At 68.7% G+C, this 54,989-nt stretch carries 54 protein-coding genes (2 of these 54 cut by a window edge); 12 read left to right on the top strand and 42 right to left on the bottom strand.

What is annotated here, in order from left to right; translation table 11 throughout:
* From NYO99_RS19175 to tldD, 31 genes are all read right to left on the bottom strand, one after another.
* Positions 1-1,320, bottom strand: partial view of a DUF6630 family protein gene (locus NYO99_RS19175; protein WP_268168897.1) — the 5' portion only. The gene continues 90 nt to the left of window position 1, outside the view; only the first 1,320 of its 1,410 coding nucleotides appear in the window; the start codon lies at positions 1,318-1,320; its stop codon lies beyond the left edge, outside the window.
* A complete protein-coding gene (locus NYO99_RS19170; RefSeq protein WP_268168896.1) occupies positions 1,320-2,933 on the bottom strand; it encodes a polymorphic toxin-type HINT domain-containing protein in 1,614 nt (537 codons plus the stop codon). Before NYO99_RS19170 ends, NYO99_RS19175 begins: the two co-directional genes overlap by 1 nt.
* Entirely contained in the window at positions 2,924-3,850 is a 927-nt protein-coding gene (locus tag NYO99_RS19165) for a TadE/TadG family type IV pilus assembly protein (RefSeq protein ID WP_268168894.1), read from the bottom strand. Before NYO99_RS19165 ends, NYO99_RS19170 begins: the two co-directional genes overlap by 10 nt.
* Before the next feature lie 273 nt (positions 3,851-4,123).
* Complete coding sequence (locus tag NYO99_RS19160) at positions 4,124-4,798, bottom strand: hypothetical protein (protein WP_268168893.1); 675 nt, start codon at positions 4,796-4,798, stop codon at positions 4,124-4,126.
* A gap of 106 nt (positions 4,799-4,904) precedes the next feature.
* Positions 4,905-5,516, bottom strand: coding sequence for a hypothetical protein (locus NYO99_RS19155; RefSeq protein ID WP_268168892.1), 612 nt, complete (start codon positions 5,514-5,516; stop codon positions 4,905-4,907).
* The gene (locus tag NYO99_RS19150; RefSeq protein ID WP_268168891.1) at positions 5,513-5,638 is read right to left on the bottom strand and encodes a hypothetical protein; all 126 of its coding nucleotides are present in this window, start codon (positions 5,636-5,638) and stop codon (positions 5,513-5,515) included. Before NYO99_RS19150 ends, NYO99_RS19155 begins: the two co-directional genes overlap by 4 nt.
* Positions 5,639-5,939: 301 nt before the next feature.
* Entirely contained in the window at positions 5,940-6,773 is an 834-nt protein-coding gene (locus NYO99_RS19145; RefSeq protein ID WP_268168890.1) for a hypothetical protein, read from the bottom strand.
* A 32-nt stretch (positions 6,774-6,805) separates the two neighbouring features.
* Complete coding sequence (locus NYO99_RS19140) at positions 6,806-9,019, bottom strand: RHS repeat-associated core domain-containing protein (RefSeq protein ID WP_268168888.1); 2,214 nt, start codon at positions 9,017-9,019, stop codon at positions 6,806-6,808.
* A 172-nt stretch (positions 9,020-9,191) separates the two neighbouring features.
* The gene (locus NYO99_RS19135) at positions 9,192-9,869 is read right to left on the bottom strand and encodes a GAD-like domain-containing protein (RefSeq protein WP_268168886.1); all 678 of its coding nucleotides are present in this window, start codon (positions 9,867-9,869) and stop codon (positions 9,192-9,194) included.
* Between the two features lie 275 nt (positions 9,870-10,144).
* Positions 10,145-10,810, bottom strand: coding sequence for a hypothetical protein (locus NYO99_RS19130; RefSeq protein ID WP_268168885.1), 666 nt, complete (start codon positions 10,808-10,810; stop codon positions 10,145-10,147).
* Positions 10,807-15,795, bottom strand: a complete 4,989-nt coding sequence (locus NYO99_RS19125) for a DUF6531 domain-containing protein (RefSeq protein WP_268168883.1) — start codon at positions 15,793-15,795, stop codon at positions 10,807-10,809. Before NYO99_RS19125 ends, NYO99_RS19130 begins: the two co-directional genes overlap by 4 nt.
* Before the next feature lie 46 nt (positions 15,796-15,841).
* Positions 15,842-16,735 (bottom strand): TadE/TadG family type IV pilus assembly protein, encoded by an 894-nt coding sequence (locus tag NYO99_RS19120; RefSeq protein WP_268168882.1) that lies wholly within the window; start codon positions 16,733-16,735, stop codon positions 15,842-15,844.
* Position 16,736: 1 nt separating this feature from the next.
* Positions 16,737-17,588 carry a hypothetical protein gene (locus NYO99_RS19115; RefSeq protein WP_268168881.1) on the bottom strand — a complete coding sequence of 284 codons (852 nt, stop codon included), beginning with the start codon at positions 17,586-17,588 and terminating at the stop codon, positions 16,737-16,739.
* Positions 17,589-17,611: 23 nt separating this feature from the next.
* Positions 17,612-17,938 (bottom strand): DUF192 domain-containing protein, encoded by a 327-nt coding sequence (locus NYO99_RS19110; RefSeq protein WP_268168880.1) that lies wholly within the window; start codon positions 17,936-17,938, stop codon positions 17,612-17,614.
* 7 nt (positions 17,939-17,945) lie between these two features.
* Positions 17,946-18,845, bottom strand: coding sequence for a type II secretion system F family protein (locus NYO99_RS19105; RefSeq protein WP_268168879.1), 900 nt, complete (start codon positions 18,843-18,845; stop codon positions 17,946-17,948).
* Positions 18,842-19,702 carry a type II secretion system F family protein gene (locus tag NYO99_RS19100; RefSeq protein ID WP_268168878.1) on the bottom strand — a complete coding sequence of 287 codons (861 nt, stop codon included), beginning with the start codon at positions 19,700-19,702 and terminating at the stop codon, positions 18,842-18,844. Before NYO99_RS19100 ends, NYO99_RS19105 begins: the two co-directional genes overlap by 4 nt.
* Before the next feature lie 58 nt (positions 19,703-19,760).
* Positions 19,761-21,500, bottom strand: a complete 1,740-nt coding sequence (locus tag NYO99_RS19095) for a TadA family conjugal transfer-associated ATPase (RefSeq protein WP_268168877.1) — start codon at positions 21,498-21,500, stop codon at positions 19,761-19,763.
* A gap of 16 nt (positions 21,501-21,516) precedes the next feature.
* Positions 21,517-23,706 (bottom strand): pilus assembly protein N-terminal domain-containing protein, encoded by a 2,190-nt coding sequence (locus NYO99_RS19090; RefSeq protein ID WP_268168876.1) that lies wholly within the window; start codon positions 23,704-23,706, stop codon positions 21,517-21,519.
* Positions 23,703-24,575, bottom strand: a complete 873-nt coding sequence (cpaB, locus tag NYO99_RS19085) for a Flp pilus assembly protein CpaB (protein ID WP_268168875.1) — start codon at positions 24,573-24,575, stop codon at positions 23,703-23,705. The genes NYO99_RS19090 and cpaB overlap by 4 nt, the downstream gene beginning before the upstream one ends.
* A gap of 18 nt (positions 24,576-24,593) precedes the next feature.
* Positions 24,594-24,788, bottom strand: coding sequence for a hypothetical protein (locus NYO99_RS19080; protein ID WP_268168874.1), 195 nt, complete (start codon positions 24,786-24,788; stop codon positions 24,594-24,596).
* Positions 24,785-25,468, bottom strand: coding sequence for a hypothetical protein (locus NYO99_RS19075; RefSeq protein ID WP_268168873.1), 684 nt, complete (start codon positions 25,466-25,468; stop codon positions 24,785-24,787). The genes NYO99_RS19080 and NYO99_RS19075 overlap by 4 nt, the downstream gene beginning before the upstream one ends.
* Positions 25,468-26,202, bottom strand: coding sequence for a hypothetical protein (locus tag NYO99_RS19070; protein ID WP_268168872.1), 735 nt, complete (start codon positions 26,200-26,202; stop codon positions 25,468-25,470). The genes NYO99_RS19075 and NYO99_RS19070 overlap by 1 nt, the downstream gene beginning before the upstream one ends.
* 86 nt (positions 26,203-26,288) lie before the next feature.
* Positions 26,289-29,162, bottom strand: a complete 2,874-nt coding sequence (gene lnt, locus NYO99_RS19065) for an apolipoprotein N-acyltransferase (RefSeq protein ID WP_268168871.1) — start codon at positions 29,160-29,162, stop codon at positions 26,289-26,291.
* 98 nt (positions 29,163-29,260) lie between these two features.
* The gene (locus NYO99_RS19060) at positions 29,261-29,527 is read right to left on the bottom strand and encodes a hypothetical protein (protein WP_268168870.1); all 267 of its coding nucleotides are present in this window, start codon (positions 29,525-29,527) and stop codon (positions 29,261-29,263) included.
* 397 nt (positions 29,528-29,924) lie between these two features.
* Positions 29,925-30,896 carry a tripartite tricarboxylate transporter substrate-binding protein gene (locus NYO99_RS19055; RefSeq protein ID WP_268168869.1) on the bottom strand — a complete coding sequence of 324 codons (972 nt, stop codon included), beginning with the start codon at positions 30,894-30,896 and terminating at the stop codon, positions 29,925-29,927.
* 178 nt (positions 30,897-31,074) lie between these two features.
* Positions 31,075-31,368 carry a hypothetical protein gene (locus NYO99_RS19050; RefSeq protein ID WP_268168868.1) on the bottom strand — a complete coding sequence of 98 codons (294 nt, stop codon included), beginning with the start codon at positions 31,366-31,368 and terminating at the stop codon, positions 31,075-31,077.
* A gap of 18 nt (positions 31,369-31,386) precedes the next feature.
* A complete protein-coding gene (locus NYO99_RS19045; RefSeq protein ID WP_268168867.1) occupies positions 31,387-31,998 on the bottom strand; it encodes a GNAT family N-acetyltransferase in 612 nt (203 codons plus the stop codon).
* A 159-nt stretch (positions 31,999-32,157) separates the two neighbouring features.
* Positions 32,158-34,038, bottom strand: coding sequence for a molecular chaperone HtpG (gene htpG, locus NYO99_RS19040; RefSeq protein WP_268168866.1), 1,881 nt, complete (start codon positions 34,036-34,038; stop codon positions 32,158-32,160).
* Positions 34,039-34,115: 77 nt separating this feature from the next.
* Positions 34,116-35,240, bottom strand: a complete 1,125-nt coding sequence (locus NYO99_RS19035; protein WP_268168865.1) for a 3-deoxy-7-phosphoheptulonate synthase — start codon at positions 35,238-35,240, stop codon at positions 34,116-34,118.
* Positions 35,241-35,468: 228 nt separating this feature from the next.
* Positions 35,469-35,651 carry a hypothetical protein gene (locus tag NYO99_RS19030; RefSeq protein WP_268168864.1) on the bottom strand — a complete coding sequence of 61 codons (183 nt, stop codon included), beginning with the start codon at positions 35,649-35,651 and terminating at the stop codon, positions 35,469-35,471.
* A 20-nt stretch (positions 35,652-35,671) separates the two neighbouring features.
* Positions 35,672-37,135, bottom strand: coding sequence for a metalloprotease TldD (gene tldD, locus NYO99_RS19025; RefSeq protein WP_268168863.1), 1,464 nt, complete (start codon positions 37,133-37,135; stop codon positions 35,672-35,674).
* Between the two features lie 135 nt (positions 37,136-37,270).
* Here tldD and NYO99_RS19020 point away from each other — a divergent pair, with 135 nt between their 5' ends.
* Complete coding sequence (locus NYO99_RS19020; protein WP_268168862.1) at positions 37,271-37,603, top strand: hypothetical protein; 333 nt, start codon at positions 37,271-37,273, stop codon at positions 37,601-37,603.
* Positions 37,604-37,622: 19 nt separating this feature from the next.
* Here the strand turns inward: NYO99_RS19020 and rsmI are convergent, their stop codons facing one another.
* Positions 37,623-38,543 carry a 16S rRNA (cytidine(1402)-2'-O)-methyltransferase gene (gene rsmI / locus NYO99_RS19015; RefSeq protein WP_268168861.1) on the bottom strand — a complete coding sequence of 307 codons (921 nt, stop codon included), beginning with the start codon at positions 38,541-38,543 and terminating at the stop codon, positions 37,623-37,625.
* On the opposite strand from rsmI, the gene NYO99_RS19010 reads away from it, so the two are divergent.
* From NYO99_RS19010 to NYO99_RS19000, 3 genes are read left to right on the top strand one after another with little or no spacing between them, the layout of a single operon-like run.
* Positions 38,536-38,928, top strand: coding sequence for a YraN family protein (locus tag NYO99_RS19010; RefSeq protein WP_268168859.1), 393 nt, complete (start codon positions 38,536-38,538; stop codon positions 38,926-38,928). The genes rsmI and NYO99_RS19010 overlap by 8 nt on opposite strands.
* A gap of 38 nt (positions 38,929-38,966) precedes the next feature.
* Complete coding sequence (locus tag NYO99_RS19005; RefSeq protein WP_268168858.1) at positions 38,967-39,545, top strand: SIS domain-containing protein; 579 nt, start codon at positions 38,967-38,969, stop codon at positions 39,543-39,545.
* Between the two features lie 21 nt (positions 39,546-39,566).
* Positions 39,567-40,178: a BON domain-containing protein gene (locus NYO99_RS19000; protein WP_268168857.1), complete on the top strand. Its 612-nt coding sequence runs from the start codon at positions 39,567-39,569 to the stop codon at positions 40,176-40,178.
* A gap of 100 nt (positions 40,179-40,278) precedes the next feature.
* Here the strand turns inward: NYO99_RS19000 and NYO99_RS18995 are convergent, their stop codons facing one another.
* From NYO99_RS18995 to NYO99_RS18985, 3 genes are all read right to left on the bottom strand, one after another.
* A complete protein-coding gene (locus NYO99_RS18995; RefSeq protein ID WP_268168856.1) occupies positions 40,279-41,169 on the bottom strand; it encodes an NAD(P)-dependent oxidoreductase in 891 nt (296 codons plus the stop codon).
* A gap of 91 nt (positions 41,170-41,260) precedes the next feature.
* A complete protein-coding gene (locus NYO99_RS18990; RefSeq protein ID WP_268168855.1) occupies positions 41,261-42,397 on the bottom strand; it encodes a PilT/PilU family type 4a pilus ATPase in 1,137 nt (378 codons plus the stop codon).
* Between the two features lie 79 nt (positions 42,398-42,476).
* Entirely contained in the window at positions 42,477-43,520 is a 1,044-nt protein-coding gene (locus NYO99_RS18985) for a type IV pilus twitching motility protein PilT (RefSeq protein WP_268168854.1), read from the bottom strand.
* A 27-nt stretch (positions 43,521-43,547) separates the two neighbouring features.
* Here NYO99_RS18985 and NYO99_RS18980 point away from each other — a divergent pair, with 27 nt between their 5' ends.
* From NYO99_RS18980 to NYO99_RS18960, 5 genes are all read left to right on the top strand, one after another.
* Positions 43,548-44,222, top strand: a complete 675-nt coding sequence (locus NYO99_RS18980; RefSeq protein ID WP_326494844.1) for a YggS family pyridoxal phosphate-dependent enzyme — start codon at positions 43,548-43,550, stop codon at positions 44,220-44,222.
* 19 nt (positions 44,223-44,241) lie between these two features.
* The gene (locus NYO99_RS18975; protein WP_268168853.1) at positions 44,242-44,937 is read left to right on the top strand and encodes a c-type cytochrome; all 696 of its coding nucleotides are present in this window, start codon (positions 44,242-44,244) and stop codon (positions 44,935-44,937) included.
* Entirely contained in the window at positions 44,934-46,214 is a 1,281-nt protein-coding gene (locus NYO99_RS18970) for a c-type cytochrome (RefSeq protein ID WP_268168852.1), read from the top strand. Before NYO99_RS18975 ends, NYO99_RS18970 begins: the two co-directional genes overlap by 4 nt.
* Positions 46,215-46,426: 212 nt before the next feature.
* Positions 46,427-47,974, top strand: a complete 1,548-nt coding sequence (locus tag NYO99_RS18965) for a methyl-accepting chemotaxis protein (protein WP_268168851.1) — start codon at positions 46,427-46,429, stop codon at positions 47,972-47,974.
* A 33-nt stretch (positions 47,975-48,007) separates the two neighbouring features.
* A complete protein-coding gene (locus NYO99_RS18960) occupies positions 48,008-48,325 on the top strand; it encodes an energy transducer TonB (protein WP_268168850.1) in 318 nt (105 codons plus the stop codon).
* 31 nt (positions 48,326-48,356) lie between these two features.
* Here NYO99_RS18960 and NYO99_RS18955 read toward each other — a convergent pair whose 3' ends face one another.
* Positions 48,357-48,758 carry a hypothetical protein gene (locus NYO99_RS18955; RefSeq protein WP_268168849.1) on the bottom strand — a complete coding sequence of 134 codons (402 nt, stop codon included), beginning with the start codon at positions 48,756-48,758 and terminating at the stop codon, positions 48,357-48,359.
* Between the two features lie 106 nt (positions 48,759-48,864).
* Here NYO99_RS18955 and ylqF point away from each other — a divergent pair, with 106 nt between their 5' ends.
* The gene (gene ylqF / locus NYO99_RS18950) at positions 48,865-49,803 is read left to right on the top strand and encodes a ribosome biogenesis GTPase YlqF (RefSeq protein ID WP_268168848.1); all 939 of its coding nucleotides are present in this window, start codon (positions 48,865-48,867) and stop codon (positions 49,801-49,803) included.
* Here the strand turns inward: ylqF and NYO99_RS18945 are convergent, their stop codons facing one another.
* The gene (locus tag NYO99_RS18945; RefSeq protein ID WP_268168846.1) at positions 49,804-49,971 is read right to left on the bottom strand and encodes a hypothetical protein; all 168 of its coding nucleotides are present in this window, start codon (positions 49,969-49,971) and stop codon (positions 49,804-49,806) included. It lies immediately after the preceding gene.
* 164 nt (positions 49,972-50,135) lie between these two features.
* On the opposite strand from NYO99_RS18945, the gene NYO99_RS18940 reads away from it, so the two are divergent.
* Positions 50,136-50,372 carry a hypothetical protein gene (locus NYO99_RS18940; RefSeq protein ID WP_268168845.1) on the top strand — a complete coding sequence of 79 codons (237 nt, stop codon included), beginning with the start codon at positions 50,136-50,138 and terminating at the stop codon, positions 50,370-50,372.
* Here NYO99_RS18940 and NYO99_RS18935 read toward each other — a convergent pair whose 3' ends face one another.
* The gene (locus tag NYO99_RS18935; protein WP_268168844.1) at positions 50,373-51,545 is read right to left on the bottom strand and encodes a YbfB/YjiJ family MFS transporter; all 1,173 of its coding nucleotides are present in this window, start codon (positions 51,543-51,545) and stop codon (positions 50,373-50,375) included.
* Between the two features lie 80 nt (positions 51,546-51,625).
* On the opposite strand from NYO99_RS18935, the gene NYO99_RS18930 reads away from it, so the two are divergent.
* Positions 51,626-52,441, top strand: a complete 816-nt coding sequence (locus tag NYO99_RS18930; protein ID WP_268168843.1) for a M90 family metallopeptidase — start codon at positions 51,626-51,628, stop codon at positions 52,439-52,441.
* 66 nt (positions 52,442-52,507) lie between these two features.
* Here NYO99_RS18930 and NYO99_RS18925 read toward each other — a convergent pair whose 3' ends face one another.
* The 4 genes from NYO99_RS18925 to NYO99_RS18910 form a co-directional block, all read right to left on the bottom strand.
* Positions 52,508-53,062, bottom strand: a complete 555-nt coding sequence (locus NYO99_RS18925) for a protein phosphatase CheZ (RefSeq protein WP_268168842.1) — start codon at positions 53,060-53,062, stop codon at positions 52,508-52,510.
* Between the two features lie 125 nt (positions 53,063-53,187).
* Positions 53,188-54,006, bottom strand: coding sequence for a DUF2520 domain-containing protein (locus tag NYO99_RS18920; protein ID WP_268168841.1), 819 nt, complete (start codon positions 54,004-54,006; stop codon positions 53,188-53,190).
* Positions 54,006-54,806 carry a class I SAM-dependent methyltransferase gene (locus tag NYO99_RS18915; protein WP_268168840.1) on the bottom strand — a complete coding sequence of 267 codons (801 nt, stop codon included), beginning with the start codon at positions 54,804-54,806 and terminating at the stop codon, positions 54,006-54,008. Before NYO99_RS18915 ends, NYO99_RS18920 begins: the two co-directional genes overlap by 1 nt.
* Positions 54,807-54,868: 62 nt before the next feature.
* On the bottom strand, positions 54,869-54,989 hold the 3' end of the coding sequence (locus NYO99_RS18910; RefSeq protein WP_268168839.1) for an alkaline phosphatase. The gene runs 1,901 nt beyond the window's last position; the window shows 121 of its 2,022 coding nt (coding positions 1,902-2,022); its start codon lies beyond the right edge, outside the window — the gene reads right to left on this strand; the stop codon is at positions 54,869-54,871.

The raw sequence follows: 54,989 nt of genomic DNA, 5'->3' as shown, positions 1-54,989 counted from the left end.
GGCATCGGCATCCTGGGGCGGTTGCAGCAGCGCATAGGGCTGGGTCGACAGCCATGCTTGCAGCGCTTGCATCAAAGCCTCGCAACGCTGTGCGCCAGCACCGGGCAGGCCGCTGGCGTCAAAGCCCTGCAGGCCACGCTCGTCGAGCATGGCGTCGATCTGGCTCTCCAGCTCGGTGTCGTCCTTGATGTCGGCGCATGCGGCGGCATTGCCTTCGCGCAGCGCGCCCAGCGCCGTCCACAGCTGGGTCTTCAAGCTGCGCGCGCGGCCGACCTCCTGCATCGCCTGTTCCACCGTGTCGCAGTTGCCATCGGCTACCAGCTCCAACCATCGCTTGACGCCCTTGGACTTGCTGCTGTGCAGATTGATCTTCCGGGGCGGCGGCGGCACCGGCACCGGCCGTCGCAGCGCAGCACCCTCCGCGCGCCAGCCATCGCGCTGCACGCGCACATGGCGGCGGTAGTGAGCCACCAAGTCTCTGGGGTAGTAGGGGTGCTCACCGAATGCGCTGTCGTCCAGGTCCAGCGCGCACACGGCCAGCGCAGCTTCGGTGGCGAAGTGCATGAACGTGCCGGGGTAGGTGCAGGCATGTTCGGTGACCCGCCCCTGCGCATCGCGCAGCGGATAGCGCCGCTGGGCCTTCCACCCCAGGGGTTTCATCATCTCGTTCCAGCGCGCCATGTAGCGCTCGATGCCCGCCTGTTGTTGGGCACGCTCACCGCCCAGGGCTTGGGCCAACTTGTTCCACCCCACCCAGCAGGGCTTGTCATGTTGCGCAGGCGGCGGCAGGCCGTCCGGCAGAAACGCGTCGTAGAGCGCATCGAGCACGGCAAACCGTTCGTAGTGAAACCGGGGCTGCTGTGCGCGTGGGCAACACACAGACAACACCGCGCGCACACGCGCCACATCGTCTTCCAGCAACAACCACAGCGCCAGGCCGTAGCGGATGTGCCAGACGTCCACGCCGTACATGTCCCGATCGGCGACGCCCAGCTCCTGACAGCGCTGCTGGGCAAAGTCGCGCAGTGCCACCAGCAGCGGCCAATCGGCGCGCATCTGCTCGAGCAGCTTGTCCAGCGGCTCGCCCACTGCATACATCAGCCGCCAGCGCCCGAAGAGACCCCTGATGGGGTTGGAAATACTGACGATGAACTTCGCCGCGTCCTGCGTGCTGCGCCAATCGGCATCCGATGCCTGCACGTCAAGCACCGCTTTCTGGCCATAGAACCAGTCGTCCGCATAGCGCCACGGGTCAGGCTGCGGGTCTCTGAAGGTGGCGACCGGGCGGTCCTTGATGGCCAACTCAAGGGGGTGAAACATCAAGGGGTCCATACGTTCCCGATCACGACGTCGGTGCCTGTCATGCCTTTGTTGTTGATCTGGTGAAAGCTGGTGCTGCCCTCTTTGTCGGTGCGCGCCAACACCTTTTGGAGCGTCATGGGGTCTTTCATGGCCTCCACCTTCAGTTTGTCCAAATCTGCCTGTGCCAACGGCGGTGCGGTGAGTTCGTTGATGCGCTGCCGCAGCCACACATCACTCATTTGCCGCTCCCCGCTCTTGACGGTGCACAGGTCGCCTTTGGTGCCACAAGGATCGGTGGGTTTGACACCGCCCGTGGCCTTGGATTCGACGATAACGTAGTTGCCATTCTTGTCTTTGTAGATCGCATCGATGCCGGTCTGCCCGCGCCAAGCATCAAAGGCGCCATCGTTCTTGCCCACGGCCAACACGGGGCTGTAGCCTTTGGCTTCGAGCAGTTCGCGCGTCTTCAACTCTCCAAAAAATCCTTTCTGCGTGGGCGACAACAGGCCGTACTTGGTGTCCGTGATGTCCTTGGTGCGCGTCAAATCGCACTTGGCGTTGTGCGCCCACAGCCCCGACGCGCCGACGAAGTAGTTCGACGTGCTCGCGACGCTGAAGTTGTAGACCCGCAGCGGCGCGTTGACGAGCTTGTTGGACAGCACCAGCACGTCGCCATTCAGCGCCGCCAGCACGTCCTCGTCGGTCACGTCCTCCGCCGGTGTCCAGCCCTTGCCCTGCACCCACAGCGGGTGCTCATCGGTCAGGCGGAAGGTCTCGAACTCGGTCTTCAACTCGCGGTAGCGCGGCGCCACGCGGCCGAAGGTGCGCTCAACCGCCTGCGGCGCGTCCGTCCAGAAACGGTCATGGCGCGACAGCACCGCATCGCCCTGGCTCACGCCCTCGATCGGCACGGCGCCCGTGGGCAGTTGCACCAGCGTGCCGCCGGCAAAGCTGGCGCAGCCCAGGTCCTTCTTGAGCCCCTTCACGGCATTGGCCACCGAGCCGCTGTACTTGCCCAGCCGCGTGGCCAGCTTCAGCGCGACAGCCGGGCTCACGTAGCTGCCAATCACCTTGCCCAGGTCGTACGCGCCGCACTGGGTGGCGCGCGTGATGGTGTCAACCGCCTCCTGCCCCAGCAGTTCGCCCAGCACTTTCAGCGTGCCCTTGGGGTCGTTGTAGAAGGCCTTGCCCAACTCCACGAGGCCCGACACCACCTCGCCCGGGTTGCTGATCAGGTCGATCAGGTCGGTGACCTGGCCCTTCATGCCCTCGAACAAGCCCTTGCCGAACTCGTAGCCGTACTGCAGCGCGCCGCTGACGTCGTCCCACAACGACGACCAGAAGCCCTGGTCCTCGGGCTTGGCGCCCTTGTTGTCCTCGCTGGCCGGCGTCTTCTCGCAGACGTCTTCCAGGAACTGGCAGTTGTTCTTCTTGGCCCAGGCCTGGCGGGCCGCGACGTTCGCGAAGCACTGGCCCGGGTCCGGGCACAGCGCCGTCGTCACGCTCAGCGCCGCAGCCGGCGCCGCCTGCGACGGGGCCGGCCGCAGCATCAGCGCGGTCAGCGACAGCACCAGCCACCACACCAGCGCCGCGCGCAGCGGCCCCGGCGTCACGAATCGGCTCACAGGCACGGCGGGTCCTCCACAGGCGGGTCGGTCGGCGGATCGGTCGGCGGCTTGCCACCCCCTCGGCACGCCGGGTCGTAGTACGGGCAGGTGGGCAGCTTGGGCGGCGTGGGCGCGGGCCCCGGGTCGGTGGGCGTGCCGTCGTTGCCCGGCCCTGGGCTGCTCACCATCGCCGTGTTGCGGATGGCGTCCGACTGCATGCGCACCACCACGTGCGACACCACTGGGATGCGCCCCGCCTCGATCAACCCCAGCTTGAACGCGTCCCCCACCCCGGCGCCCAGCTTGCTCAGCGCCCAGGTGTAGAACCGCCCCACCAGCGGCATCTGCTTGTCTTTCGGGATGCCGTAGGTGATGCGCAGCTTCAGCAGGTTGGCGTCCTGCAGCGTCTGCCCGCTGGCGTTGCTCTTGGGGTCGCTCTTGCAGCCGGGCACGTCGCGCGGGCAGTGCAGCTCGTCCAGGCCCACGTTGGGGATCACCAGGTCTCCGGCCTTCAGCGCTTCTTTGAGCGCAGGGCTGGCGTAGTCGTCAAAGCTTTCCTTGGTGGGCGACAGCACTTCCACGCGCATGCCCACTGCCGTGTCGGCCGTGGCCCTCGCGTAGCTCGCCGCCAGCTCCGCCACGGTGCGACCGCCGCCGTAGTAGCCCACCATGCCCTTGCTGAACGCCGCCTTGATGCTGCTCACGCTGGCGTTGTTCACCGCCCCCGCCCGCGCCGCCTCGAAGGTCGCGTAGTTCACGCTGCTCTTGGCCTGGTAGCCCAGCGCCGCCTGCCAGATGCCGAGCACCAGGAACAGCAGCGTCGGCATCACGATGACGCTCTCCACCAGGCCCGCCCCACGCTGGCGATGCGGGGGGCGGCCAGGGCGGCATGCTGTTGAAGCGAGCGGCAGGGGTGTAGGCAGGGCGAGTGGAGCTGGCATGGAGGTCGCAGGAGGCTGATGCAGCCGCGCACGCCCAGCACGCAGCCAAGCCGCTAACACACCAAGCACACGTCATTGCAGAGGCGACAACGGCACTGACGCCGAACGCGGCGCGATGATGCAGAGGCTGCCCGCCATCGGTAAGCCCTTGAACAGCAGGGGGTGCGGCCTGTTTTGCGTTACCGACGTAACCAGCCGTGTCGCGCACGCGCCCCGGGCACATTGCCCGGGCGATCGCCCCGCCGGGATTTGTTCGTCAGCCGCCCGCAGGCATCAGTCCTTGGCCTCGTAGACCGCACCGTTGAAAACGTAGCGTGTCGTGCCGTCGACGCGCTGCGCAGCCTGGCTGCCCTGGCCGTAGGGCGTGGTCCACCCGCGCGTGCGCACGCGCAGCTCGCTCATCCCTTGAGGTGACTTCTGCGCGCCGATGACGACGATGGACTTGGTCTTGCTGGTGTCGATGCAGTCGGGCTCGCACTGCGTGCCCCAGGCCTCCCAGGCCATGTTCTGCACCAACACACGCGCCAGCTGCCCGCCATCCAGCACCAGCAACCACAGATCGGTGCTGTACTGGTCGAAGCCCGCGCCGCGCAGGCGGGTGTCCACCAACACCCCAAAGCTTGCCGCCTGGGCGCTGAGCGCGTAGTTGGCGCGGTCGAACCGGATGTCGCGCACGGTGCCTTCGATGTCCACCGGAAAGCTCACCTGCGCGACGCGCTGCTCTCCCCGCCACACCGTCACGGCCAAGCGGCCGCCGGCTGCGCCGACGTCGCCCTGCGGGTGCCAGCACAGCTGCGCGCGGAAGGCCGCGCCGTTCTGCATGAACAGGCGTTCGCCCTTGGGTTCCTGCGGCGGCGCGCAGCCGGCGTGGGCGGCGCTGCCAAGCAGCGCCAGCATGCAGGCCACCATGTGGCGCAGCAACGTGATGGGTGGGTGGGCACGGTCCATGTCGGGCACAAAACGATTCAAGGTACGGCTTGGCATAGTGGATGCATGCAACTAAAGCCTCCGCCGGCCCATGTCGCCACGGCTACGCCGACGCTGGCCACTGTAGTCACTGCGCGACGCGCTTGAACCCCAATGGGCTGTACCAAGGTGCGGATTGCAGCGGGCCCTCCGTGCAAGTGGGAGTGGCATTGGATGCACGTGGCATGTCATAGCACGGCACATCTCCACCACGCATCGTGTTGACCAGCAGGCCTCCGAACTTCTCCTCCACATCCCACCCAAACAACACGCCATCGTCCTTGATGCGGAACACCAGCCGCAGCGCGCGGCCCGGGCCCGCATTGGCGTAGCGGATGACCTCGTCAGGCACCCGCTTGTCCACCTCAATGAGGTAGTCGCCGATGACGCGGCCTGTGGTGAAGCGCTGCCCTGGCACCGTATCTGTACGCCAGGTCACGCGAACGGTGCCGGGCAGATGGCCGGCAATGTACGAATTGGTGCTAGCCCCTCCGTACCAGCCTTCCATCATTCCCCCAAAGAGTCGCGCGCCCTTGTCGGACATGGCTTGCAGGCCCGCCTTCGGCTCCACGCCTGAATGGGCGAGCCCATACTCAACCACCAACCCGGTTCCGATGCGCCGGCCCTGCGATGACGCTCCGCCGTTGGCGCAGGCACCACACGCCAGCGCCGCGAGCACACACAGCACGCTGTGCTTCATGAACCGCCTCCCACAATCAGGTTCAAGTCATAGTGGTTCTTGTGCAGCCACGCGGCGTAACCGGCCTCGCCTTCCTTCAGGATCGCCACGATCTGGCTCTCGCTGAACTTGCTCTGCCTCATCTCGGCCTCCTCCTTCTCGGCGGGCCGCATTCTCCAGTTACGGGCTGTCTACTTCTGGGGGGAGCTTACGGGTCTGCGAGTGCAGGCGACCTTCCTCGTCGTAGGCATAGCGGGTCAGGGCCTGCAGGCCCGGGCGCAGCACCGTACTCGTCAGCACCAGCCCGCGCGCGTCATGCGTGTAGCGCTCAGACTGCGCCGCATGCTCCAAGGCCACCAGGTGACGGCCTTCGTAGCGCCAGCGGGTGACGTGGGTGGCGGGCTTGCCCGTCCTTCGTAGTAGCAGGCGCTCGCGCCAAGATCATCAGTAGTCGGTGGTGACCCGGCTCCCGTCAGGCTTGACCTCCCAGCCTTTGCGCCAAATCATTTTGGACTTGGGAGGCAAGTAGTACTCGCCGCTATGCAAGGCGGCCTGCGCTTGTGGCGAGTCGGGTGTCGAGTAGCCGGGCAATTCGTAGGCAATTCCTGTTTCCCGGAAGTCGCCACCCGCGTGGCTGAACAAGGACACGCCGCCGCCGCCGCGCTCGATATCCCAGCCGAACAGCACGCCGTCGGGCTTGAGGCGGAACTTCAGGCGCAGGTTGCCGCGCTGGCGGCGAAGGTCTTGCAGCACGGCGTCGGGGATGCGAGCGGCGACGTCGACGGTGTAGTCGCCAGCCAATTCACCGCGGTAGTCGCTGCCCCACGGACCATAGTGTGGAACGCCTGTGTTCTTGGAGACGGCTTGCCGTTTGGCGATTTCCTGGGCTTCGCTGTCCACGGCCGTGACGTACATGGCAGAGCTGAGCATGTCCCGCCCGTATTCGTCATATCGAGATGAGTTTCCTCGCGAGAGTTGGGACTTCAGCCGAAAGTCCTTTCGCCACACCACTCTGATCTTCAGCGGCACCCGCCCCGGGAAGTCGTATTTGCTGCGATTCCTGCTCGACAGCCCGGCACTGTGGTAGACGGGCCAAACCTGCTCGTCCGCAAAGAACTCCACCCCATCCATTTCCGCGCCCGGCACGGCATCGACGACGAGCCGCAGTGCCACGTCACCGACGCGCTGACGTTGGGCTCGCAGTTCGGGCGACTCCGGCGGGCGCGTGCGCTGCGCCTGACAGGCTGAAATCCACGGCAGCAGGACAAGTGAGTTCAAGAAGTTGCGTCGGTCAGGATTGTTTGCGCGCCTCATTTGCCAGATGTTCCTGCAAAGTTGTATCCATTTTCCTGAGCTTTGATCCAAGCCACGTAGGCTTTGACGTCAACCTTTCCAGTCGAGAAGTCCGCCTTGGGATCGCGCGTGGGGAAGCCGTCGGCATCCTTGCCATCGGCCGGGTAGTAGCTGATGTACTTGAGGGTGTCTGCGTGCTCCATCCCGGCGGAGAAGGCCATATCGCGCTGCTTGGTTTTGCCGCTGCCTTGGTATCGGACCTCTCGGTCTTCACTGCAGGGTGTGCCGCTCAAGCAGTACTGGTTGTCGCTCTTGTCGTGGAGCACGGCACTGTCCGGTACGCCGCTCAAAAGGCTCTCCGCATCTTCCTTCATCTTGACTCCCGCAGCATTGGCCTGCGCCACCATCCAGGCCAAAACGACTTGCGCAAGCTCATTGTCCTTAGCAAACCCACCCCCCACGTCCGCATGCGACCCCAAAAAGCCCATCTCCGTGCGCGTCTTGCCCGCAGGCAGCATGGGCGACGCCGCTTCGTTCATGATCGACTCCAGCGGAAACGCCCCCAGGGCCGAGCCCGGCAGCCGGCGTGTCGACTTGCCCCGGTACTCATTGAGCGCCACAGCCTGCGACACATGAGCAAACACATCGGGGATTCCGAGCTGGTAGCTCGTGCCGCTGCGATTGGTGGAGAGCACCGTGTCGAACAACCCCATGAACCGAAAGTTCAGCTTCTGGCAATGCGTCACGTCTTTGCCGTCCACCTTGACCGTGTACTTGTAGACCCCGTCCTTGGTGGCCGAGACGATGCGGTTGGCAAAGTCGCGCGCCTGCGCGGCGCCGCGGCTGAAGCCGGTGATGTCGATGTCCAGCGCTTTGTCGTCATCAGCCTCGCTGTCGGCTTCGTCGTTGAGGTACTGGATCATGCGCTCGATGCGGGCGGGGCCAGTCTTGTTGAAGCCCATATCCCAACTGGACGTATCGCCTGAGCCGTAGGCGATGTCGCCGTACTTTTCATCGCGATGGCGGGTGCCGACGCCCGTCACGTAGTTTCGATTGCCAGCGTCGTACAGATCCCGAAACTTGACGATATTGCTCAGGCCGTTGCCGAGCTCCTTCAGGTCGTCCGCGTTGTCCGTGTTCCCCGTCCCATCAAACGCAAACAAGATCAACCCTTCCGGGTCGATGTAGCGCAGCGGGTTGCCGCGCACATAGCTGTAGGCGTTGGGCCCGTCCGGTGTGCCCAGCGGGTCGGGGCTGAGGTATTCGCCGCGCTGCGGGTCGTAGTAGCGGTGATCGTTGTAGTGCAGGCCGCTCTCGGCGTCGAAGACCTGGCCGGGCAAGCGCAGGTTCATGACCAGCTCACCTTGCGAAGCCAGCAGCGCACCATGGGCGTTGTACTGGCCTTGCCACAGGCTGTGGCCGGCTGCATCGGTGGCCAGCTCGACCGCGCCCAGGTGGTTGGCATGCAGCCAGATCAATTGCTCGGCCTTGCCGAACCAGGCTTGCCAGAGCCGGCTCAGATCCGCCGAGACGGATGCCCGCCCGTCGTTCAGGTGCTGCCCCTGCGGCGTGTCGATCACGGCCAGCGGCAGCTTGCCCAGGTACAGGTACTGCCGCTGCAGCCGGCCCTGCGCATCCAGCTCGGCGCTGAGTCGGCGGTCTTGATAGAGGTACTGGGTGTGCTGTGGCCCCACCCGCTTGGCGATGCGCTCGCCGCGGTGGTTGTAGGTGTAGTGCGCCTGGGTGCCGCGCCTTGCATCGCTCAGGCTGCTCAGGCGCCCCAGCGCGTCCCAGCTCAGGGTCAAGTCTTGTAGGGCCAGGGGCTGGCCTTGTGCGTCGTAGCGGGTGACGGCAGGTCTGGGGGCCGTGGTGGCCGCTTGCGCGCCGGCCTCGGCAGCACTCTGGGCCGCGAGCCACCGGGGCGTGCCCGCCGCGTACCGCACGCGCTGGGTGCCGGCTTGCAACTCGCTGGCCAAGCTCGGCATCTGCATCAAGCGATCGAAACGCCGGTCCGCCTCGGCCTGCGTCAATCGCTCGGCCTGGCGTGGATCCCGCAACACCAGCCGGGCCAGTGCGCCCTCGCTGCCGCGCTCCCAGGTCTGCACCAGGCCATTGCCCAGCCGCACCTCGCGCTGATCCACGCCGTCACGCGTCATGTCGCTGGCCAGGGTCTGCGTGGGCAGCCAGGCCAGCGGTTGTCCCTGGGCGTCGAGGGCGATGCTGCGCAGCAAACGGCCTTGCGCGTTGTAGCCATAGCGCCGATTGACCGGCCCGCAGGTGCTGCAGCCCGCCCCGGTGAACTCGATCAGCCGCAGCTGCCCATGCTGTCAAGCCGTGACATCCAGTGTGGGCCATTCCGCGGCCTGAAACGGCCTGCGTCGGACCTTACCGTCCCGGTCCACATCAGCCGCCTTTGGCCCGATGCTCCTCAATGGCCTGGCGGGCCAATTCAGCGGTATCAACACCCAGCACCTCGCCAATGTCGGTGAAAGGCACCCAGGGCTTGTCGATGAGGCGGCGCAGCAACGCGCAGTGCGTGTAGGCGTCCACCTTCGCTAGGTTCTCCAGCTTGGCCGGCCCGCCCAGCAGCAGCGAGGGCTCAAAGCCGTACATCTCGTCCATGGCCAAGGGGCCCAGCTTCTTGAGCGCGCGATCAAAGAGGTATTTGTCCTCGTGGTCGAGCATGTCCCAGTGATCCGGGTGAGGGCTAAATCTGCCGGAAACATCGAGCCAGAGATCCTCTGGAGGTACCTGACTCAGCGAACCCGTACTCAGCTCGCCGCAGGCTATCTCAATCGTCAGTCGCCCGATCTGGCGGTTGAACAGGTAAAGCTTCCCAAAGGCCGTGCGTGTGATGGCATAGAAGCGCCCAAACTGCTCGAACACGGTGCCGGCCACCCACTCGTCCACCACGCCCTGCCAGGCGTCGGGGTTGATGGAGGTGTACAAACCGTGGCGGAATTGGTTGAAGCCTTCGCTTTGCCAGTAGCCCAGCAGTAAGTCCGGTAGTTCGCCGCGGTACTTGTCGATCAGGGCTTGCGGCACTTCCTGCCGCATGGTGGGCTCGCCAAGCCGCTTCACCAGAAACGCGTATCGTTCGTCTCGCACTTATTCCTCACTCTTCACTTCGTTTTGGGACAGATCTTCAGGTCAAAACTCAGGCGGGCACCGCCGTGGCCAGCGCCCACAGTGAATCGCCCCGGGTTTCCTAGACACCCGTGAGCCGTTGGGAATAGCGTCGTTCGAACTCGACCGGCGAAGTGTCGCCGGCAGTGGCTAGCGGGTGAAGCAGCTGCGAGCCAAGCAACGAGTAGCGCTGCAGATGCGTTCTTCCCGCCGGCCTGTTCGTTCGAGCTTCAGCGCTTCGGCCGGGACCCAGGGCAGGGCTTCTCCACCTCTTGGTAATAGAAGTCCAATACCCGGTCGCGTGTAGCTTCGTCGCTGCGGCGAAAGGCGCCCATTTCCGCCTCCCAGCGATGCACGGTGACGTACTCAGAGCAGTAGTGGCCTTCAAACAGGACCAAGCTTTTGCCGTTCGTGTCTCCTACGCCTCCGGAGGCGTACAGCCCAAGCACATACGGGGCTCCCCCGGTCCTCGGATAGATCAAACGGACACCGCTCAAAGAGACTTGGAACAAGGGCCAGATCTCATCTGAGAGTTCACTGATCGGCGGGAGGTGCGACTTCTTGCCATGCAGCACGGGGGCCCAACCCTTTGCTCGTCCCAGCATCATGAGCTGGTCCAGCGCGTAAGAGTTCATTTGGCTGTTGACGGGATAGGGCACAGCGTAGGCGAAGTCGCACCAGCCGTCACCGGTGAAGTCGTACCTGAGCACTTCAGCGCCGTCGTACTCGACCCGAACAGGAAGCCTCGGTGGCGGCGCTGAGGGCGTACGACAGGGCGGTGCGGTGATGCTCAGACGCTCGTCAGGCGCGGTGGGGTCCGCATGCGCGGTCGGCAAACGACCGATCAGCAACAGGAAAGCAGCGGTCGCGATGTGGAAAACAGTCCAGTGCTTCATCTCAGTCTCAACTCCCTCATTTGTAGACCAGGGCTTGCGCCAAGTTCATCACTGCACCGTAGCGAACGCCAGTCGCCACGCCCGGCAGAGTAGGTGAACTCGTTGACATAGTCCTGAACGTAGCCAGGCACGGTCAAGTTAGCGCTGGTGGCGTTCACAACACTCCCGGAGTTGTGAAGAACGGCGACTCGGCGCGCAAGTTCATCCTCGATCACCCTTTGCCTGTTTCGATGCGCATCGCTGCCTACTGCTTCACCGTTCACAAAGTTGGCTGCAATGGCCGGCGCACGTGTCACAGTATCAAGGTTGCTCTTCAGAAATGTCTTAGAGACGAAGTTGTATTCGTCCTGACTCGCGTACAGCCAGCGCAGCCAGTCGCCAAACGCGGTACCGCCATCCCCGTCCAAAGTCCGAAAGGCGGCCTCCGTGCCGAAGGCGTTCTTGCCCTCATTTTCCGTTCTCGCGCGCCCTTCAACTTGGTACATCAACATATCAATGAATTCCTGGCGGCCTAGTCCTGTATCGGATTGAAATGCGGATCTCTGGGGTGCAGTCAGTTGATTCCATGCAGCTGTCGCATTGGCAAGAGGCAAGGCGCTTCCAAATCTGGTCCGGTAGTTCGAAAACGCTCGAGCTGCTCGGTCGGCTCGACGTTGAGCAATCGCCAGCATGTCCGCGATGGAGCCCATACGACCATTGGGTAGTCGCACTTCTTGATCCAGCCTGAGTGATCTGCGCTCTGCAGCCGTCAGGGTGCCAGTCATCCCATTCAGGGTGCGCAGAAAGGTCTCGGCGATGAATTGTGTGCGGCCATAGCTGGCGTAGTAGCTGTTGCCGTTCACCACAATAGCGGTACCGCTTCTGCAGCCGTTGTTCCGGCTGCAATCGCGGTAGATGGCCGATGGCGCGGGACCTTCCTGCAATTCCGCCGCAGCTTCGTACTTGACGATACGTCGGCGCTCTTCATCGTTCGCGTATGTCACAGCAAGCGTCGATGCTCGGTTGCAGTTCAGAATGCGCTGCACATTGGCTTGCCGACCGGTCATGCCGGCCACTGCCGGGTTCACATTTCTTGTCACGTGGATATCAGCTTCGCCCGGCAAGAATTTGATCGGCGGCAACAGCCCGGCGCGGTCAGGGCAGGAAGCGCCTTCATTCAAAGTGGCCCAGTCGGCCGGAATGTAGCTGGCGATCAAGCGGGTCGCGGCGGCGTCGTCCATGTCGTCGATGGTGAACTCGGCCAAGCTGATCGCTGCGGCGCCGTAATGTGCGCTGAAATCTGCAGCCGTGCCGTTGCCTGCGTCCCAGGTTCGCGTGCTCGCGTTGCCACCCAAAAAGTTGCCGCCCGCGTCAAACAGCAAGCCTTTGCCATTGTTGGCGTATTCGTTGCGCAAGCGAGCCAACGCGTTAGTGGCAAGTGGGGTGCTGGCGATGTTGTCCACGATGAAGGCCCAGCGTGCTTGAGTGAAACCTTGGTTGGTGCCAATGGCCTGCCCATTGGCGCCGGTCGTGATGGCGAAGTATCGAATGCGAGCGGCGCCGTCGGGGTCAAAGAAGTAGTCGGGCCTTCCGCCGGCGTAGGCATAGAGATTCAGGCGCTCTTTGCTCGCGACTTCGATGACAGAGTCAGCCGCGCCTTGCGGGTCCGGGCTGATGAACTGTCTAGACACCGGATCGAAGAATCGTGCGCCGTGGTAGCGCAGGCCGCCGTCGTCGCCGTCGTCGATCTGACCGACATAGCGAAGAGGTTGGTCGCGTTGGGCATCGAACTGCTTGTTCTTGCCGCTCAGAGCAAGGACCTGGCCGACCTCGTCGGTATGAATGTGGCGAACTTCCGCGCCAAACGCCCAATCCTTCAATCGCTGATGCCAGGCCTTGCCGTCCATGGGGAACTGCGCAATCGGGCGGTAGCCCAGATGGGCATAGGCGAGCTGGCCGCGCCCGCGCGCGTCGGTCTGAGCCAAGAGGCGAGTGCCCTCGTAGAAATACAGCGCAAGCCTGCTGCCGCGAGCCGGGGCCTGTGAAAGTCTGGCGACGCGCCGGCCTTGTGCGTCGTAGATGTGCAGGCTGCTGTCTTGCGATCCCTGGATACCCTCCAGCTGGCCGCCGGCGTTCCAGCTCAAGCTGAGCAGGCCTTGGGCAGTCTGGAACCGACGCGGGCGCCCGCTTGGATCATGTTCGAGGCCGGGGCGCTGGGTAGCTGCCTGGTGCGGCACTTCCGCCGCAGTTGCAGCTGCACTGGGCTCCTGCAAAGCTTGTGGGTTCGCTGCCATCTCGGCCCGCAGCGCAAACTTGTCGATGCTGCCGTCGGCGTGAGCGATCGACGTGGCGAAGTATTCTCCAGCGTGTTGGCTCCACTGCACATCGGTGACGACGGCGCCATCTCCGCCCAGCCATCGCGGCAGGGCGGACGCCGAATGAATCGACTGAATCTTCCCCTCAGGGCTCAGCGTGCGTGTCAGCTGCAGTTGCGCCCCGCTGGCGTCTGTGAAAACTTGCGCCAGCACTCGGCCTTTGGCGTCCAGCTGGTAGGCGACTCCCAGCGTGACTGATTCGGTCATCGCCGCCTGCAAGGCTCCGGCCGGCAAGATGTCCAGCCATTCTTTAAGCAGCCGACCGGCGGAATCGTGTTCGAAGCGGCTGCGCCTTTCCCCGAACTTATCCGTGATGCTGGCCAGCACCAGCCTGTCAGCCTGATAGACCCAGCGCAAGGTTTGCGAAGCGGTCTTCGCACCCGGCCCGAAGCGCAGCAGCTTGTGGATACGCCCAGCCTCATCCCAGCTGGCTTGCTGCCGGGCACCTGTGGGTTCGTGGCTTTCAGTCAGCTGGTTGCGAGCGTTGTAGACCGCAGTTCGCCAGCCCTGCTGAGGGTTTCGTATCGCCACGACGCGGCCCAGATCGTCAAACAGCCGTTGAGCCTGCAAATCACCTTGACTCAGCAGTGCCAACTCTCGCTCAGCGACCGAGCCTTCCCTTGCGCGCTCGACATGAAGTCGATTGGGGGCGCTTCGCTCTGACATCTGGGCTGCTCCTTGCCCCTCCGCCAACGGCTGCCTCTCAGCGGCGTTTCGCATGTCCGCCCGCTCCTGTCCGGCCGCGGGCAACTGCCCCTCCGCCCCGGACGGATCAAATCTCTGCGTGGGCTCAAGCTCCTGAGTCAGGACGCTGATGCCCCGCTCAGTCTTGTAGGCAAATTCGAGCTGCCGCTGGAGTGCCACGCCCTGTGGAATCATCTGCCCCAGCTCATTCACCGGGCTCCAGCCGCGCTCGCCGATGCGCAAGACCTGACCCTTGTCGTTGTACTCAAATTCGGTGCTGCGGGTTTTGCCTGCAATCACGCTGGGCTGGGTGATGCGCGTGGGCTGTTGGCCCAGGGCGATGCTGCCGTCGGCGTAGCGCAGGTCGGTGTACTCATAGCGCTGCAGCCATTGCGGCGCGCCCACCGGCTTACCCTGGCTGTAGACCTGGCGGCTGCGTTGGGCCAGACGCCCCCAGCGGTCATGGCTGATCAGCTCAGCGCTCAGCGGCTGGCCCTGGGCGTCGAGCGCGATGCTGCGCAGCAGCTGGCCCGCGGTGCCGTAGGCGTAGCGCCGGTTCACCGGCCCGCAGGTGCTGCAACCCGCGCCGGTGAACTCAATCAGCCGCAGCTGCCCGCCGATGACGGCGGTGGTCAGCGTGCTGGTCTGGCCCAGGCTGTTGGTGAGCTGCACGCGGCCCTGGCTCTGCGGGCGGGGCTGCACTTCGCCGGTCTTGTCTGGCGCGCCTTCGTTGGCCGTAGCCGTCTGCAGGTAGTTCAGCGTGATCTGCTCGACGCCGGTGCCGGGCAGCACTTGTCCGTCCGCGCCCTTTTGCAGCGGGCGGCCCTTGGTGGACAGGATGGCCCGGCCGCTGGTCTCGTAGGCGTAGGTGGACAGGCGCTGCGGCGCGCCCTTGTGCTCGCCCGGCGCCTGCACGCTGATGCCCGTGAGCGCAAAGACGTTGCCGGCCTGGTGGGCCGCCTCGTAGTGGTACAGCCGTGTCAGGTGGGGCTTGTCCACGCCGGGCGCGGTGTGCATCACGTGGGTCAGGCGGCCCAGCTCGTCATGCCGGTAGCGGATCTGGCCCAGCGGGGTGCTCAGGCTTTGCAGCAGCGCGCGCTTGCCGGCCTGGGGCTTGCCATAAGCCAGCACAAGCTTGCGGCCCTGCGGGTCGGTGATGCTGCTGAGGTCGCCCAGCGGGTTGTAGGCCAGCTGCACGCGCTCGCCAGTGGCAGCCGTGATGCTGTGCAGCGGGTAGCCCTTGCTGGGCATGGGGCCCACGCTGCGGAAGCTCAGCGTGCGCCCGTCGCCCCAGCGCCAGTGGAAGACGCGTTCGGCGCCCTCGCCTTCGATGCGCACCTGGCCGTCCTGCGGCTGCGGGCTGGTGCACAGCCGCGCGTTGGCGCCCACGCCACGCTGCAGGGTGATGCGCCGGCCGTCGGCCTGCACGATCTGCACCTGGTGGCCCAGGTCGTACAGCACGGTCTCGTAGCTGGTGGCCCATTGCGCGCCGGCCAGCCCGGCGTAGCTGCTCAGGCTGTTGTAGTGGCGCTTGAGCTCCAGGCCCAGCACGCCGGGCAGGGGTGCGAGGTCGGTCTCTTCCTGGTACTTGTTGCCGCTGAGCAGGTTGATGGGGTTGCCGCCGCCCACCGACACCCCGCCCGTGCCGCCGCCGCCCACGCTGGCCGGGCCGGCGCCGCCACAGCTGGGGCTGCCGCCGCCGGGCGGCGCGGGGCAGGTTGGCCCACCGCCGCCCCCACCACCGCCGGGTGGGCAGGTGCCCAGCAGCTCGCACAGCGGCTTGCTGCCACCTCCGGGCGCGCAGGTGGCGATCGTCGGGTCGCAGCTGGCGGCCGGGCTGCTGAGCAGGGCCGCGCGGGCGGGGCTGCTGGGGGCCAGCAGCGAGGCCAGGCACAGGGCCAGGCACAGCCCGCCGTGGCGCCACAGCAAGAGGAAGTTAGCGGTCATCAGAGAGTTCCGTCGTTGATCACGGGCAGCGTGGCGCGTGGCGCACTCAGCCGCCGCAGCTGGGCGGCGGCAGTTCGCACTTGCCGGCGCCCACGCCGTCGGTGCAGATGGAGCAGCTGGGGTCCCACCAGGGGCAGGTGGGCAGGTCCGGCGGCGTGGGCCCGGGCCCGGGGTCGGTGGGCGTGCCGTCGTTGCCCGGCCCTGGGCTGCTCACCATCGCCGTGTTGCGGATGGCGTCCGACTGCATGCGCACCACCACGTGCGACACCACTGGGATGCGCCCCGCCTCGATCAACCCCAGCTTGAACGCGTCCCCCACCCCGGCGCCCAGCTTGCTCAGCGCCCAGGTGTAGAACCGCCCCACCAGCGGCATCTGCTTGTCTTTCGGGATGCCGTAGGTGATGCGCAGCTTCAGCAGGTTGGCGTCCTGCAGCGTCTGCCCGCTGGCGTTGCTCTTGGGGTCGCTCTTGCAGCCGGGCACGTCGCGCGGGCAGTGCAGCTCGTCCAGGCCCACGTTGGGGATCACCAGGTCTCCGGCCTTCAGCGCTTCTTTGAGCGCAGGGCTGGCGTAGTCGTCAAAGCTTTCCTTGGTGGGCGACAGCACTTCCACGCGCATGCCCACTGCCGTGTCGGCCGTGGCCCTCGCGTAGCTCGCCGCCAGCTCCGCCACGGTGCGACCGCCGCCGTAGTAGCCCACCATGCCCTTGCTGAACGCCGCCTTGATGCTGCTCACGCTGGCGTTGTTCACCGCCCCCGCCCGCGCCGCCTCGAAGGTCGCGTAGTTCACGCTGCTCTTGGCCTGGTAGCCCAGCGCCGCCTGCCAGATGCCGAGCACCAGGAACAGCAGCGTCGGCATCACGATGACGCTCTCCACCAGGCCCGCGCCCCGCTGGCGGTGCGCGGCGCGGCGCGGCAGGCCATAGGCGGGACGGCTGCGCATGTCAGTCAACCTGCACGGTGAAGCCTGCCGGGATGGCCAGCACGCCCGCGCGCAGCGGCTTGTCACGCTCCAGTGCCAGCGTGACGACGCGCACCTCCTGCACCGCGCCGGTCACGGACTCCAGCGCCCAGGGCAGGTTCAGGTACTTGCGTGCCGGGAAGCGCTCCCACAGGCAGGCGCCGTCCAGGGACGGATCGGCCGGTGTGCTGGCGACGCGGCAGCTTTCACCCATCACGGTCTTGGCGGGCCAGGCGGCCACCTGGCTGGACGTTGCGAGGTCGGTGGGCGTGAAGCTGATGTGCTCGCGACGCGCCAAGGCCTTCTTGGTGTCATGGCGCAGTTCATAGCGAACCTTGTCCATCCACAGGTACATCAACCGCTCCCTGACCTCGTCCTTTTCTGTTGCCGAGCAGTTCGGCGCCACCGACGGGACGGCGGATGTGCTGGCTTTCAGATCCGCTTGCCAACGCTCGTAATCGGTGAGCCTCAGGCCGTAGTAACTGACCGTTTCGGCCGACTTGTGGTTGTCGTAGTAACGCTCCCAGACCTGGGCGTCCAGGCCTGCCATCAAGGCTTCGTCAACCGGCGGCGACGGCGGCAGGTCGTGAAAGCTCTTGCGGAACGCGTTGCACTGATCGATGAGCGCCTGGACGTTGGACCGGGCCAGGCCCGGCCCACCGCCCTTGGCCAAGGTGGTGATCTGCACCTTCTGGTACGCCGTGCCGGCATAGGGGTCGGCAGCAACCGGCGGCGTCGTGGGGGCGCCAACCGCCTCGCCGCCGCCGCCACCGCCGCAATGGGCCAGGGCGAGCGTCAGGGGCAGCAGCAGCAATCGGGAGGAGAACAAGGTCATGGCGTCAACCGTCAGGGAAAAAATCAATGGGTGTCGATGTGGGAGCCGGGCCGCAGCGCCAGCCGCTGGGCCTCGCCGGCAGCGAGCTCCAGCGTGGCACGCGCGCCGGGGCAGGCGCTGACGCGCCAGGGCGCCAGCGCCGGCACGACCTTGATGACGCGGTCGTCGCGGTCCACGTAGACCACGTCGATGGCGTAGCGCATGAAGCAGGTGTGCACGCTGGCGCAGGGCTTGAGCACCAGCACCTCGCCCGGCTGAAGCCGCGGCAGGGCCAGCAGGCCCAGCAATCGGGCGCGGAAGCTGTCGGCGTGCAGCACGCGCAGCGCCGGCATGGCGCGGGAGGTGTGCATCTGCATGTCAGAGCCCCATGTGCAGGAACTTCATCGCGATCGGGAAGCCCAGCACGACGAAGGTGCAGGGGAAGATGAACGCGATCAACGGGAACAGCAGCTTCACCGGCGCTTCCATGGCGAGCTTTTCGGCGCGGGCAAAGCGCTCGGTGCGGCGCTGCTCGGCCTGCGCGCGCAGGATGGGGCCGAGATTCATGCCCATGCGCTCGGCCTGGATCAGCGCCGACACGAAGTTGGTGATGGACGGCTCGTTCATGCGGTCGGACAGCGTGCGCAGCGCGTCCAGCCGCGGCCGGCCCGCGCGCACATCGCGCAGCACGCGCGAGAACTCGTCGCGCAGCGGCCCGGCCGGCCCCTTGGCCACCGCCTGCGCGAAGGCGCCCGTCAGGTTCAGGCCAGCCTCCACGCAGAGCGTGATGATGTCCAGCATGAAGGGCAGCGTCTTGAGCGTCTCGCGGCGGCGCAGCTGCACGAGGTCGCGCAGCCAGATGGCCGGGAACAGGAAGCCGAAGGCCGCGCCCACCCAGGGCCAGGGGCCGGCCGGGCGGCCGAAGCTGGCCAGCAGCCACCAGGTCAGCAAGCCGCTGATGGCCGCGCCCAACAACTGCGCGGCAATGAACTGCTCGGGCGCCAGCGCGTAGTCCAGCCCCGCCAGCCGCAGCCGGCCCTGCACGCGCAGGCGCTGCGCCGGGCGCAGCCGCGGGCCCAGGTAGTGCGCAATCCAGCGGATGGGCCACCACAGCAGCCGGAAGGCCGTGGGCGGCGAGTCGCGGTAGCTGCGATCCTCGGCGGGCACATCGTCGATGGCCTTCATCAGGCTGTGCGCGATCAGCGCCATCGCCACGCCCAGGCCCAGCGCACAGGCCAGCGGCAGCCACTGCATCCAGGTGAACTCGGCGCCGCTCATACGTCGATGTCCACGATCTTGCGGATCACGAGCACGCCGAAGAACTCGAACAGGCCGATGACCACCAGCGTGGCCCAGCCCATGCGCGTCGTGAACATCAGGTGCATGGCCGCCGGCTCCATCTTGTTGAGCACGACGATCAGGAACAGCGGCAGCGCCCCCACCACCCAGGCCTGCAGCTTGCCCTGCGAGGTGAGCGCGCGGATCTTGCCCTCCATGGCCAGCTTCTGGCGCAGCGTCTGCGCGGCGCGCTCCAGCGTCTCGGCGAGCTGGCCGCCCGTCTCGCTGGCAATGCGCATGGCCGAGATCGTCAGTGTCATGGACTGCAGCGGCACGCGCCGGTTCAGGCCTTCCAGCGCGTCATCCATGGACACACCCAGGCGCTGCTCGCGCAGCACGAGGTCGAACTCCTGCGAGATCGGCGGCCGCGCCTCCAGCACCAGCTGCTGGATGGCCTGCGACAGGCTCACGCCGGCCTTCAGGCCACCGGCCAGCATCTGCAGCGCATCGGGCAGCTGCTGCTCCAACTGCTCGCTGCGGCGCCGCCGCAGCCAGCGCAGCATGAAGCGCGGCCCCACCGCCAGCACCAGCGACACCACCAGCGCCGGCAACGCATTGCCCGTCACCGCCCAGGCCAGCACCCCGCCCAGCACGATGAGCGCCAGGTTGAGCACGAACAGACGCCCCGGGTCGACAAACAGGAAGAGCTCACGCAGCCCGATGTGGGCACGCTCGGTGAACAGCCGCCGGTAGCGCGCCAGCCCGCTGGTGGCGATGCTGAACACCGACCACACGAGCATCATCATCGCCACGGCAACCGCGCCTGCCACCAGCGTTGCGACGGTGCTGGGCGTCATGTCTGCACCCCTGCCCCGCCGAGCGGGGATGAGCCCCTTCGGGCGGCCGTGCGGGGGCTCATGCCGCCCTCCTGTTGAACAACGACAGGTCGAACTGCACGCCCTGCTCGCGCAGCTCGTCGTAGAAGGTGGGCACGGCATCGCAGCCGACGAACTCGCCCACCACGCGGCCGTCAGCGCCGAAGCCCCGGGCCTCGTAGCGGAACAGCTCCTGCAGCTGGATCTTGCCGTTCTCCATGCCGGCCACCTCGGTGATGCTGGTGACCTTGCGCGAGCCGCAGGCAAAGCGCGACTGCTGCACGATGATGTCCACGGCCGAGTTGATCTGGTCGCGGATGGCGCCGATGGGCAGATCCATGCCGGCCATCAGCACCAGCGTCTCCAGCCTCGCCAGCGCATCTCGCGGCGTGTTGGCGTGCAGCGTCGTCAGCGAGCCCTCGTGGCCCGTGTTCATGGCTTGCAACATGTCCAGCGCCTCGCCGCCACGGCACTCGCCGACGACGATGCGGTCAGGCCGCATGCGCAGCGAGTTCTTCACCAGCTCGCGGATGGTGATGGCGCCCCGCCCTTCCACGTTGGACGGCCGCGACTCCAGCGACACCAGGTGCGAGTGGTTGAGCCGCAGCTCGGCCGCGTCTTCGATGGTGATGATGCGTTCGCCGTCCGGGATGAAGTTGGACAGCACGTTCAGCAGCGTCGTCTTGCCCGAGCCCGTGCCGCCCGAGACGATCATGTTCTTGCGCTGCTTCACGCACAGCTCCAGGAACTCCACCATGGGCCGCGACACCGAGCCGTAGGCCGCCAGATCCTCCGCCGTGAGGCGCTTCTTGGAGAACTTGCGGATGGTGATCGTCGGGCCCTTGAGCGCCAACGGCGGGATGATGGCGTTGACGCGCGAGCCGTCCTTGAGCCGCGCATCCACCAGCGGCGACGACTCGTCGATGCGCCGCCCCAGCGGCGCGACGATGCGCTCGATGACGCCCATCACCGCGCGGTCGCTGGTGAAGGCCAGCGGGTAGCGCTGCAGCCGGCCGCCGCGCTCCACGAAGATCTCGTCGGCGCGGTTCACCATCACTTCGGTGACGCTGGCGTCCTCCAGCAGGTCTTCCAGCGGGCCCAGGCCCACGGCCTCGTCCAGCACCTCCTTGCGCAGCGCCTCGCGGTCCAGGCCCGCGGGCAGCTCGCCGCCCAGGCGCTCCAGGATCTCGCGCACCAGGTTCTCGGTTTCGGCGCGCAGCTCGGCGTCGCTCATGCGCGTGAGGTCGCGGCGGCGCAGGTCGATGGTCTCCAGCAGCTGATCGTGCACATGCTTGCGCCACGGGTGGCGGGCCTGCACGGCCAGCACCTCGGGCGGCAGCGCCTCGGCGGCTGCACCCGCGTCGGCGGCCCGGGCCGCTGCCGGCTGGGCCGTGTGCAGCGGGATGACGCCGGGCGCCGCCGGCGCCGGTGTGGGCACGGACGTGGGCGCCGGCACCGCCGGGCGCGGCGACGCGCGGCCCTCGGCCTCACGCACGCGCAGCGTGGTGGTGCCGATGCGAATCTGGTCGGCAAAGCTCAGCGGGCCGTAGCGCACGATGCGCTGCGCATTGACCCAGGTGCCGGTGAACTGGCCCAGGTCTTCCAGCACCCAGCCGTCGCGCGTCTCACTCAGGCGGGCATGCTCGCGGCCCACGCGCCAGCCGCGCAGCGCGATGTCGCAGGCCTTGTCGCGGCCGATGCGGATCTCGCGCTGGTTGAACTCGAGCTCGCGCGTCTCGCCGCCCGCGCTGTCGGTGATCTGGATGATGAGTTGGCTCATGGCACCGATCTCCGGCTCAAGGCATGTTCAGGGGAACGAGCCACTGCGCCAGCACCCAGCCGCGCTTGCCCGTGGGGCCGGCGCCGATCTGCACCGGCAGCCAGGCGCCCTGCGGCGGCAGGCTGAGGCGGCGCACCAGGTCGCCCCGCTGTGCGCGCCACACGACGCCCGCATTCACGTCCGGCGACTGGCGCAGCGCCAGCGCCTCGGACTGCACACGCAGCGGCGCACCGAGCAGCGCGTCGTCCACCTTGCCCAGCAGCACCGGCTGCAGGCCCGGCACCGGCTTGACCACGGCCGGCCGCACGTCGGGCTGGCCAACGTCCTGCGGCCGCCACGCGACGATGTGCTCGGACAGCACCCAGCCGTTCAGCGCACCCACGTGCACATTCGTCCAGCGGCCCTGGCCGGGCGGCTGCGACGGCGCCGAGCCCAGCACCACGGTGGCGCCGCGCGCCAGCGTCAGCAAGGCCTCGGCCGTGGCCTCGGGGCGGCTGCGCAGCACGGTCTGCGCGCCCTGCACGCGCAGCAGCGCGCCCTCGGGCGCCCGGCCGATGCCGGCCACCAGCGGCGCCTCGGCGCTCACCGGCGGCGGCGCGTTGTCAGCCAGCGGCTGGCCCTCGCGCGGCGGCACCTGGTCGGCGCGCTCGTAGCTGACGCCGGGCTGCAGCGGCTCGCTCAGGTAGGGCGCCGGGCCCATGCGGGCCTCCAGGCGCTCGGTGGTGCGCTGCAGGCGGTCGCGGTTGGACGGGGACTCGGCCGACACGATGCGCGGCGTGACGAACACCACCAGCTCGGTCTCCTTGTTCTGGAAGCGCTTGGAGCGGAACAGCGCGCCCAGCACCGGGATGTCGCCCAGCAGCGGCAGCTTGTCCATATCCGACGACACCTCACGCTGCAGCAGGCCGGCCAGCACCAGCGTCTCGCCGTCGCGCAGGTTGAACTCGGTGTTGGCCTTGCGGGTCAGCAGTGCGGGGCCGGCCAGCGTCGTCACCGAGCGGTCGATGCTGCTGACCTCGGACTCGATGGACGCGCGGATCACGCCGCTGGCGTCCACGCGCGGCGTGATGTCCACCTTGATGCCGTACTGCTTGAACTGCACATAGGTGCCGTCCCGCGTGGACACGGCATAGGGGATCTCGCCGCCGGCCAGGAAGCTGGCCTTGGCGCCGTTGCGGGCCGACAGCTGCGGCTCGGCCAGCAGCGCCGCCTTGCCCTCCTGTGCCAGCAGGTTGAGCTGCGCGTTGAGGCCCAGGTTCAGCAGGCTCAGCACGTTCAGCCCCGAGGGGATGGGCACCGGCTGGCCGGGGATGGGGCTGGTGATGGGCACGCCGTTCGAGGTGCCGGTCTGGATGTTGATCTGGTAGGGGCCGTCATGCCCGCGGCCTGCCGGGCCCCAGATGGCGCCGACTGCCGCGCCGCCGGTGCCGTTCCACTTCAGGCCCGTCTCCTTGAGCAGGCTGGTAGGGAACTCCACCACCTTGACGTCCATCGCGATCATCTTTTCCCAGCCGACGCGGTTGGTGAAGTTGACGATTTGCGGATAGCGCTTGGCCAGCATCTCGATCTTGTTCAGATCGAAGTCCGACAGCTGCTCGCCCTCCACGACGATGTTGGCGCCGATGATGGACGTCTTGGCGTTGGGGATGGTGGCCAGGAAGGCCGCGATCTCGCGCGCATGGCGCGAAGTGTCGCCGGCCACGATGTTGATCTTCACTCGCTGGTAGCGGCCGTCGGCATTCCAGATGAACAGCGACGAGGTGCCCTCGCCGTTGGCGAACAGGATGACCTCCTTCTCGTCCAGCGCGGCGGCCGACAGCAGCTTGCCATTGCCCACTGCGATGCGCGCCACGCCCGGCGCCGGGAACACGCGCGACTCGCCGACGAACATGTCGATCTCGGCGATCTGGCCGTCGTTGCCGCTGGCCTGGATGGGCGTGTACGGGCTGTTGGCCGTGCTGCGGCTGCGCTTGGCCGTGGGCTTGAGCGCGGGCGCGAAGCCGCCGCCCGTGGCGGCGTCGGCGGCCGGGGCCGTGCCATCGGCAGCAGCGGGCTGGGCGGCGTCCTGGGCCAACGCCAGCGGCGCGGGCAGCACCAACGCCACGCTGAGCAGCGCGGCCAGGGAGCGGGTCGAAGTCGATGAAGAGGTCACGCGGGAATCCAGGGAGAAATCGGCGGGCATCACCAGGGCGCTCGGGGCGCTCAAGGGCGGGCGGGCGAGAGGACGGGGGCAGCGGGCGCGGCCGCAGCGGCGGGCGCACGGCCCAGCGGCGGAATGGCCTTGAGCGCGCCGCCGCCGTAGATGACGGGCACGCGCTCGTCGGACACGGCCGCGCCGCCCAGGCCCAGCAGCGTCATCGCGTCGGTGCGCGTGGCGGCCACCTCGGCCTTGTCGCCCGGCGCACGCAGCATGGCGGTGAGCTTGCCCACCTCGCGCGCCGCGATGACGCGGCGGCCGTCCTCGGGCGAGGTCTCCAGCGTGACGGTGGAGAAGCTGCGTTTGCTGCTGTCCTTGCCGTCCCAGCCGGCCACGGGGATGGCCTGCGCGCCGGTGGCCAGCACGGTCACGTTCTGCAGCAGCGGGAACAGGTAGCTCTTCTGCTCGTGCTTGACGGTGACCATCAGGTCGATGCGGTCGCCGGGCTGCAGCAGGCCGGAGATGGAGTTCACCTCGTCCACCGTGACCGTGATGCCGCGCTGGCCCGTGGGCAGCCGCGCCGAGAACGACGGCGAGCGCCCGCCCTCCAGCAGCGACCACAGCAGCATCTCGCCGCGCGCCACCGGGTAGGCCAGCGGCTGGCCTTCCACGCGCTCGAACTGCTCGGGCGAGATGGCGTTGGAGTGCGTCCACTCCTGCGGCACCTCGCGCACGGCCACGTGTGCGGCCTGCAGCACGGTGCCCTTGGCGAGGTCTTCCTTGGGCACCACCACCTTCACCGTGCGCTTGGCGCGGCTGCGGGCCTCGATGTCCTCCACGTGCTGCTCGATGTAGCGCTTCACGCCATAGGCCGACACCCCGCCCAGCACCAGGGCCACGCCCAGCAGCAGCCAGCTTCGATTGATCGCAAATCTCATGTCTTGTTGGTCCAGCCCTCAGACGGGCAGTGATACGGCACTCAGGAACTTGGCAAACGCGGTGCGGATGGCGTCCAGCATCAGCTCGACGACGGTGTCGCTGCCCGGGTTGCCATCCCAGGGCAGGAAGAACATGGCCGCCACCGCGAGGCCCACGACGAGGTACTCCACCATCGCCTGGCCGCGCACGCGCCGCTGCACGCCGCGCCTCATGGCCGGGCCTCGCGCACGCGGTTGATCACCACCAGGCGGTGCTCGCCCGCGTCGATGACGCTGAGCGTGGCCTCCTCCTGCGCGCTCTCGGCCCACAGCGTCAGTGCGCTGCCGCGGGCCAGCGGCGCACGCTCCTCGCGCGCCAGGTTCAGGCCGCGCTGGCGCAGGCCGCGCACCAGCTCATCGCGGTTGGTCTGCAGGTCCACGGCGTTCATCGCGGTCAGCATCACGGCGCGGCGGCCGTCGTCGCTGGACTCCATGGTGTTCATCACCGTGGAGTCGGCGGGCAGCAGGCGCTGGGTGTCGCGCAGCACGCGGCTGAGCTCGCCAGGGCCGGTCATCAGCGTGCTCATCAGCGTGGCCTGCACGCGGCCCGGCGCCAGCTCGCGCAGCTGCACGGTGTTGAAGTAGTCGCCCTGGCGAGCCGCAATGACGCGGGCGTCGCGCAGCGGGTTCTCGACATGCTGCTTGCCGAACTGTGCGCGGTAGAAGGCCAGCGCGTCGTCCACGCTGCCACTGAACTCGGCGCGCAGGATGCGGGCGCGGCGGCCGTTGAGCACGCTGTCGGCGGCCACGCTCTGGGCGCGCACGCCCTCGGGCAGCGGCAGCTCGGGCCAGGGCGATGCGCCGCAGGCACCGGCCAGCAGCAGCAGGGCAGCCGTCGCGGCATGCAGGCGCATCAGCAGCCCTCCTTGAGCCGGTCGCAGGGCACGATGTCCCAGTCGTGGTCGCCGACCTTCAGCGCGGGGTCGTTGACGGTGGGGGGGATCAGCCCGATCAGGTCCACCACCGCCTTGGCCTGGCCGATGGGGTAGACGCCCAGGCCGCCGTCCTCGATGCGGTTGCGCACCTGCGCGTTGTTGCGCGCCGTCCAGGCATCGGCCAGCAGCACGGTGCGGCGCGTCGTGGGCATGGTGGGCACCAGCGACGTGTCGGCCATGTTCACGGTCACGGTGCCGCTGTACCAGTTGTCGTGGCTCAGCCCCAACCAGCCGCGGAACGGCGCCGTCGCGGCGATCGCGTTCTTGCCGCTGACGGTGGTGGCCACGGTCACGTCGTCCTCGAACTTGGCGATCAGCGGCTTGCCGGTGTGGTCGGTCCAGATGGGGTTGCGGTCGGCCGCGAAGTCGCCCGCGGCGTCGCCGGTCTTGATGGGGGCGCCGGAGGTGCTGAAGAAGCGCCGGCGCACCTCCAGGCTCAGCTCGGCGTCGGTCTTCCAGCTGCTGGACGAATTGCGGGCCACGCCCTCGAAGGCCACGTAGCGGCTGGCGGCCTCGGTGGCCTGGAACAGGTCCAGGTACTTGCCCAGCAGCGGCACGGCGATGAACAGCGGCAGCAGCGCCAGCGCCGCCACGACGAACTCCACGGTGGACTGGCCGCGCTGCGCGCGGCGCGCGGGCTGGGACATGCGCATCGCGGCGCCTCCTCGACGACGGATGGGCCGCGCTTGCGCACGGCAGGCTGCGGCGAGGTGCTGGCAGTGGGGACGCTTGACGACGCTCATGGCAACGCCAGCCCTCCCTGCTGGGCCGCAGCCCAGGCCCGGTCGGCCGCCGTGGGCGCCACCAGGCGCACACGCCAGTACGGGTTGTAGAGGCTCGCGATCTCGGTGCGGCCATCGGCGCGCGGCGAGATGCGATCGAAGAACACCTGCGCCCGGGCCAGCGCCGCGAGCTTGGCGCCGGCCGGCTTGTCGTCGAACAGCGCCAGCTGGCCCGAAGGCTTGGCCTGGGCGGCGCCGCCGGAGGTGCGCAGCTGGGCGTGGTCCTTGGTGACGAAGAGGGTGATGCCGGTGCTCAGCTCGGCGTCGGGCGCCACGTTGCGCAGCTCGCGCACGGCGGGCAGGCCACTGAAGCAGTAGTAGCCGGGCTGCTCCATCTCGCCCTCGGCCTTGTTGGCGGTGCGGCGGTTCTCGCCATAGGCGTTGCCGTGGTAGCCATTGGCGCTGCTGCCGCTGCCGCTGCCGCTGCAGTTGTTCTTGGGAATGTTGACCGCCGCCCAGCCCAGCGGCTTCTGGATGTCGCCGCACCAGCTCAGCCCCAGCTTGCCGCAGCCAAAGCGTTCGCCGTGCAGCTCCAGCGTGTCCATGCCGCGCCACTCGTCGTAGCCGACCAGCTCGGTGCCGGCGCGCTTCTTCATCTCGCCGTTCTTCTTGAACAGCGGGATGTCCGGGGCGCTCACCGTCCAGTTCCGCTCGCGGCTGAAGTCGTCGCGCGAGCGCATGGTCACGTCGGCAAAGCGGCCGCGGTCGTTGTTGGCGTAGGACTTGGTGAAGTTGTCGAAGCCGTGCGAGGCCAGCACCACCTGGGTCTTGAGCTGCGGGTCCATGGCCTGCGCCACGTCGTCGGCGATCTGCTTCTGCCGCACGCCCGCGATCAGGTTGGCATGCACGGCGCCCTGCGAGGCCGCCATGGCGCCGACGACGGCGTCGTGCACCGCGATGATGGGGCCGATGCCGTACTGCAGCACGTAGTCGGCGTAGTAGTTCGCGCTCTGGCCGGTGTAGTACTCCAGCACCACCTTGGTGGCCGCGAAGATGGCCAGGATCTTGTAGCCCTCCAGGCTGGGCGACATCATGAAGAAGATGTCCGTGCCCGAGGCCGGCACCTCGTCCACCGCATTGGCGAAGTAGCGCACCCAGGAGCCCACGCTGACCATCTGCGCGATGGCGATCTGGTTGGCCACCATCGCGCGGTTCAGGTAGGCGTCGTAGTTCAGTGCCCGCGCCTCCACGACACCGGCGCTGTAGGCAGCTGCGTCGGCGGCGTTGGTCACACGCATCTTCTCGGTGACGGCCTGGCCGCTGTTGACCATGTAGTACAGCAGGCCGGCCGACATCAGGATCAGCGCCACACCCGCCATCAAGACCTGGCCCCGCTGGGCCTGCAGGCGCAGCCGCGGCTGGGCGGCCGCCCCCGCTTGCGACAGCCACGCCAGCACCAGGCCCGCCACGGCCAGCGACAGCGCCAGCGCGTCGCCGACGCGGGCGAACGGCGTCAGCCCGCGGCGCGCCTGCAGCGTGACCGGCAGGCTGGCGGTGGCGTCACGCGCCAGCCGCGCGACGGTGTGGCCGGCAGCGTCCAGCGCGAAGGCGCCGCCGATGTCGGTGGCATGCAGCAGCGGCTTCTGGAACTCCAGTGCCCGCGCCGCGGCCTGCTGGTCGAACTGGCGCTGCAGCAGCGCGCCCGGATGGGCGGCCGCCGAGGACAGATTGACCAGCACCTCGCTGGTGGCCGCCTCCTGCCGCCACAGGCCCGGGAAGGCCAGCTCGAAACAGACGCTGAGGCTGGCCCGGTGGCCACCCAGCCACAGCGGTTCGGCATCGGCCGGGCCACGCGCCGTGTCCTGCCGCGGCTGCCCGCCGGCCAGCCAGTCGCGCAACGCGCCCTGCGCGGGCAGGAACTCGCCAAACGGAAACAGCTGGCGCTTCAGGTAACGCTGCGGGCCGGAGCTGCCCAGCGACAGCACGGCGTTTTGCAGCCGGCCATCGCCCTGCGCCACGTACAGGCCCAGCAGCAGGTCGCTGTCGCGGCGGTCCAGCGCATGGGCGAGCTGGCGCAGGTAGTCGTCCGGCAGCGCCGACGCGGTCTTGCGCAGGGCCAGCTGCGGGCTCACCAGCAGCTGCGAGCGCGCCGCCTCCGCGGCCGACATCAACGCGGCCATGCGCTGCTGCGTGCCAGCTTCGTCAGCGGCCTCAGGCGCTGCGCCTGGCTGCAGCAGCACAGCGGCCAGCTCGCCGCTGGCCTGCGTCCACGTCAGCCGGCCCAGGCCGTTCACCACGGCCAGCAGCGCCAGGCCGGCCAGCAGCGCACGGCGCCGCTCGGCCGGCTGGCCCACGGCCCGCCACAGCAGCGCGGCGGTCCACCACATCAGCAGGCCGGCCAGCAGCGTGCCGCCCAGCGGCAGCGCCGCCGCCCAGGGGCCGTACGGCGCCTGCAGCTGCCCCAGGCGCAGCCAGGGCATGGCCAGCGGGCCTTGCGCCAGCAGCGCCTCGTGCAGGCACCACAGCGCCGGCCAGGCCAGCAGCGCATGCACGGCCGGGCTGGCCGGCAGCCGCACCGCCAGCGCCGCGCATGCCGCCAGCAGCAGCGCATGCACGGCCACCAGGCCGGCCCCCGCCAGCAGCAGCGTGCCCGGCGCGGCACCGGGCAAGTCGCTCAGGAAGCCGGCATAGCCGGCCAGCGCCATCGCCGCGCCGAAGGCCGCCGCACGCAAAGCCGCCGCGCCCGCACCCACGCCGGGCGCGAACAGCAGCGCCAGTTGCAGCGCGAGCAGCAACTGGGCAGGCAGCCAGCCCCACGGCCAGCCCTGGCACAGCCCCAAAAGGCTGCCGAGCACGGCGGAGCTCGCCAAGGCGGCGTGCGGACGCAACACGATGAAAATTCCCTGGGGGCGAGAAGCTGGCCATCCCGGCCCGCCTCCCGAAACACTCGGTGCAACAGGCCGCGCAGCCAAGCCGCGCGGCGTGCGCCTTACTTGGCAGCGTTGCCGGTGTAGGTGTCGAGGTTGCGCTTGACGTTGGCCTCGGTGGCCGCAGCTGCAGCGGCGGTCTGCGCGTTGTCCTTGGAATCGGTGCCGTCATTGCCGGCCAGTTCCTGGGCGATGGCGGCCGTCTGGCTGCGCACGGTGTTGCCGAACATCTGGTAGACGGCGATGGCGGCGATGGCGATCAGCGCCACGATGATGATGTATTCGGTCATGCCCTGACCGCGTTGCTGGCGCTTGCTGTGGAACGACATGGGTAACTCCAAGGTGTGAATGAGGCGTGGCTCCCCACCGAAGCTGGAGCCGGTTGCGCCACGATGCCGCTCAACTGAACAGTTACGCTTTCTCATGGCCCGGCGCAGTCTAGGGACGCTGTCGTGACCCAATTCACGCTCTCAACAACTGGTTACCTGGATTACATGGATGTGTGGCGCCGCGTCAAAAGAGTTACCAGCGGCATCCCAGAGGTTTGGGGGGAGGTGCGGCTGGCCCGTCGTGTAGGAGAACTGCTGCACTGCAGCAGCAAGCCCTGGCCCCGCAGATCCCGCCAGGCTGCCACCCAACGAAAAAGGCCTGCCACGCAGTGCATGGCAGGCCTTTGCAGGGTGACGCAGCAGCGCCGTCAGGCGCGCTGCTGGCGCGCGCGGGGGCTCAGTCGGCGTACTGGCCGGCGGCCTTGATGATGGGGCCCAGCTTGTTGATCTCGGCCTCGACGAACTTCTTGTGTTCGGCCGTGCCGACGCGCGCGTCGCTGATGATGACCGCGCCGAGCGCCTGCTGGCGCTTCTGGAAGTCAGCGTCCTTCAGTGCCGCGCGCAGCGCGGTGTTGACCTTGTCCACGACCGCCTTGGGCGTGCCCTTGGGCGCGTACAGGCCGTGCCAAATGGCGAGGTTGAAGCCCTTCAGGCCCGACTCGTCCGCCGTGGGCAGCTTGGCCAGCGAGCCGCTGGTCAGGCGCTTGGCCGACATGACGGCGAAGGCCTTGACCTTGCCGGCCTCGATCTGGCCGGTGGTGTTGGTGGTCTGGTCGCACATGATGTCGACCTGGCCGCCCAGCAGGTCGTTCATGGCCGGTGCCGTGCCCTTGTACGGCACGGTGGTCATGTCGATCTGCACCGTCTGCTGGAACAGCAGGCCGCACAGGTGCGAAGCCGAACCCACGCCGGCATTGGCCAGGTTGATCTTGCCCTTGTTGGCCGTCATCCACTTGGCGAGGTCGGCATAGCTGTTGGCCGGCAGGTCGGGACGGCCGATCAGCGTCATCGGCACTTCATTGACCATGCCCAGGTACTCGAAGTCTTCCAGCGTCTTGTAGGGCAGGTTGCGGTACAGCGCCGTGGCCGTGGCGAGGCCGATGTGGTGCAGCAGCAGCGTGTGGCCGTCAGGCGAGGCCTTGGCCACCTTGTTGGCGCCCAGCGTGCCACCGACGCCGCCGACGTTCTCGATGATGACGGTGGCGCCCAGCGGCTTGCGCAGCGCCTCGGCCAGGTCGCGCGCGACCTTGTCGGTGGGGCCGCCGGCCGCGAAGGGCACGACGATGGTGACGGGCTTGTCGCCGGGGTACTGGGCAAACGCAGGCAGGGCGGCCATGAGGCCGGCGGCCAGCAGCAGGTGGGTGCGCATCGCAATGTCTCCTACGGTTGGACGGCGCTCTTCGGTGGAGCCGCCGTCGTGGGCAGGCTGCCAGGGGGCAGCGGAACAAATCCGGACCTCCGCGTGAGAAGGTCGCGTGCCGCGAGCATCAGGCTTTCCACGCTGCGCGTCTGTGTGGATTCCCACATTTGCGGCGCAGATGCGTGCGTCAGTCGTCGTCCTGCCAGCGGGCGAGCCGGCGCCTGATCTCGTCCTGCGCGCGCCGCACGTCGACGGCCGAGCCCAGCGCGAGCCGCTCCCACTCCGGCGTGCGCGCCGGGCGTCGGGCCAGATGCAACTGCAGCGCACCGGCCTCGATCGCCAGTTTGAGCACGGGCTGGCCGGCCAGCTGCCAGGCCTCAGCGCGCTCGACCAGCACGCGCTGGTCACGCAGAAAGCGCTTGAGCGTCTGCAGCGACGCCTCGGCGTTGAAGGGCGGGGTGATGTCCCAGCCGTCGGTCATGGCGGCGCGCTGGGCCGCTCAGGCGGCGAAGGCGACCGGCTCGGGCTCGCACCGGGGCAGGCTGGCCCAGCGGTCGGCGCCCAGCTCGTACAGCAGCGCGGCGGCATTGCCCGGGCCGAAGGACAGCGTCCCCTTGGCCCGCAGTCCCAGGCCCTCCAGCGTCTTGCGCGTGGGCATGTTGTTCGGCAGCACGGCGGCCACCACGGCGCCTTCCTGGCGCTGCTCGAAGGCCTGCGTGATGCCATGCAGCGCCATCTCGGACGCCAGGCCGCGGCCCCAGGCCTGGGGCGTGATGCGGTAGTACAGGTACAGCCCGGCATGGCCGGCGACGCGCCGGTTCATCAGGCCGCCGAACCCGATGAGCTGATCGGGCTGCTCGCGTTCGGCAATGGCCCAGTGGCCGAAACCGTGCGTCTGCCAATGCGACAGCCAGCTCTGCAATTGCGCCTCGGTGGCCTCACGGCCGTTGGGCGTGGCGGCGGCGCAAAAACGGCTCACGGCCGGGTCGGCATGCAGGGCGAGCAGGGTGTCGAGATCGCTGTCCTTGGGGGGACGCAGCACCAGACGGCGGGTCACCATGGCGGCCGGCACGGCGGCGGCGATGGGCTCGGCAGACTCAATCGGGAGCATCTCGTCGGAATACGGTGGAAACCCTAGGAGATTAGCCACTCGTGAATCTGACCGGAAGCCCCGGCAAGCGGGGTTGTCGCATTGCTGTCACAAAAGCACACAAATGCGGGCCCCGACCGACCGGAGACCGCCGCCCTCCCGGGCGGCGGCAAGCGGGCATCAGCCCATCAGCAGCGCGTTGACGCGACGGACGTAGGCCGCGGGGTCTTCCAGATGGCCGCCCTCGGCCAGCACGGCCTGGTCGAACAGCACCTGGGCCAGGTCGTCAAAGTGGGCACTGCCGTCCAGCTTCTTGACCAGCGCGTGCTCGGCGTTGATCTCCAGCGTCGGCAGCGACACCGGCGCCTGCTGGCCGGCCTGCTTCAGCAAACGGGCCAGATGGCCGGACACATCGCCCTCTTCCACCACGATGCAGGCCGGTGAATCGACCAGGCGGGTCGTCACGCGCACGTCCTTGGCGCGGTCCTTGAGCGTTTCCTTGAGCTTGTCCAGCAGCGGCTTGAACGCCTCGGCCGCTTCCTCAGCCTTCTTCTTCTCTTCTTCGTCCTGCAGCTTGCCCAGGTCCACGGCGCCCTTGGCGACGGACTGCAGCGGCTTGCCGTCGAACTCGTAGAGGTGGCTGAGCATCCACTCGTCCACGCGGTCCACCAGCAGCAGCACCTCGATGCCCTTCTTGCGGAAGATCTCCAGCTGCGGGCTGTGCTTGGCGGCGGCCAGGCTGTCGGCGGTGATGTAGTAGATGGCCTCCTGGCCTTCCTTCATGCGGCTCACGTAATCGGCGAGGCTGACGCCCTCGTCGGCATGCGTGGACGCGAAGCGGAACAGCTTGGCCAGGCGCTCCTGGTTCTGGTGGTCCTCGCCGATGCCTTCCTTCAGCACCTGGCCGAAGTCCTTCCAGAAGTCGGCGTACTTCTGCTTCTCGGCGGCGTCCTCGCTGTTGGCCAGGCTTTCCAGCATGCCGAGCACGCGCTTGGTCGAGCCCTCGCGGATGGCGCGCACGTCACGGCTTTCCTGCAGCAGTTCGCGCGAGACGTTCAGCGGCAGATCGGCCGAGTCGATCACGCCCTTCACGAAGCGCAGGTACACCGGCATCAGCGCCTCGGCGTCGTCCATGATGAACACGCGCTTCACGTACAGCTTCACGCCGCCGCGCTTGTCGCGGTTCCACAGGTCGAACGGCGCCTTGGCCGGGATGTAGAGCAGCTGCGTGTACTCGCTGCGGCCTTCCACGCGGTTGTGCGTGTGGGCCAGGGGCGCCTCGGTGTCGTGGCTGATCTGCTTGTAGAACTCGTCGTACTGCTCCTGTGTGATCTCGCTCTTGGAGCGGCTCCACAGCGCCGACGCCTTGTTGACCGGCTCCCACTCGTCCGTCACGACCTGCTTGGCGGCTTCCGCGTCCCAGGTCTCCTTCTTCATCAGGATGGGCAGGGAGATGTGGTCGCTGTACTTGGCGATGGTGCTCTTGACGCGCCAGGTCTTCAGGAACTCCTCCTCGCCCTCGCGCAGATGCAGGATGACGTCAGTGCCGCGGCCCGCCTTGGTGATCGTCTCCAGCTCGTACTCGCCCGTGCCCTCGCTGCTCCAGCGCACGCCCTGGTCGGCCGACAGCCCGGCGCGGCGGGTCTCGACGGTGATGCGGTCGGCGACGATGAAGCCGGAATAAAAGCCCACGCCGAACTGGCCGATGAGCTGGGCGTCCTTCTTCTGGTCGCCTTCGAGCTTGGCCATGAACTCGCGCGTGCCGCTCTTGGCGATGGTGCCCAGATGAGCCGCGGCCTCGTCGGCGCTCATGCCGATGCCGTTGTCGCTGATGGTCAGCGTCTTGGCTTCCTCATTGAAGCTGACGCGCACTTCCAGGTTGGGCGCGTCCTCGAACAGCGCCGCGTTGTCCAGCGCCTCGAAGCGCAGCTTGTCGCAGGCGTCGCTGGCGTTGCTCACCAGCTCGCGCAGGAAGATCTCCTTGTTGGAGTACAGGCTGTGGGTGACGAGGTGCAGGATCTGCTTGACTTCGGCCTGGAAGGCGTGGGTTTGCTTGGTCATGGCTGGAATGAAGAGCTGAAAAGCGAAACGCGGCCCAGATGGGGCCGCGTCACGCGGGTTCAAGAGCCAGGATTATTTCAACGGCGAGACTTCACGGCGGCCGACAGCACGTCCAGCACCGCCAGCGAGTCATCCCAACCCAGGCAGGCGTCGGTGATGCTCTGGCCGTAGGCCAGCTGGGCCGGGTCGTCCTTGCCCGGCGTGAACTTCTGGGCGCCGTCGTTCAGGTGGCTTTCCACCATGACACCGAAGATCTGCTGGCTGCCCTCGCGCATCTGCCCGGCGATGTCGCGCGCCACGTCCAGCTGGCGGCTGTGCTGCTTGCTGGAGTTGGCGTGCGAGCAGTCCACCATCAGGCGCTCGGGCAGCTTGGCCTTGGCCAGGTCGGCACAGGCCTCGGCCACGCTCTTGGCGTCGTAGTTGGGCGCCTTGCCACCGCGCAGGATGACGTGGCAGTCGGCGTTGCCACGCGTCTCGACAATGGCGACCTGGCCGTTCTTGTGAACCGACAGGAAGTGGTGGCCGCGCGCCGCCGCCTGAATGGCGTCGGTCGCAATCTTGATGTTGCCGTCGGTGCCGTTCTTGAACCCGATGGGGGCAGAGAGGCCCGAGGCCAGCTCGCGGTGCACCTGGCTCTCGGTGGTGCGCGCGCCGATGGCGCCCCAGGAGATCAGGTCGCCGATGTACTGCGGCGAGATCACGTCCAGGAACTCGGAGCCCGCCGGCATGCCCAGGCGGTTGATCTCCAGCAGCAGCTGGCGCGCGATGCGCAGGCCCTCGTCGATGCGGTAGCTCTCGTCGAGGTAGGGGTCGTTGATGAGGCCCTTCCAGCCCACCGTCGTGCGCGGCTTCTCGAAGTAGACGCGCATGACGATTTCCAGCGTGTCGGCGTACTTCTCGCGCTCCACCTTCAGCCGGCGGGCGTACTCGATGGCGGCCTGGGGGTCGTGGATGGAGCAGGGGCCGATGATGACCAGCAGCCGGTCGTCCTTGCCGGCCATGATGTTGCGGATGCGCTGGCGGGTCTGGCCGATCAGCGTCTCGACCGGCGTGCCGCTGATGGGGAAGAAGCGGATCAGGTGCTCCGGCGGCGGCAGCGGCGTCACGTCGACGATGCGCTCGTCATCGGTGGCGCTGGTCTTGTCGTCCTGGGAGTACCAGCGCTGGGCTTCGGGCTGGACGGAAGAGACTTTGGCATTCATCGGGGCACCTCTGAAATGAAAAAACCGCCGGGCTTGGCGGCCTCGGCGGTTTTGGGGAGTTTCTGTGTTCAGCGCGCGCGCTCAGGACTCTCCACCGCCGGGGCGGGGAAAAAACCAAAAGCGAAAGTAAGCAGCGCGGGACATGGGAGCGGAATCTAGCACGCTGTCGGCGATGCGGGTTCGGCGCGCAACAAAGCTGCCATCGTGTGGCACGACGGCAGCGGGCGATCAGAGCGGCTTGTATGGCGCCCAGCCCAGGTGCTCGTGCTTCAGGGCTTGGGCCTCATCCCAGCTTTGGGCATTGCACGCCCAGATCAGCCGGGCCGCTGGCGACAGCAGCTTGCGCCACTCCTCACCGTGCTCCGGAAAGAAGCTCAGCGCGTCCTGGTCTTCCCAAAGCTCGTAACGCACCTGCCCGGCCCGAGTCATCGTCAGGCCGTGCCGCCCACCGTCAACCCGTCGATGCGCAGCGTCGGCTGCCCCACCCCCACCGGCACGCTCTGGCCTTCCTTGCCGCAGACGCCGACACCGGTGTCCAGCGCCATGTCGTTGCCGATCATGCTGACGCGGGTCAGCGCGTCCGGGCCGTTGCCGATGATGGTGGCGCCCTTCACGGGGTACTGGATCTTGCCGTTCTCCACCCAGTAGGCCTCGCTGGCCGAGAACACGAACTTGCCGCTGGTGATGTCGACCTGGCCGCCGCCGAAGTTGGTCGCGTACAGGCCCTTCTTGATGGAGGCGACGATCTCCTGCGGGTCGTCCTTGCCGCCCAGCATGTAGGTGTTGGTCATGCGCGGCATGGGCACGTGGGCGTAGCTCTCGCGTCGGCCGTTGCCGGTGGGGGCGGTCTTCATCAGGCGCGCGTTCATCGCGTCCTGGATGTAGCCCTTCAGGATGCCGTCCTCGATCAGCACGTTGCGCTGGCTGGCGCAGCCTTCGTCGTCGACGTTCAGCGAGCCGCGGCGGTCGGGCAGCGTGCCGTCGTCCAGCACCGTCACGCCCTTGGCGGCGACGCGCTGGCCGATGCGGCCCGAGAAGGCACTCGACCCCTTGCGGTTGAAGTCGCCTTCCAGCCCGTGGCCCACGGCCTCGTGCAGCAGCACGCCGGGCCAGCCCGGGCCGACGACGACGGTCATCTCGCCGGCCGGCGCGGGGCGGCTTTCCAGGTTCGTCAGCGCCGCATGCACCGCATGGTCCACGTAGGTGGCGATCATGTCGTCGGTGAAATAGGCCAGCCCGAAGCGGCCGCCGCCGCCGCCCGAACCGATCTCGCGGCGGCCATTGCTCTCAGCGATGACGGTGATGGACAAGCGCACCAGCGGGCGCACGTCCGCGGCCAGGGTGCCGTCGGCGCGGGCGATCAGCACGACCTCGTGCTCGGCGGCCAGGCCGGCCATGACCTGCGCAACGCGCGGGTCCTTGGCGCGGGCCATCTTCTCGGCGCGCTCCAGCAGCGCGACCTTGGCGGCGCTGTCGAGGCTGGCGATGGGGTCAGCCACGCCGTATAGCTCGCGGCTGCCCGCCACGCGGCCCTGGGCAGGCACCTTCACGCGGCGGCTCTGGCCGGCGGCGGCGATGGTGCGCACGGTGCGGGCGGCGTCCAGCAGCGAGTCCAGCGAGATGTCGTCCGAATAGGCAAACGCCGTCTTCTCGCCGGCCACGGCGCGCACGCCCACGCCCTGGTCGATGCTGAAGCTGCCGCTCTTGACGATGCCCTCCTCCAGGCTCCATCCCTCGGCGCGCGTGGTCTGGAAATACAGGTCGGCATCGTCGACCCGGTGCTCGGTGATGAGGCGCAGCGCCTGCGACAGGGACGCTTCGGTCAGGCCGAAGGGCTCCAGCAGTTGCGAGCGGGCGGTGGCCAGGCGGGCCAGGGTGGGTTCGACGGCGATCATGCGGCGATTCTAGAAAGCTGGCTGTCAGACCTTGCAAGACATGGGCATGCCTGGTTACGCCGCCGGGGTCGACCGGCGCAGCACAGTCGCCGTTGTGGTGGGGCATTGCCACCCCACCCTCCCCAGGAGCACTCGATGAAGACCTCGCCCAAGACCCTGATTGCCCTGCTGGCCCTGGCCGGCGCCAACGCCTTCGCCCAGACGCCCGGCACCAACACGCCGCGCGTGGACCAGCGCGAAGCCCAACAGGAAGCCCGCATCGCCCAGGGCGCCGCCAACGGCAGCCTGACGGCACAGGAAACCCAGCGCCTGGAGAAGGAGCAGGCCCGCATCGACAACGCCGAGGCCAGGGCCAAGGCCGACGGCACCGTGACCGCCAAGGAGCGCCGCCGCCTGCACGCAATGCAGGACGGCGCCAGCCGCGACATCCGCCGCAAGAAGCACAACGAGCGTACGGCCGGCCAGTGAGGCCAGGCGCCAATCGCGGCTACTCGTCGCCGCCGCGCTTGAGCTTCAGCCCGGCGTCGTAGAGCCGGTTGCGCGGCGCGCCAGTGATCTGCGCGGCCAGCGCGACGGCCTGCTTCAGCGGCAGCTCGGCCGCCAGCAGCGCCAGCGTGCGCTGAGCCTCGGCTGGCAGCTCGTCCTCCGCCGACACCTGGGCAGCGAGCGCGTGCAGCACCAGCACGAACTCGCCACGCTGACGCTGCGTGTCGGCCGCCAGCCAGGCCGGCAACGTGGCCGCCTCGGCGGTGTGGATGCTTTCGAACTGCTTGGTCAGCTCGCGGCACACCGTCACGCGGCGCGCCGGCGCCAGCTCGGCGAGCAAGGCCGCCAGCTCGACGATGCGATGCGGCGCCTCGAAGACGACCTGGCTCTGGCCCTCCACCGCCAGCACCGCCTGCAGCGCCGTGCGGCGCTCGCCGGCCTTGGTGGGCAGAAAGCCGGCGAAGGCGAAGCTCGTCGCCGCCGTGTCGCCCGCGACAGACAAGGCCGTCACCGTGCTGCTGGGGCCCGGCAGCGGCAGCACGCGGTAGCCCGCGGCCACCACTTCCTGCACCAGCACGGCGCCGGGGTCGGAGATGGCCGGCGTGCCGGCATCGGACGCATAGGCCACGCGCTCGCCCGCCGCCAGCCGTGCGATGACGGCCGCGCTGCCCTCGCGCTCGTTGTGCTGGTGCAGCGCAATCAGCGGCTTGTGCAGGCCCAGGTGGCGCAGCAGACCGCCGCCCTGGCGCGTGTCCTCGCAGGCCAGCGCGTCGGCCAGGCCCAGCAGGTGGATGGCGCGCAGGCTCAGGTCGGCCAGGTTGCCGATGGGTGTGGCGACGAGATAGAGCGTCGCGGCCGGATACTGCTGGCCGCCGGCCGCGGCCTGGGCGGCCTGGCGAAGCAGGGAGGCGTCAATGTTCAACTGGGGCTCTCGATCAAAACCGGCGACGAAGGCGCGCGGCGACGCGGCGGAAGACGCCGCGCTGGCGCACCTGGTGCGCGCCGGCCTGCGCCTGCTGGAGCGCAATTATCGAGTCGCCGCCGGCCCCAGCCGCCATGCCGGCGAGGTGGACCTGATCATGCAGGACCGCGACGGCACGCTGGTGTTCGTGGAGGTGCGCGCGCGGGCCGACACCACGCACGGCGGCGCGGCCGCCAGCGTCACCGCGCGCAAGCAGCAGCGCCTCATCTACGCCGCCCAGCACTACCTGCTGCGCCACGCCACGCCGCCGCCCTGCCGCTTCGACGTTGTGGCCATCGATGGCGAAACGCTGACCTGGCTGCAAGCTGCCTTCGATGCAGGCTGAACCAGCCCCCTGCGGGTTGACCCTATCATTCGCGCCGCATGATTGAGCAACGTATACAGCAACAGTTCTTCGAGAGCGCCGACCTGCTCTACCAGGCGGCCGAGCAACTGGCCCGGCCCCTCGCGATGGCGGCGCAGATGGTGGTGGACGCCATCACCGGCGGCAACCGCATCCTGTGCGCCGCGCATGGCCTGGCCAGCATGGAGGCCGACTACCTCGCCGCCCGCCTGGCCGGCCGATTCGAGCAGGAGCGCCCGGGCCTGGCCGCATGGAGCCTGGCCGCCCAGGCCCGCGACGCCGCCGGGCTGGATCTGGCGCGGCTGCTGCAGGCCCACGGCCACCCTGGCGATGTGCTCATCATGATCGAGCCGCTGCGCGAACAGCGCGACGCCTGGCAGCCCGCGCTGGCCGTGGCCCATGCGCAGGAGATGAGCATCATCGCGTTGACGGCCCAGCCGCAGGGCGCGGCCGACGAGTGGCGCGGCGTGCTGCAGGACACCGACATCCAGATCCGCGTCAGCCACGCACGCGAGCCGCGCGTTGTGGAAGCCCAGCGCGTGCTGCTGCATGCGCTGGCCGACGCCGTCGACCTGCAACTGCTCGGCAGCGATGAATAACCTTTTCCCGATGGATTCCCGATGAAGAAGCTCTCCCTGACCCTCACGGCCGCCCTGCTGGCCAGCGCGCTGACCACCGGCTGCGCGCCGCTGCTGATCGGCGGCGCGATGGTGGGCGGCGTCACGGTCGCCACCGACCGCCGTACCTCGGGCATGCAGCTGGAGGACGAGACCATCGAGGTCAAGGCCGCGAGCCGCATCCGCGAACAGCTGGGCGACCGCGTGCACATCAACGTGAACAGCTACAACCGCGTCGTGCTGATCACCGGCGAGGCCCGCAACGAGGCCGACCACGCCGCCGTCGAGCGCGCGGTGGCAGGCGTCGAGAACGTCAGCAAGGTGCTCAATGAAGCTGCCGTGACCATGCACAGCTCTCTGAGCGGCCGCTCCAACGACGTGCTGATCAAGAGCCGCGTCAAGGCGCAGTTCATCGACGCGCGCGACCTGATCAGCAACGCGTTCTACGTGGTAGTGGAGCGCGGCGAGGTGTTCCTGATGGGCCGCGTCACCGAGCGCGAAGCCAACCGCGCCACCGAGATCGCGCGCCAGGTCAGCGGCGTCAAGAAGGTGGTGCGCGCCTTCGAGATCATCAGCGAGGACGAGTTGGCCCGGTACGCGCCGAAGAAGCAGTGAGCCCCTCGCCCAGCGCTGAAGGCGCTGGGCGCCCCCCCCCAACGAGAGGACGCCGATGCTCGCGGGCGAGGGCCCACGAGAACATCGGCTCAAGCCCAACTCAGAGGCGTTTGATGAGACTGGACGTGTCCCAGCGGTTGCCGCCCAGCGCCTGCACGTCGGCATAGAACTGGTCCACCAGCGCCGTCAGCGGCAGGCGCGAGCCGTTGCGGCGCGCCTCGTCCAGCACCAGGCCCAGGTCCTTGCGCATCCAGTCGACCGCGAAGCCGAAGTCGAACTTGTCGTCGACCATGGTCTTGCCGCGGTTGTCCATCTGCCAGCTTTGCGCGGCGCCCTTGCCGATGACGTCCAGCACCTGATGCATGTCCAGGCCCGCGTTCTGGCCGAAGCGCACCGCCTCGGACAGGCCCTGCACGACACCGGCGATGCAGATCTGGTTGACCATCTTGGCCAACTGACCCGAGCCCGGGCCGCCCAGCAGCGTCACGGCCTTCGCGAAGGAAAGCGCCAGCGGCTTCATCGCATCGAAGGCCGGCGCATCACCGCCGCACATCACGGTGAGCTGGCCATTGACTGCGCCTGCCTGCCCGCCCGAAACCGGCGCGTCGACAAAGCCCAGCCCGGCAGCGGCCGCGGCGGCATGCAGCTCGCGCGCCACGGCGGCCGAGGCCGTCGTGTGATCGACAAACACCGCGCCCGCCGCCATGCCGGCGAAGGCCCCCTGCGGCCCCAGCACCACGGCGCGCAGGTCGTCGTCGTTGCCGACGCAGCAGAACACGAACTCGGCGTCGCCAACGGCCTCAGCAGGCGTGGCGGCAAAGCGGCCGCCATAGGTCTGCGCCCAGGCCTCGGCCTTGGCCGTCGTGCGGTTGTAGACCGTGACCTGATGCCCGGCCTGCGCCAGGTGGCCGGCCATGGGGTGACCCATGACGCCCAGGCCCAGGAAGGCCACGCGGCGGGGTGCGATGGGGTCGTAGCTGCGGTTGCTCATGTGGGGGTGTCTCCTGAAGCGCGGCGCTGCCGCGGCGCGGAAGGCGGCTGACGTCGCCCGTCGAAGCGGCCGGCGACGCCGGCAGCGGTGGTCAAACGATGGTGAGGTGCTCGGTGCCGCTGGACAGGTCGCCGGTGCGGGCGCGCTCGCTGTTCAGCTTGATCTGCAGGCGCAGGTCGTTGACGGAGTCCGCGTTGCGCAGCGCGTCTTCGTAGGTGACCTTGCCGGCCTCGTAGAGGTCGAACAGCGCCTGGTCGAAGGTCTGCATGCCCTGCTCGCGCGAGCGCTTCATCAGCTCCTTGATCTCGCTGATCTCGCCCTTGAAGATGAGGTCGGAGATCAGCGGCGTGTTCAGCAGGATCTCGACGGCCGCCACGCGTCCCTTGCCCTCGCGGCGCGGCAGCAGGCGCTGGCTGATGAGCGCGCGCAGGTTCAGCGAGATGTCCATCAGCAGCTGCTGGCGGCGGTCTTCGGGGAAGAAGTTGATGATGCGGTCCAGCGCCTGGTTGGCGCTGTTGGCGTGCAGCGTGGCCATGCACAGGTGGCCGGTCTCGGCGAAGGCGATGGCGTGGTCCATGGTCTCGCGGTCGCGCAGCTCGCCCATCAGGATGACGTCGGGCGCCTGGCGCAGCGAGTTCTTCAGCGCGGCCTCCCAGCTGTCGGTGTCGATGCCCAGTTCGCGCTGCGTGACGATGCAGTTCTTGTGCGGGTGCACGAACTCGATCGGGTCCTCGATGGTCACGATGTGGCCGTAGGTCGTCTGGTTGCGCTCGTCGATCATCGCGGCCAGCGACGTGCTCTTGCCCGAGCCGGTGGCGCCGACCACGATGACCAGGCCGCGCTTGTGCTGCACCACCTCGCGCAGCACCGGCGGCAGGTCCAGCGACTCGATGGTGGGCAGCGTCGACGGAATCGTGCGCAATACCAGGCCCACCTGGCCCTGCTGGATGAAGGCGTTCACGCGGAAGCGCCCGATGCCGTGCGGCGAGATCGCGAAATTGCACTCCTTGGTGCGCTCGAACTCGGCGGCCTGCTTGTCATTCATGATGGCGCGCGCCAGCTGCAGCGTGTGCTGGCCGGTCAGCGGCTGCGGCGACACCTTGGTCATCTTGCCGTCCACCTTGATGGCGGGCGGGAACTCCGCCGTCAGGAACAGGTCGGAGCCCTTGCGCGACAGCATCAGGCGCAGCAGGTCATTGATGAATTTCGAGGCCTGGTCGCGTTCCATGGAGGTCCTGTCTTTCTCGTAGAGCGTTCTGCCGTCACTCACATGGCTTCGCCATCTGAGTGACGTCAAACGTCCCGGCCTAGCCCGGGAAGTTTTCGGGGAACTTCGCCTTGGCGCGCGCTTCCGCGGGCGAAATGATGTTGCGCCGGACGAGGTCGGTCAGGTTCTGGTCCAGCGTCTGCATGCCCATGGCGTTGCCGGTCTGGATGGCCGAGTACATCTGGGCCACCTTGTTCTCGCGGATCAGGTTGCGGATGGCCGAGGTGCCCAGCATGATCTCGTGCGCCGCCACGCGGCCGGTGCCGTCCTTGAGCTTGCACAGGCTCTGCGAGATCACGGCCACCAGCGACTCCGACACCATCGCCCGCACCATTTCCTTCTCGGCGGCGGGGAACACGTCGACGATGCGGTCCACCGTCTTGGCGGCCGACGAGGTGTGCAGCGTGCCGAAGACCAGGTGGCCCGTCTCGGCCGCAGTCAGCGCCAGGCGGATGGTCTCCAGGTCACGCATTTCGCCCACCAGCACCGCGTCCGGGTCCTCGCGCAGCGCCGAGCGCAGCGCGTTGCTGAAGCTGTGCGTGTGCGGACCCACCTCGCGCTGGTTGATCAGGCTCTTCTTGGACTCGTGGACGAACTCGATCGGGTCCTCGATGGTCAGGATGTGGCCGTACTCGTTCTCGTTGAGGTGGTTGATCATGGCCGCCAGCGTCGTGCTCTTGCCCGAGCCGGTGGGGCCGGTCACCAGCACCAGGCCGCGCGGCTTGAGCGCCAGGTCGGCAAACACCTTGGGCGCGGCCAGCTGCTCCAGCGACAGGATCTTGCTCGGAATGGTCCGGAACACGGCGCCCGCGCCGCGGTTCTGGTTGAAGGCGTTGACGCGAAAGCGCGCCAGGCCCTGGATCTCGAACGAGAAGTCGACCTCCAGCGTGTCTTCGTACACCTTGCGCTGGGAGTCGTTCATGATGTCGTACACCATGTCGTGCACCGCGCGGTGGTCCAGCGGGTCGACGTTGATGCGGCGCACATCGCCGTGCACACGGATCATGGGCGGCAGGCCGGCCGAGAGGTGCAGGTCCGACGCCTTGTTCTTGACCGAAAATGCCAGCAGCTGAGTGATGTCCATGATGTCCCTGTCAATGCTCGGCGGATTATGGCGATCTCAGATTCCCTCCAAGTCACCAAAACTCGTATCGCTGCGGCATGTGTCGCGGCCGGCCGCGCGCCGGACGCCGTGCGGCTGCTCGTGGTCAGCAAGACCTTCCCTGCCGCCGCCGTGCGTGAAGCCTTCGAGGCCGGCGCCCGCGCCTTCGGCGAGAACTACGTGCAGGAAGGCCTGGCCAAGATCGAGGCGCTTGGCGACCTGCGCAGCCAGCTCGACTGGCACCTCATCGGCCCGCTGCAGTCCAACAAGACGCGACCGGTGGCCGAGCAGTTCGACTGGGTGCATTCGGTGGACCGGCTCAAGGTCGCGCAGCGGCTGTCCGAGCGGCGCCCGCCGCAGCTGCCGCCGCTGAACATCTGCTTGCAAATCAACATCAGCGGCGAGGCCAGCAAAAGCGGCCTGCTGCCCGCCGAAGCGGCCGCGCTGGCCCACCAGGTGGCCGCACTGCCCCGGCTCGCGCTGCGCGGGCTGATGGCCGTGCCCGAACCCGGCCCCGGCGCACTGGCCCAGCATCAGGCGATGGCGGCACTGTTCGCCGCGCTGCAGGCCGAGGGCCTGGCGCTGGACACGCTGTCCCTGGGCATGAGCGCGGACCTGGAAGACGCCATCCACGCCGGCTCGACGATGGTGCGCGTGGGCTCGGCCATCTTCGGCGCCCGCTGAGCATCCGCACACAGCGCCCATGCCCACGCGCCCGCTACACGCCCTGGCCGCCACGCTGCTGGCGCTGCTGTGCGCCACCGGCACGGCCACGCCGGTGCCCGACACCCTCGCGCAGCGCGCGCTGGCCTGCACCGTCTGCCACGGCAAGCAGGGCCGCGCTGCGCCCGACGGCTATTACCCGCGCCTGGCCGGCAAGCCAACCGGTTATCTGTACAACCAGCTGCTGAACTTCCGCGACGGGCGACGCGACTACGGGCTCATGAGCGAGCTCATCACCCCGCTGTCCGACGCCTACCTGCGCGAGCTTGCCGACCACTTCGCCGCGCTGGACCTGCCCTACCCCGCGCCGCAGCCGCCCACACTGCCGCCCGCCGAGTTGGCGCGCGCGGAGGTGCTGATCCGCCAGGGCGACCCGGCCCGGCGCCTGCCCGCCTGCACCAGCTGCCATGGCGAGCGGCTGACCGGCGTGCAGCCCGCCGTGCCGGGCCTGTTGGGCCTGTCGCGCGACTACCTGAACGGCCAGCTCGGTGCCTGGCGCAGCGGCCAGCGCCGCGCCCAGGCGCCGGACTGCATGGCCCACATCGCCAAGACGCTGACCACCACCGAGATCAACGCCATCACGCAATACCTCGCCGGCCGCGCCGTGCCGGCTGACGCCCACCCCGCCGCCGCGCTGCCGGCCCCGGCGCCCATGCGCTGCGCGGGCATGCCATGAGGCGCGCACTCGCCCTCGCCGCCACGGCTGTGCTGTTGGCGCTGGCCACGCCCTTCGCGCTGCTGGCTTGGCAGCGCCACCTGCCCGACGACACGCCCCCGTCGACGGCCCCGGTGAACCTGACGCGCGGCGCCTACCTGGCCGCCGTGGGCAACTGCGCCGGCTGCCACACCGCCCGCGGCGGCGAACGCCTGGCCGGCGGACGGCCATTGCCCACCCCTTTCGGCACGGCGTTCTCCACCAACCTGACGCCGCATGCCAGCGGGCTGGGCGGTTGGACGCGAGACGACTTCTGGCGCGCGCTGCACCTGGGTCAGAGCCGCGATGGGCGGCTGCTGCTGCCGGCCCATCCCATCACCAACACCACCCAGATCACGCGCGACGACGCCGACGCGCTGCACGCCTGGCTGCAGGCCCAGCCCGCCGTGGACGCGCCGCGCCGTCCGCACGAACTGCGCGGGCTGTACGGCAGCCAGCTCGCCATCGCCGCGTGGCGGGCGCTGTATTTCCGCCCGGGGGTCTACGAGGCCGACCCGCGCCAGAGCCCGGCCTGGAACCGCGGCGCCTACCTGAGCCAGGGCCTCGCGCACTGCAGCGCCTGCCATGCCGGGCGCGACGTGCTGGGCGGCGACCGCGGCGCAGCCGACTTCCGCGGCGGCTTGCTGACGGGCCTGGGCTGGCACGCGCCCTCGCTGCTGGACCCGGCCGAGGCCGGCGTGCAGCGCTGGCCGCAAGAGGCCGTGGAGCGCCTGCTGCGCGACGGCCAGGCCCATGACCAGATTGCGCAGGGCCCAATGGCCGAGGTGGTGCTGGGCAGCACGGCCGCGCTGGACGATGCCGACCTCGCCGCCATGGCCACCTACCTGCGCGCCCTGCCGATGCAGGCCGTCGAGCGCATGCCGGCCGCCGCACCCGACCCGCGCCGTCGGGCGCTGGGCGCCCGCCTGTACGAAACCCATTGCGCCAGTTGCCACGGCGACGCCGGTGAGGGCCGGCGCGACGCCAGCGGCGCACTCGCCTACCCGGCCCTGGCCGGCAGCCGCCTCGTCACTCAGGCCAGCCCGGCCAACCTGCTGCGGCTGATCGAACGCGGCGGTTTCGCCCCCGCCACGCCAGGCCATCCCCGTCCCTACGGCATGCCGCCCTTCGCCGGCCAGCTCAGCGCGGCCGAGCTGGCCGCACTGGCCAGCCACCTGCGCCACAGCTACGGCCACACGGCCGGCGAGGTCGACGACGTCGAGGTGCTGCGCCTGCGCGCGGCCGCTGTCGCGCGCTGAGCCACACCGCGTCGCTGCAGTGCGACGACCCGTCGTGAACGACTTCACGCGACCCATCAAGGCTCTGATTCAAATCGTCACAGGCCGCGACACACTGCGCAGCGGCCCGTCGTTGGGGCAGTCCGAACACGGACGCGCGGGCCTACATTGCATCTGGACGCCACAGCGGCTGGTTGCCGCAGCTATCTGAAGACGACAAGGACTAGAACCGAATGAACTTTCTGACGCAATTGCGCATCGGCCCACGCCTGCTCGTGAGCTTCGGCCTGCTGATCCTGCTGCTGATCGGCATTGGCGTCTATGGCGCAACCAATGCCAGCCGCCTGGCCAAGGACCTGGATCGCACGGCCAACTCCAGCCTCGTCAAGATCGGCGCGGCCAACGCGCTGGAAAGCCAGGTCAACGTGATCGCCCGCGCCGTGCGCGACCTGCTGCTGCTGGACACCGCCGGCGCCATCAAGAAGCAGAAGAAGGCGATCGCCGATGCGGTGGAAGAGTCCGACAAGCAACTCAAGGGTCTGGCCGCCAGCGTGGCCGACGAGCAGGAGAAGGCTGTCGTCGCTGAGGTGAGCGAGCACAAGGTCAAGTTCCTGGCTGCGCTGGAGAAGTTCCAGAAGATCCAGACCGACGGCAGCCCCGACGAAGCCCGCGAGAGCCTCATCACCGATCTGCGCCCCGCGCAGACCGCCCTGCAGGACGGCCTGAAGAAGCTGGTGGACATGCAGTTCGAGAACGGCAAGCAGCTGGCCACCTCGGGCGTGGAACTGGCCAAGTTCTCCGTGGCCGTGACGGTCGCGCTGGTCGTGGCAGCCGTCGTGCTGGGCTTCGGTGCCTTCCTGCTGATCTCCCGCTCCATCGTCGGCCCGGCCCGCAAGGCCCAGCTCGCTGCCGAGGCCATCGCCTCCGGCGACCTGACGCAGGACATCACGGTCGAAGGCCGTGACGAGCTGAGCCAGATGCTGCAAGCCATGAAGGACATGCAGACCGCCCTGTCCAGCGTTGTGCGCGACGTGTCGACCGCAGCCAGCGAAGTCGCCGAGAACTCCGGCACCATCGCTGACAGCAATACCAACCTGGCCGACCGCACCAACCGCTCCGCGGCCAGCCTGCAAAACACCGCCGCCTCGGTGGAAGAGATTGCCTCCACGCTCAAGGGCGCCAGCGATCTGACGCGCCGCGCCGCCGGCATTGCCGTGACGGCCCGCCAGGCCGCCAGCAACGGGGGCTCGGTGGTGTCCAAGGTCGTCGAGACCATGGAAGAGATCAGCGCCAGCTCCAAGAAGATCGGCGACATCATCGGCGTCATCGACGGCATCGCTTTCCAGACCAACATCCTGGCGCTGAACGCCGCCGTGGAAGCCGCCCGTGCCGGCGAACATGGCCGCGGCTTCGCCGTGGTGGCCGCCGAAGTCCGCGCGCTGGCCCAGCGCTCGGCCGGCGCGGCCAAGGAAATCAAGGTGCTGATCCAAGAATCCACCGTCAAGGTCGAGAACGGCACGACGCTGGTCAACAACGCCGGCGTCACCATCCGCTCGGTGGTGGACGAGGTCAACAACATGGGGCAGCTGATCGAGGAAATCTCGCACTCGGCCCAGGAACAGGCGACCGGCGTCGGCGTCGTCAACGGTGCGATGAACGAACTGGACAAGGCCACCCAGCAAAACACCAGCCTGGTGGGCGAACTCAGCCGCTCAGCCGATGCGCTGCGCGATAGTTCTACCCGCCTGATCGAGGCCGTGGGCTTCTTCCGAGCGGCCTGATCCTCACACCCTTACTTGTTGCAAAGGCTCACCATGTCCTTTCTTCGCTCCGCCTCCATCTTCACCGCCGGCCTGATGCTGGCCCTGGCCGCCCAGGCGGCTCCCAAGGTCATCAAGAAGGTGCCGCCCGAGTTCCCGGCCGAAGCGGCCAAGAAGGGCATCTCCGCAGGCTCGGTCAAAGCCAAGCTCATCATCGAGGCCGACGGCAAGGTCAGCGATGTGGAGATCATTGAGGCAGAGCCCAAGCGCGTGTTCGACCGCGCCGTGAAGGCAGCGCTGATGGAGTGGAAGTTCGAAGCCGGCGAGAAGACCACGCACGAGGTCAAGCTGGTCTTCAAGAACGAGGACTGACCGCGCGGCGCACAGCCGGCCGCGCGCCGGCTCAGCGCCGCAGTGCGGCCGGCACGTCGGCCGGTCGCTCGTCAGACCGCCCGGAGGGCCACAGCAACGCAGCCCCCGCCACAAGCAACACCGTGATCACGGCGCCGGCCACCAGGCCCAGGCGCCGTTTTTTCTGGGCGTGCCGCGCGCGCAGCTGGCCGCCCCCTTTCGCCTCGCGCAACGCCGGATGCAGGGGTGCCAGCCGGGCCAGGTGCACCGCACGCTTGCGGCCGTCGCGGCCCGTCACGACCTCAAAGCTCAAAGGCTCGTCCAGGCGCGGACCGTCGCCATCGGTCGGGAACGCGGCAAGCGCGACCGGCACCTCCTCGCCGCCGCCCAGCGGGCGAATGCGGCCACAGCCGGCATCCGGGTTCCACTCGCTCAGCAGACCTTGGAATCTCATCACTGCCTCTTGCATGAAGCCTTGATGCTGAGGGTGCAGGGCCAGAGCGCGGCAACCGGATGTAAGGCACCGACAATCACGGCTTTCATCGCCTGAACGACTCCGCATGCCCATCCACTGGTTCCCCGGCCACATGAACTCCACCCGCCAGGCGATCAAGGATCGCGTGCAGGCGGGGCTGGACGTGGTCATCGAGCTGCTGGACGCACGGCTGCCGGGCTCCAGCAGCAACCCGCTGCTGGCCGCACTCACCACCGGGCGGCCGTCGCTGAAGGTGCTGAACAAGCAGGACTTGGCCGACCCGGCCCAAACCGAGGCCTGGCTGGATTTCTACAACGCCCAGCCGCACACCCGCGCCATCCCGCTGGACGCCGGCGACAAGGCACCGGCACGCGCCCTCATCAAGGCCTGCCGCGAACTGGCGCCGCTGCGGGGCGACATGCACAAGCCGCTGCGCGTGCTGATCTGCGGCATTCCCAACGTCGGCAAGAGCACGCTCATCAACACCCTCGTCGGCAAGAAGGCGGCCAAGACCGGCGACGAGCCCGGCATCACCAAGCTCGAACAGAAGTTCGTGCTGGAGAACGGCTTCTACCTGTTCGACACGCCCGGCATGCTGTGGCCGCGCATCGCCGTCGAGCAAAGCGGCTACAACCTCGCCGCCAGCGGCGCCATCGGGCGCAATGCCTTCGACGAGGAGGAGGTGGCGCTGGAACTCATCGCGACGCTCAAGCGCCGCTACGCCGACCGGCTGCAGCAGCGCTACGGCCTGGCCGAGCTGGGCGAGGACGACGCCGTGCTGGAAGCCATCGGCGTGAAGCGTGGCGCCAAGATCCGTGGCGGCGCGGTGCAGATGCACAAGGCCGCCGAGGCCGTGCTGATGGACTTCCGCGGCGGGCTGCTGGGCCGCATCACGCTGGAGACGCCCGACGAGATGGCGGCGTGGCGCCACGCCGCTGCCGAGGCCGATGCCCGCAAAGCTGCCGCACGCGAGGCCGACAAGGCGGCTGAGAAGGCCAAGCGCAGCGGCAAGCGCAACGCCTGATCAGTAGCGCGGCGCCGGGTACGCAGGCGCCGGCATGGCGCCGTAGGACGACGACTGGCTGTAGTGATGGTGGCCACGGTGGTGCCCATGCCGGTGCGGCACGATGATGCAGCCGGACAGCAGCGCGGCAGACGTGATCAGGGCAATGGCCAGGGACAGTCGCTTCATGGGGGGGCTCCGAGGCTGCGGGATTGCAGCCGCAGCCCCTTAACCGCGCCAGCACCGCGGCGGATGACGGCCTCACAGAGAGTTACCGCCGATACGCCTGCTGACGGCGGCGCACCCCAGTGATCGGCGCGTTATGCTGCGCGCCCAACCCATTCATCTGCCCCATGAAACTGCTGCTCCCCCTGCTCGCGGTCGGTCTGGTTGCCTGTGCCGCAGCGCCCCAAACGGGCGACACCCTCACCGCCGACACCACCTGCGAGCGCGAGACGCGCATCGGCAGCAACCTGCCCACCACGCGCTGCCGCTCCGCTGCTCAGCGCGAGGAAGACCGCCGCCGGGCCGAAGCCATCGGCGAGAACATCAAGCCGGGCGCCGCCTCGACCATCCGCGGCGGCTCCTGATCAGCGCGGCGGCAGCCGCAGCACGCCAGCCAGCGCCGCCATGCCCAGCGCCAGCACACCGGCCGTGAGCCACAACGCGGCGTCAAAGCTGCCGCTGGCCTCCACCATGCGCCCGGTCAGCGCCGGCGCAGCCATCTGCGCGGCCCCGTAGGCCAGCGTCAACCGCGCCATCGCCTTGCCCGGGTTGGCGGGCGAGTGGCGCCCCACCAAGGCCAGCGTCAGGCTGACGATGCCGATGAAGGTCGCCCCGTACAGCACGGCCCCCAGCATCGCCGCCGCCAGGCTGGCCGACAGCGCCGGCAACAGCACACCCACGATCTGCACCGCAAAGGCCAACAGCAGCGCCTGCACATCGCCCAGCCGCCGCGCGATGCGGTCCCAGATGAACACCGCCGGCGTGGCTGCCATGCCCACCAACAGCCAGGCCCACGCCCCCTGGCCCGCGAGCAGCGGCTGCTTCTCGACGATGGCGACCGTGAAGGTCGCGTTGATGACGAAGCCCCAGCCGGCGCAAAAGTAGGCGGCCAGCATCAGCGCCATCCAGCGCCGCGCGGGCACCACGCCGGCCTCGGCCCGGGCGGCGGGCGGTGGCACCGGCGGCCGCCAAGCCCAGGCAGGCAGCACGAACAGCAGGCCCACCAGCGCGAAGCCCTGCCACTGCGCCGCCCAGCCCAGCGACAGCGCCCCCATGCCCATCGCGCCCACGGCCGACACGGCGATGCCCAGCCCCAGGCCGATGAAATACAGGCCCAGCTCCGGCCGCCGACCGGCGCGGATCAACCAGCCCTGCACCAGGCCCGACCCCAGCAGCATGCCGGCCGCACCGCACAGGCCGCCCACGTAGCGCGACAGCGCCCAGACGCCGAACGCAGTGCTGCAGCTCATCAGCGCCGTGATGCCCAGCGCCAGCGGCAGCGCCCACACATACAGGCGCCGGCGCCACACCGGGCTTTCTATCCAAGCCGCGAGCAACGCGCCGCTCATGTAGCCCGCGTAGTTGATCGCCGCCAGCAGCCCGCCGTCGGCGACACCCAGGCCAGCCTGCGCCTGCATGGGCGGCAGCAGCGGCGTGAACGCAAAGCGCGCGAGACCCACCGTCACCACCAGCGCGCAGATGCCGCCCAGCAACACCTGCCAAGCCTGCAGACGGGTGGGCACGGTGGCTGGGGACATGCCCGCAGCGTAAGCGACGCGGGCAAGCCCGGGTGGCGCAGGCCCTTGCAAAGCGCGGCGGCGGGCCCAGTTGGCGGAGCATGCTGATCGCCACCTGCCTCGCCCTCGTGCTGCTCGCGGCCGCCATCGCTGCGTGGCCGCTGTGGGTGCGGTGGCGCCGCCAGCGCATCGCCGGGCGGCCTTTCCCTGCGCACTGGCGTGGCCTGCTGCGCCGCCATGTGCCGCTGGTGTCGCGCCTGCCGGCGCGCCAGCAGCTGCGCCTGAAGGCGCTGATGCAGGTGTTCCTGGCCGAGAAGCCCATCCTGGGCTGCCGCGGCCTGCGCGTGACGGACGAGGTGCGCGTGACCATCGCCGCGCTGGCCTGCCTGCCCCTGCTGGGCGCCGCACGCGGCATCTATCCGGAGCTGCGCCAGGTGCTGGTCTACCCCAGCGCCTTCGTCGTGGACCGCCCCATCACCCAGCACGGCGTGCAGCATGACGAACGCCGTGTGCTGGCCGGCGAGAGCTGGAGCCAGGGCCAGGTGCTGCTGGCCTGGGATGAGGTGAAGCGCGGCGCGGCCACGCCCGACGACGGGCACAACGTCGTCATCCACGAGTTCGCCCACCAGCTGGACCAGGCCGGCGGCCCCGCCAACGGCGCGCCGGCGCTGGCCACGGCGCAGGACTATCAGCGCTGGTCCACGGTGATGCAGCGCGAGTTCGACGCCCTCCAGTGGCGACTCGCGCAGGGCGAGTCCGGCCTCATCGACGCCTATGCGGCGACCGACCCCGCCGAATTCTTCGCCGTCATCAGCGAACTGTTCTTCGAGCGGCCGGCCGAGCTGGCGGCCTTGCACCCGGCGCTGTACGCCGAGCTGCGCGGCTACTACCGGCTGGACCCAGCGGGCTGGCGCTGAAATGGCGAACCCCGCGTCACGCGCAGGCACTGCGCGCGGCCGCGGGGCTGCAGGTCTGGGGAAAGGTCAGAAGCCCAGGCTGGCGAGCAGGTCGTCCACGTCGTCCTGCTTGAGCGCCTTGTCCGGCGTCTGCACGCCACCCAGCTCCTCGGGCATCGCCGCCTCGACGGGCGCGGGCATCGACGAGATCAGATCCTTCAGCGGCGGCTCGACGCGCTCCAGCATCTTGCTGACCTTGTTGATCACCTGGCCGGAGAGATCCTGGAAGTCCTGCGACATCATGATCTCGGTGTGCAGCGACTTCTCGCGGGCGGCGAAGCTGGCTGCATCGGCCGCGTAGGCCGCGCACAGGCGCATCAGGTGGCGCGCGCGGTCCTGGCTGATGTTGGTGGACAGCGCCAGCCGGTTCAGGGCGTCGGACAGCTCGCGGCCCTTCTTGCGCACGGCCTCGGCGTCTTCCTGCGCGGCCTCCACGAGGTTGAGCACCTTGGTGGCAGCCTGCTCGGTCATGCTGCGCACATAGGCCAGCCGCTCGCGCGCGTCGGGCAGCTCCTCCACCACGTTGTGCAGGATCTGGGCCGCATCAGCGCGGATCAGGGTCTGGATGGAGGCGTCGGACATGTGAACTCCCAAGCTGCGGCCGCCGACAGCAGCGAACCGCGGCGCAGTTTAGGACCGCCCCCCCGCAAGCAGGTGGATTCCCTGAATGTCGAACGCGGCCTTTGTCACGGGACAAGGTCCCGATTTCAGCGCGGCGTCAACAAGTCACACAGCGCGGCCGCCTGGGCCGCATCGAGCCGCCCGGCCGCCTCGGCCAAGGCCAGCTGGCGCCGGCCCAGTGCCAGCAGCAAATCAGCCGGCAGCCCCGCCGCACCCAGTGCGCCGATGTGGCGGGACAGCACGGCGACGTCCCCCCGGGCGATGGGGCCGGACACCGCGCCCGGCAGCCCGCGCACCGCCGCGGTGTCCAGCGCGCCGCGCGTCAAGGGCAGCAGCGCCGCCAGCGCATCGCCAGGCGGCAGGCCCGCCGCCGACCACAGCGACTGCGCCTCGGCCAGCACGGCCAGCACGCCGCTGGCCGCCAAGTTGGCGGCCGCGTGATAGGCCGCGCGAGCCTCCGCCGTCATCGGCTGGGGCAGGCGCAGGGGCTGCAGGCCCAGCCGCCGCGCCAGCGCCTGCAAGGCGGGCGCGTGGGTGGCGCCGGCCTCGATGGCCACATGCACGCCACCCAACCCGGCATCGCCGGCCAGCAGCTTCAGCGGATGGAAGCCCGCCGCCGCCGGCGCAGCCGCCAGGGCGGCCAGTGGCGTGGCGCCGCTGCAATGCAGGCCCAGCTGGCCAGGCCGCCACGGCAGGCTGGCTGCGATGGCCTGGAGGTGGTCGTCCGGCACGGTCAACCAGACCCAGTCGGCCTGCGCCGCCGCCTGCGCATGCGTGAACTCGCCGTCGCCGGGCTGGCGCCGGCCGACGACGACCGACTCGCCGGCCGCGCGCAGCGCCGGCACCAGCGCGCGCGCCAGCCGGCCCAGGCCGATGACGGCGTGCTGCACGGGCGCCATCGCCATCAGGGCTTGACGAACTTCAGCGTCATGCGGTCGCTCTCGCCAATGGCGGCGTACTTGGCGCGGTCTTTGTTGTTGTTGACCGGCGGCAGCGTCCACACGCCGTTCTCGTGGTCGGCCGTGTCCTTGGGGTTGGCATTGATCTCGCTGCGCGCGGCCAGCTTGAAGCCGGCGGCCTCGGCGAACTTGATGACGACAGCCTCCTGCACATAGCCGCTGGCGGCCTTGGGGTCCTGCGTGCGCGTGGCCGGCAGGCGGTGCTCCACGACGCCCAGCACGCCGCCCGGCTTGAGCGCCTTGAACGCTGCGTTGAAGACCGCCTGCGTCTTGTCGGCGCCCTGCGGCATCCAGTTGTGCACGTTGCGGAAGGTCAGCACGGCGTCGGCGCTGCCGGCCGGGGCGATGTCCAGCTTGCCGGCGGCGACGTCAAACGCCGTGATGCGCACCTTGCTGTAGACGCCCAGCGAGTCCATCTTGGCCTTGAAGCGCGCGGCACTGCGCTGGGCATATTGGGAGCTGGAGGCCGGGTCATCGGCCGCGGCAATCAGCTGACCGGCGTCACGCAGGTAGGGCGCCAGGATCTCGGTGTACCAGCCGCCGCCGCCCGGAGCCAGTTCCACCACCGTGTCGGTGGGCTTGATGCCGAAGAAGCTCAGCGTCTCGTACGGGTGGCGCCACACATCGCGCGCGACGTTGCCGACACTGCGGTGATCGGCCGCCACGGCGGCCTTCAGCGGGTCGGCCGCCTGGGCCTGGGCGCCGAGGGCGGCGATGGCGAACGAAGCGATGAACCAGGTCTTCATGGGCAGGGGTCTCCTTGATCGGGGCGGCCAGTATCCGGCCGCGCGAAAGCCCCTGACGAAGGTCAGCGCTTGGGCTTGGGCGGCCGCTTGGCGCCGCTGCTGTCGGCGGGCGCAACAACCCCTTTCACGGCAGCTTGCGCGAGCTTGAAGAACACGTCGGTGTTGTCGATGACACCCGTGAAC

Source organism: Roseateles hydrophilus (genome assembly GCF_026712245.1).
Taxonomy (GTDB): Bacteria; Pseudomonadota; Gammaproteobacteria; order Burkholderiales; family Burkholderiaceae_C; genus Pelomonas; species Pelomonas hydrophilus.
The sequence above is the reverse complement of the archived record's forward strand: the minus strand, read 5'-3'. Positions and strand labels throughout refer to the sequence as shown.

What these genes read in the sequence shown, in the direction of transcription:
- NYO99_RS19155 (WP_268168892.1), bottom strand. Translation starts at nt 5,516, where the DNA reads ATGAAGCACAGCGTGCTGTGTGTGCTCGCGGCGCTGGCGTGTGGTGCC.
- NYO99_RS19000 (WP_268168857.1), top strand. Translation starts at nt 39,567, where the DNA reads ATGAAGAAGCTCTCCCTGACCCTCACGGCCGCCCTGCTGGCCAGCGCG.
- NYO99_RS18915 (WP_268168840.1), bottom strand. Translation starts at nt 54,806, where the DNA reads ATGAAGACCTGGTTCATCGCTTCGTTCGCCATCGCCGCCCTCGGCGCC.
- NYO99_RS18970 (WP_268168852.1), top strand. Translation starts at nt 44,934, where the DNA reads ATGAGGCGCGCACTCGCCCTCGCCGCCACGGCTGTGCTGTTGGCGCTG.
- NYO99_RS19130 (WP_268168885.1), bottom strand. Translation starts at nt 10,810, where the DNA reads ATGAAGCACTGGACTGTTTTCCACATCGCGACCGCTGCTTTCCTGTTG.
- NYO99_RS19075 (WP_268168873.1), bottom strand. Translation starts at nt 25,468, where the DNA reads ATGCGCCTGCATGCCGCGACGGCTGCCCTGCTGCTGCTGGCCGGTGCC.
- NYO99_RS18995 (WP_268168856.1), bottom strand. Translation starts at nt 41,169, where the DNA reads ATGAGCAACCGCAGCTACGACCCCATCGCACCCCGCCGCGTGGCCTTC.
- NYO99_RS19020 (WP_268168862.1), top strand. Translation starts at nt 37,271, where the DNA reads ATGAAGACCTCGCCCAAGACCCTGATTGCCCTGCTGGCCCTGGCCGGC.
- NYO99_RS18965 (WP_268168851.1), top strand. Translation starts at nt 46,427, where the DNA reads ATGAACTTTCTGACGCAATTGCGCATCGGCCCACGCCTGCTCGTGAGC.
- NYO99_RS19160 (WP_268168893.1), bottom strand. Translation starts at nt 4,798, where the DNA reads ATGGACCGTGCCCACCCACCCATCACGTTGCTGCGCCACATGGTGGCC.
- NYO99_RS18975 (WP_268168853.1), top strand. Translation starts at nt 44,242, where the DNA reads ATGCCCACGCGCCCGCTACACGCCCTGGCCGCCACGCTGCTGGCGCTG.
- NYO99_RS19005 (WP_268168858.1), top strand. Translation starts at nt 38,967, where the DNA reads ATGATTGAGCAACGTATACAGCAACAGTTCTTCGAGAGCGCCGACCTG.
- NYO99_RS19095 (WP_268168877.1), bottom strand. Translation starts at nt 21,500, where the DNA reads ATGAGCCAACTCATCATCCAGATCACCGACAGCGCGGGCGGCGAGACG.
- NYO99_RS19050 (WP_268168868.1), bottom strand. Translation starts at nt 31,368, where the DNA reads ATGACCGACGGCTGGGACATCACCCCGCCCTTCAACGCCGAGGCGTCG.
- NYO99_RS19105 (WP_268168879.1), bottom strand. Translation starts at nt 18,845, where the DNA reads ATGAGCGGCGCCGAGTTCACCTGGATGCAGTGGCTGCCGCTGGCCTGT.
- NYO99_RS19125 (WP_268168883.1), bottom strand. Translation starts at nt 15,795, where the DNA reads ATGACCGCTAACTTCCTCTTGCTGTGGCGCCACGGCGGGCTGTGCCTG.
- tldD (WP_268168863.1), bottom strand. Translation starts at nt 37,135, where the DNA reads ATGATCGCCGTCGAACCCACCCTGGCCCGCCTGGCCACCGCCCGCTCG.
- NYO99_RS19150 (WP_268168891.1), bottom strand. Translation starts at nt 5,638, where the DNA reads ATGAGGCAGAGCAAGTTCAGCGAGAGCCAGATCGTGGCGATCCTGAAG.
- NYO99_RS18940 (WP_268168845.1), top strand. Translation starts at nt 50,136, where the DNA reads ATGAAACTGCTGCTCCCCCTGCTCGCGGTCGGTCTGGTTGCCTGTGCC.
- NYO99_RS18945 (WP_268168846.1), bottom strand. Translation starts at nt 49,971, where the DNA reads ATGAAGCGACTGTCCCTGGCCATTGCCCTGATCACGTCTGCCGCGCTG.
- NYO99_RS18990 (WP_268168855.1), bottom strand. Translation starts at nt 42,397, where the DNA reads ATGGAACGCGACCAGGCCTCGAAATTCATCAATGACCTGCTGCGCCTG.
- NYO99_RS19055 (WP_268168869.1), bottom strand. Translation starts at nt 30,896, where the DNA reads ATGCGCACCCACCTGCTGCTGGCCGCCGGCCTCATGGCCGCCCTGCCT.
- NYO99_RS18925 (WP_268168842.1), bottom strand. Translation starts at nt 53,062, where the DNA reads ATGTCCGACGCCTCCATCCAGACCCTGATCCGCGCTGATGCGGCCCAG.
- NYO99_RS19035 (WP_268168865.1), bottom strand. Translation starts at nt 35,240, where the DNA reads ATGAATGCCAAAGTCTCTTCCGTCCAGCCCGAAGCCCAGCGCTGGTAC.
- NYO99_RS19100 (WP_268168878.1), bottom strand. Translation starts at nt 19,702, where the DNA reads ATGACGCCCAGCACCGTCGCAACGCTGGTGGCAGGCGCGGTTGCCGTG.
- NYO99_RS19080 (WP_268168874.1), bottom strand. Translation starts at nt 24,788, where the DNA reads ATGAGGCGCGGCGTGCAGCGGCGCGTGCGCGGCCAGGCGATGGTGGAG.
- NYO99_RS18980 (WP_326494844.1), top strand. Translation starts at nt 43,548, where the DNA reads ATGGCGATCTCAGATTCCCTCCAAGTCACCAAAACTCGTATCGCTGCG.
- NYO99_RS19060 (WP_268168870.1), bottom strand. Translation starts at nt 29,527, where the DNA reads ATGTCGTTCCACAGCAAGCGCCAGCAACGCGGTCAGGGCATGACCGAA.
- NYO99_RS19120 (WP_268168882.1), bottom strand. Translation starts at nt 16,735, where the DNA reads ATGCGCAGCCGTCCCGCCTATGGCCTGCCGCGCCGCGCCGCGCACCGC.
- NYO99_RS19115 (WP_268168881.1), bottom strand. Translation starts at nt 17,588, where the DNA reads ATGACCTTGTTCTCCTCCCGATTGCTGCTGCTGCCCCTGACGCTCGCC.
- NYO99_RS18935 (WP_268168844.1), bottom strand. Translation starts at nt 51,545, where the DNA reads ATGTCCCCAGCCACCGTGCCCACCCGTCTGCAGGCTTGGCAGGTGTTG.
- NYO99_RS18920 (WP_268168841.1), bottom strand. Translation starts at nt 54,006, where the DNA reads ATGGCGATGGCGCCCGTGCAGCACGCCGTCATCGGCCTGGGCCGGCTG.
- NYO99_RS18985 (WP_268168854.1), bottom strand. Translation starts at nt 43,520, where the DNA reads ATGGACATCACTCAGCTGCTGGCATTTTCGGTCAAGAACAAGGCGTCG.
- NYO99_RS18955 (WP_268168849.1), bottom strand. Translation starts at nt 48,758, where the DNA reads ATGAGATTCCAAGGTCTGCTGAGCGAGTGGAACCCGGATGCCGGCTGT.
- NYO99_RS19010 (WP_268168859.1), top strand. Translation starts at nt 38,536, where the DNA reads ATGTTCAACTGGGGCTCTCGATCAAAACCGGCGACGAAGGCGCGCGGC.
- ylqF (WP_268168848.1), top strand. Translation starts at nt 48,865, where the DNA reads ATGCCCATCCACTGGTTCCCCGGCCACATGAACTCCACCCGCCAGGCG.
- NYO99_RS19070 (WP_268168872.1), bottom strand. Translation starts at nt 26,202, where the DNA reads ATGCGCATGTCCCAGCCCGCGCGCCGCGCGCAGCGCGGCCAGTCCACC.
- cpaB (WP_268168875.1), bottom strand. Translation starts at nt 24,575, where the DNA reads ATGAGATTTGCGATCAATCGAAGCTGGCTGCTGCTGGGCGTGGCCCTG.
- htpG (WP_268168866.1), bottom strand. Translation starts at nt 34,038, where the DNA reads ATGACCAAGCAAACCCACGCCTTCCAGGCCGAAGTCAAGCAGATCCTG.
- NYO99_RS19045 (WP_268168867.1), bottom strand. Translation starts at nt 31,998, where the DNA reads ATGCTCCCGATTGAGTCTGCCGAGCCCATCGCCGCCGCCGTGCCGGCC.
- NYO99_RS19110 (WP_268168880.1), bottom strand. Translation starts at nt 17,938, where the DNA reads ATGCACACCTCCCGCGCCATGCCGGCGCTGCGCGTGCTGCACGCCGAC.
- NYO99_RS18960 (WP_268168850.1), top strand. Translation starts at nt 48,008, where the DNA reads ATGTCCTTTCTTCGCTCCGCCTCCATCTTCACCGCCGGCCTGATGCTG.
- NYO99_RS18930 (WP_268168843.1), top strand. Translation starts at nt 51,626, where the DNA reads ATGCTGATCGCCACCTGCCTCGCCCTCGTGCTGCTCGCGGCCGCCATC.
- NYO99_RS19165 (WP_268168894.1), bottom strand. Translation starts at nt 3,850, where the DNA reads ATGCCAGCTCCACTCGCCCTGCCTACACCCCTGCCGCTCGCTTCAACA.